The organism is Epilithonimonas xixisoli (assembly GCF_004365655.1).
GTDB lineage: Bacteria > Bacteroidota > Bacteroidia > Flavobacteriales > Weeksellaceae > Epilithonimonas > Epilithonimonas xixisoli.
This window is the reverse complement of record NZ_SOEO01000002.1, coordinates 344527-401983: the sequence shown is the minus strand read 5'-3', so window position 1 is coordinate 401983 and position 57457 is coordinate 344527. Positions and strand designations below refer to the sequence as shown.

The window sequence follows — 57457 nt, the reverse complement described above, 5'->3', positions numbered from 1 at the left end:
TCAATGAAGAAGATAAAAACTGGAAATTTGCAGAAGGTGATATTACCGAACGAGGTTTTTGGGACGATTATCAAAAAGCTTATGAGCAAGCCATCAAGGAGACTTCTACGGATTCTGCGCCTTGGTATGTGATTCCGGCAGATCAAAAATGGTTTTCCAGAGTTGCGGCGATCCAAATAATTATTGATAAGTTGGAAGAGATGGATTTGAAATTTCCTGAACTTTCTGATAAGCAGAATAAAGGTTTGGCCGAGTCGAAGGCAAGGTTGGAAAACGAGAAGTGATAATTTTTTCAAATGACGATTTCTAAAGCGTTTCTGCAAACATTTATTTTGGCTCTGTTTATTACCATCGCAGGTATTTTAGGTAGTGCCATAGGACTATTTTTAAAATATCAAGAATATAGCATGCCGTTACTTTCAGCAATATTTTTTATGCTTAGTTACTGGTTATTCTACAAAATCATTTTAAGAAGAAAGCCAGAATTCAACGATATATCTTTTTTGAAAATTAATCATTTACATATTTTTCCAATAATTATAACCGCTATAGGGCTAAAACTATTTGAGCAACCGATTTATGATCTTCTGCGACCGCTAATTGTCTCTGACGAATTCAAAAACGTGATTCAAAATACACAATTTCGAAATAGAGAGCTCACTTTTACTTTTGTCTTCAATGCAATATCAGCATTAATAATAGCTCCAATATTTGAAGAACTATTTTTTAGAAAATATTTGTTGAATCATCTTTTGCTAAAGAATACTGTAAGAAATTCCATCGTAATTTCAAGTATTTGTTTTTCATTACTTCACCTCCCAAATTATCTTAACCTAATTCCAACTTTTTTGATGGGATTAATTTTGGGTTGTATAATGACAAAGACTAAGAATACATCTCTTTGCGTTCTATTTCATTTTACATTTAATTTGATTGTAACACTACTAAAATTATATGGTAAGCATCTTTATGAAAATTTGCACAATTTTAATTATAATAAGATCTATTGGCTATTGTGTTTGTTAGGAATTGTCTTTATCTGGTTAGGTTTGAAGAGTTTGCTAAAACAGAAGCTTAATAGAACAGTTTGAGCCTAATTTAAATTAAAAGCTATATGTTGTCTGAACTATATTTATTTCTTGGGATTTTAATTGGTGGAATTTTGGTTTTCGTTTTTATGAAATCAAATTCTGTCAGCAAGCGAAATTTTAATGAAGCCAATGAAAAACTGATTCGTGCGCAGGAGAATGAAAGCAATTATCAACAAAAAATTGACGAGCTAAAACTTTCAAACCTTGAATTAATCAAAGAAAATTCATCAATCCAAAAAAGTAAGGAGGAATTGCTTTTCACTAATGCGGAACTCAATGCACATTACAAAAATCTGCAAGACAAGCTTGAAAATCAGAAAGAGGATTTCGGAAAACTACAGGAAACGACTCGACTTCAGTTTGAAAAAACGGCGAATCAGATTTTAGAGCAAAAATCCGAAAAGTTTACGCAACTCAATCAAAATCAGTTAAAATTGATTCTTGAACCTTTTCAGGAAAAAATCAATGAACTGAAAAATACCGTGAGCGAAACGTATGATAAAGAATCCAAAGAACGTTTTTCTCTCGGCGAAAAAGTGCGTGAGCTGAAAGACCTTAATCAACAGATTTCCGAAGACGCAAAGCAGCTAACCAGAGCTCTGAAAGGCGAAAGCAAAACGCAGGGAAATTGGGGCGAAATGATTTTGGAAAGTATTTTGGAGAAATCTGGATTAAGGAAAAATCAGGAATACTTTATGGAGCACGAACTCCGGGATGAAAACAACAAAGCCATTTTCTCTGAATTTTCTGGCAAAAAAATGCGCCCTGATGCGGTTGTGAAATATCCTGACAACAGAAACGTCATCATCGACAGCAAAGTTTCTCTCACGGCTTTTGTAGAAATGACGGATGAAACCAATTCTGAAATTTTCATTCAAAAGCAAAATCTGCATCTACAGTCTGTAAAGAATCACATCTCACAACTCAGCCAGAAAGCGTATGATGATTTTGACAAATCCTTGGATTTTGTGATGATGTTTATACCAAGCGAAGCGGCTTATATTGCTGCTTTGCAAGCCGAGCCCAATCTTTGGAATTTTGCTTATGACAAAAGAATTTTATTATTAAGTCCCACCAATTTGATAACATCTTTGAAACTAATTCAGGATCTTTGGAAGCGCGAACATCAAAACCGAAATGCGATGGAGATTGCGGACAGAGGCGCGAAATTGTATGACAAATTTGTTGGATTTGTCGAAAATTTGGAACGAATAGGGAAAAATATCGATCAAGCTAAAAACGCTTACAACGATGCTTTCAAACAACTGAGTTCGGGAAATGATAACCTGATGATTCAAACTCAGAAATTGAAAAATCTGGGAATTAAAAATAAAAAATCACTACCCCAAAATCTGGAAAATGAAGATGAATTTTAAATGAATGAAGCTTTTTCGTTATCAAAATAAATCCTAAAAATCAATTGTTTAAATCAAAATTACGAGTGCAATTTTATTGAAACAAAATAAAAAACCAAAGATTGTCTTTGGTTTTTTTGTTGAAAAATAGTATCTTGTGAAAATCAGAAATTAAAATTTTAATGCTAGAAAAAAAAGAACATCAGTACGAAAAAGCGGTTTTGGTAGGATTAATTACCCAAAACCAAAGCGAGGATAAACTGATAGAATATATGGACGAACTGGAGTTTTTGGCTTTCACAGCTGGCGCTACAGTGGAAAAACGTTTTACCCAAAGATTGACTCAGCCAGATTCCAAAACTTTCGTAGGAAAAGGAAAAATGGAAGAAATCCGTGATTACGCAAAGGAACATAAAATAGGAACAGTCATTTTCGATGACGAATTGTCACCTTCCCAATTGAAAAATTTGGAGCGTGAAATGGAAGTCAAAATCCTAGACAGAACCAATTTGATTCTCGATATTTTTGCGCAAAGAGCGCAAACTTCTTACGCAAGAACTCAAGTGGAATTGGCTCAATATCAATATCTTCTTCCTCGATTGACCAGAATGTGGACGCACCTTGAGAGACAAAAAGGGGGAATCGGGATGCGTGGTCCTGGGGAAACGGAAATCGAAACTGATAGAAGGATTATCCGAGACAGAATCACGTTGCTAAAAGAAAAACTGAAAATCATCGATAAACAGATGGGAACGCAAAGACAAAACCGTGGCAAAACGGTGCGAACGGCTTTGGTTGGTTACACCAATGTTGGAAAATCTACCTTGATGAACGCTTTGTCAAAATCCGATGTTTTCGCTGAAAATAAGTTGTTTGCAACGCTGGATACAACGGTTCGTAAAGTCGTGATTGGGAATTTGCCTTTCCTTTTGACGGACACAGTTGGATTCATCAGAAAACTACCGACTCAATTGGTAGAAAGTTTCAAATCCACTTTGGATGAGGTTCGTGAGGCGGATTTGCTGATTCACGTGGTGGATATTTCTCACGAAAGTTTCGAAGACCACATCAATTCTGTCAATGAAATTCTACAGGAAATCGATGCACATCGCAAACCGATGATTATGGTTTTCAACAAAATCGATGATTTCACTTACGAAAAAAAGGATGAGGACGATTTGACGCCTGGTTCCAACAAAAATATTTCTTTGGAAGAATGGCAAAAAACGTGGATGGCAAAATCAAAATTCCCAACGGTTTTCATTTCAGCTTTGACGAAGGAAAACTTCCCCGAGATGAAAAAAATGATTTACGATGAGGTTCACAGGATTCACATTTCCCGTTTCCCATACAACGATTTGCTGTTCGAATATTTTGAAAACGAAGAGGAAAATTAATGAAAAAAAACATTGTCTTTTTCTTTTTGATGATTTCGGTTTTTGGGTTTTCTCAAAAATCGAATATCAATCTTGATAAAATTAAGAAGGAAATCCAAAATCAAGAATCGATTTATTTCTATGAAAAGATGGTCTATAAATTCCAAGGACTTCCCAAATCTATAGACAGTCTGGAAGCAATTCATCTTTATTACGGCAGAAATTTCATCAACAAAACCATCTCTACAAATGATAAAGCGTTCAAAGACCTATTGGAAGCTTTCAAACTAGAAAAGTACGATGAAACTGCTGCAAAAGCTAAGGATTTACTTTTCACAGACCCAACCAATTTGGATTTGCTGATGGTAATGTTGCAATGCTATGACCGTCAAAAAGATATTAAGAATTTTTCTCATTACTACGGTCAATTTCAGATTCTTACAAGAGCAATGTTAGATTCTGGCGATGGGAAGAGCGAGAAGTCTGCTTACCTTGTCAATTCCGTTGGTGATGAATATATTCTCATCAATGTCATCCAAATCCCAAGAGAAGCCACACGATCTTCAAAACCTGCGAAAGGTGGAATGTTCGACATTTGGGAAAACAATAACAAAAAAACCTACATCAAAGTAATCTATAATGACTTCTAGCGAGGTCCAAAATTTATATTAAAAAATACAATTAATGGAGTTATATTACTCATTCTCAGTTCTTATCGTCTTAGCGGCATTTTTCGCCTATATCAATTACAGAGTTCTCAAATTGCCAAGTACAATTGGGATTATGGTGATCGCGATTATCGTTTCTGTAACTTTGGTAGCATCTGGCGAAAACTTTTTGCCCAAAACCACCAGTCATCTTACCCAGCTTGTTCACAGTTTTGATTTTACCGAGGTTCTGATGGGAGCGATGCTTAACTTCCTGCTTTTTGCGGGAGGAATCCATATCAACATCAAAGATTTGAAGGAGCAGTTTGGTCCCGTCTTGATTTTTTCTACCGTTGGCGTTATCATTTCCACCTTTGCTGTCGGTTTTGGCGTTTATTATCTCTTGCCTTTGGTTGGTGTTCAGATGCCTTTGATTTACTGTATTGTTTTCGGAGCATTGATTTCCCCTACGGATCCTGTTGCGGTTTTGAGTGTTCTGAAGCAGGCAAAAGTTTCCAAATCTCTTGAGACAAAAGTTGCGGGAGAATCTTTGTTTAATGACGGGATGGCGGTAGTTGTTTTTACCGTTGTTTTGCAAATCGCAATCGGGAAAGATATTGATTTGAATGTCGAAAACATCGGACTTCTTTTATTGCGAGAAGCGGGTGGTGGATTGCTTTTGGGTGTGCTCTTGGGTTTTTCGGCGTCCAGAGCATTGCGTATGGTAGATGATTATATTATTTCTGTACTCATCACATTAGCAGTCGTGATGGGTGGTTATTTGATTGCCCGCGAAATGCATATTTCTGCACCTTTGGCAATGGTTGCGGCCGGATTGTTTATGGGGAATTTCAGCGAGAGTTTCAAAATGAAATCCGAAACGCAAGACTATTTGATTAAATTCTGGGAGTTGATAGATGAGATTATGAATGCTGTTCTGTTCCTGTTTATCGGTTTTGAATTGCTCTTAATCAAAGACTTAAATGAATATTTGATTGCAGGCGGAATTTGTATTATGATTGTATTGATTGCGCGTTGGGTTGCCATCTATGTTCCGACCAAGTTTATGTCTTTAAGGTACAGATTTAGTCCGCAAACTGTCAAAGTCTTGGTTTGGGGTGGAATCCGAGGTGGTGTTTCCATCGCATTGGCTTTATCGATTCCTATTAATGAGTACAGTCAGATTATCATCAGTATTACCTATTGTGTAGTGGTGTTTTCAATTATTGTTCAGGGACTTACGATTGCAAAAGTGGCAAATCCGAAGAAGATTGCAACAGAAGAACAAATAATGGAGAAAGAAATTCATTAATAAAATTAGAAAATGAAAATCATTGATGTAGAAAACTGGAAGAGAAAAGAACATTATCAATTTTTTTCCGGAATGAAAAGTCCTTATTTCGGAATTGTAACCGAAGTAGATTGCACAGAAACCTATCAATTGTCCAAAGACAGAAACGAATCTTTCTTCGCAAATTATCTTCATAAATCTATGAAAGCAATCAATGCGGTAGAAGAATTTGGATATAGAATTGTAAATGAAGAAGTTATAGCTTATGACATAGTTCACGTTGGTTCAACGATTGGACGGAATGATGGAACGTTTGGCTTCTCATATTTTGAATATTCTGATGATTTTCAAATCTTTAAGCAGAATTTACAAAAAGAAATTGATGAGGTTCAAAATTCAAATGGTTTAAGGATTAAAAACGAATCCCTTCCGCCTAATCACATCAGACATTCTACAATGCCTTGGACTAATTTTACGGGGTTGCTGCATCCAACAGATTTCGACCCGAAAGAATCGATTCCGAAAATTGTCTTTGGAAAATTCTCTGAAAAAAACGGCCGAAAAATGTTACCAATTTCTGTTGAAGGACATCACGGCTTGATGGATGGCTTTCATTTGGCGAAATATTTGGAAGCGTTTCAGAAGGAATTAAATTTAGAATAATGTCTTTAGCTCAAACAATTTCCAACGCGTTATCAGATTTATCAATTTCTGAAAATGTAGAAATTTTGCAAAAATTCTTCAAAACTGGAAAAGGCGAATATGCTGAAGGTGATTTGTTCATTGGTGTGAAAGTTCCAGACCAAAGAATTGTTGCGAAAGAATTTTACAATAAGATTTCTCTGGAAGAACTTTGCGAATTATTATCATCAAAAATCCACGAACATCGCTTGACGGCTTTGCTAATGTTGGTTTACAAATATGAAAAGACAAAAGATAAAAATCAGCAAAAAGAAATAGTCGCTTTTTATTTGAAACATACCAAACACATTAACAATTGGGATTTGGTAGATACGTCTTGTTACAAGATTTTAGGTCGATATTGTTTTGAAAATCAAGAATCTAAACTTCTTGAAAACCTTTCTAATTCCAAAAATATGTGGGAAATGCGAATGGCAATTGTCGGAACGATGCATCACATCAAAAAAGGAGAATTTGAATTAACAAAAGCTTTTGCGCTTAAAAATCTCCATCATCCACACGATTTGATGCACAAAGCCAACGGCTGGCTTCTCCGCGAAATGGGAAAGAAAAACGAATCCGAATTGCTGGATTTTCTTAATCTTCATTACAGAAATATGCCCAGAACTTGCCTCCGGTATGCGATTGAGAAACTGGACGAAAACTTACGACAAGATTATTTAAAAGGAAAAATCTAATGGATTATTTTTGGCTGAGACCACTTCTGCATTACTTTTTACACTTGATTTTTCCTATCGTGATTGCCTACGTTTTTTTCAGGAAAGATTGGAGAAAGGCTTATCTTATTATGTTGGGAACTATGATTGTAGATGCAGATCATCTTTTCAGCACACCTATTTTTGCGCCAGACCGCCTTAGTATCAATTTCCACCTTCTGCATACTTATTGGGCGATGGGAATTTATGTTTTGCTCTTGTTTTTCAAAGGCGCTCCACGGATTATCGGCGTTGGATTGTTATTCCATATGTTGACGGATTGGATTGATTATCAGCTGATAATGTGATAATTAATTTCCTCTTGCGTTCGCCATTTTGTGATTCATAATTCTGGCAATGTTCAAGGCTCGGGCAATTGCCGTTTCCGTATTTTCGCCTTCGAAATTCTCGTGAATCGTTTCTTCCCAAATCTGTAACCAACGGTTGAAATGTCTCTCTTCCAAAGCAGAAACTTCATTAATTGGAAAATGAACACGCATCGGATTGCCTTCATAAACTGGATTTCCCAGAAGAATGCTTTCCCAGAAATTGTACATTTTCGGCAGATGTTTACTCAGGTCGATTTTCGCAATATCTGTAAAGAAAAATCCAATCAAATCATCTTTTATCACTTTGTCGTAGAACTTATTGACCAAAATTTCTACGTCTTCTCTTGTGGTAATATCTTTCATATTTGACTTTTTTAGGTTAATGAAATCGACGTGTAATTCGAGATTAGCAATTTCATTATCACAAAGTTATGCCTTTTTAAAAGACGAAAAATAGGATTAATATCAGTTTTTGTATATTTGGTAAAAACAAGATTATGTACGTATTCACATTTTTACCGGCTTTGGTGATCCTTGGTTTTTTGACGTTCACGCTTTATAAGCATTTTGTGAAGAAAAATAAGCAAGATCTCAAGGCTTCGTTTCTTGTAGTATTAGGATTTTCTGTTGTTTGGTGCGGATTATATTACTTGGTTTTTTCTTAATAAAACCATTAGTTTTGCAAAATGGATCTCGAATTCTATAAAAAGCAAGCCCAACTGAAACAAAAAGACCACAGAAAATTTCTGGACGGACTCAAAAAGAAACCGCCAAAAAATCTGGATTATTTGGTGGTGGAAAAGCACGATGAAACTTTTCAGGAAATCGATTGCCTCGGTTGCGCCAATTGTTGCAAAACGACTGGTCCACTTTACGTAGAAAAAGACATCGAGCGGATATCCAAACATCTGCGAATGAAACCTGCAGATTTCGAAGCCAAATTTTTGAGAGTGGATGAAGACCAAGATAAAGTTTTACAAAATTTGCCTTGTTTCTTTTTGAATGATGACAATACTTGTTCTATCTACGACGTTCGTCCAAAAGCCTGTCGCGAATATCCTCACACAGACCGAAAAAAAATCTACCAAATCAATAATCTAACGATTCAAAACACTTTAATTTGTCCAGCGACATACGTGTTTGTGGAGAAATTAAAGAAGGTTTTGGAAAAGAATTAAAATTTCTTAAATAAGTTAAAGTTTGCTATAATTTTCATTTTCTTAAATTTTGGTTTGATATTTGGCGTTGATTATCAAATCATTAAAAATAAAGTATTATGAAAAAGTTAATCACAGCAACAGCATTTATAATGTTTGGGACAATGTTTATCTCCGCTCAAACCACTCAGAAAAGCGATAAGAAAGTAAGAATGGCAGAAAAACCAGCCAGCAGTACAGAAATGAAATTGGAAACCCAAGTTCAACCCAATGGAATGAACAGAACGGTGGACACAGCGACTATGAACAACAGGTCGAAAATGCAAACCAATCCAAACAGATTGCAACAAAATCAAACGATGCCAAACAATGGAACTTTGCAAAATCCAAATACAACCTTGCCGAATAATGGAATATTGCAAAATCCGAACACAACGAACCCAAACAATTCGACAATTCCGCAACAACCTTTGGGACCAAATAGTCCTACCAATCCAAATCCAAAAAGATAGATTAATTGGTGAATTTAAGAACAGCCAGAGTGTAATTACTCTGGTTTTTTTGTTTAAGAAAATTACTTTATGATTGCAAAATGTTCAATCTTATAAAATTGGTTTGATATTTGGCTTAGTTTTCTCAACATTAAAAATGAATATTATGAAAAAGATATTAATGACAGCTACTTTTCTCGCTTTCGGAACAGTTTTAATGACTGCTCAGACGACAAAAGAAGTACAAACAAAATCATCGACAAAGAAAACCGCACTCAAATCGGCAAACCTTAGTAAGCAAAGCAATTCATCAAAAATGGTTGATACTGCTAATATTGAGCAAAGACAAAAAGAGGCAGATGGAAAAATAATCAGTCCAGATGGACCACACGGAGATGGCTTGACAGATGAGGCTACAAAACCATCACAAATACATCCACGACCAGGACAAACAGAATAAAAAAACCAGAGCAAATCGCTCTGGTTTTTGTTTATGCTTTCCAATCTACAACAGCCTTTATAAAAGCTTCCGCATTTTCAACCGGAATATTTGGTAAAATCCCGTGTCCGAGATTCACAATGTATTTATCTTTTCCAAAACGGTCAATCATCTCGTGAACCATTTTTCTAATAGTTGCCGGAGTTGAGTGTAATCTCGAAGGGTCAAAATTCCCCTGAAGCGTCACAGAATTATTCGTGAATTGTCTCGCCAATTCCGGCGTAATCGTCCAGTCAACGCCCAAAGCCGAAGCTTTAGATTTCGTCATGTCTTCCAACGCAAACCAACAGCCTTTCCCAAAAACCACAACGTGCGTTAATGGTGCGAGAGCTTCCACGATTTGATTGATGTATTGCCAAGAAAACTCCTGATAATCGGCAGGCGAAAGCATTCCGCCCCAAGAATCGAAAACCTGAACAGCAGAAACACCTTTCTCCACTTTTCGTTTCAGATAAGCAATCGTCGTGTCCGTGATTTTTTGTAATAATTTGTGCGCCGCTTCCGTTTGTAAGAAGCAAAATGACTTCGCAATATTGAAATCCTTAGAACCTCTTCCCTCAATGCAATAACAGAAAATCGTCCAAGGCGAACCCGCAAATCCAATCAACGGAATCTCATTGTCCAGCTTTTCCAAAGTCATTTCTATCGCATCGAAAACGTAGCCCAACGTGTCGTTTACGTCCGGAACAATCACATCATCAACTTGTTGAGCCGTTCTGATAGGTTCATCCAACCAAGGTCCAACAGATTCTTTCATTTTGAAATCGATGCCCATCGCTTGCGGAACCACCAAAATATCCGAGAACAAAATCGCCGCGTCCAAAGGAAATCTTCTAATCGGCTGAACCGTAATTTCCGAGGCCAATTCCGGCGTCTGGCATCTGGTGAAAAAGTCGTATTTGTCGCGCAACGCAATGAATTCCGGCAAGTATCTTCCGGCTTGTCTCATCATCCACACAGGCGGTCTGTCCACGGTTTCGCCTCGCAAGGCCTTCAAGTATAGGTCGTTTTTTATCATTTTCTTAAATTATTTTGGGCGCCTTTTTCCGCCTTCCGTTCCCAATCTTTTTGCCTCAGCTTTTCCAGCCACAAAAAAGGATTTCCACTCAAGTCGGGGCGCGCTTCGCAAAGTTTCAACTTTAGTCTTCCAAATCAGTTTTCCCAAAAGTTGAACTTTCCTTAGAAATCAAATTCAACAAATCGGCTAACGTATTTTTATGACTTGTAATTATTTTATTTTCTGTGAGTTTCTTCAATTCCGCAGTCGTCGTTTTTCCAATCGAAAAAATCTTCAAATCCTCCAAACCGTTGAACTTCGCAAAACTACGAACTCCACTCGGACTGAAGAAAACCACAGCCTGATATTTCTCATTGATTTTTGGAAACAGCAATTCGGTTCTGTAAACAGGGATTTTCTTATAAGAAATATTTTGCAAGGGCAATTTCTCATCCAAAACATCCAACGCCAAATCGCCACAAAAATGCAAAAACTTCTCGTTCACAGAATTCTCCGTGATAAACTGAGACAATTCGCTCGCATTCTTACAAAGTTTAAAAGTCCCAAAATTTTGTTTCCTCAATTCCTTTTTCGTCTGCGAACCAACGGCGTAAATTTTATTGTAATTCTTCTCAGCAAAATTCTCATTCGCATCAAAACCGTTTTCGAAGAACGCTTTCACGCCATTCACACTCGTGAAAATCAAGGAATAATTCTTCAAACCGAAAGTTTTCGTTTTAATGAATTCCGTTTTGATGACCTCCACAAAATCAACCGACATTTCCGTTCCCAATTTCTCAGCAACTTCTTTTTTGTCCAATGATTTTGTAAAAAGGATTTTCATATTTATAAAGTCTTCGAAAACCTCAGACTGACATTGCTAAAACATTATTTTGTCATTCCAGAGAAATCTCAACAGCACTTGATTTCTAATCTTTGTATTCTTTGTGAATTTTTACCACAAGGTTCACTAAGTTTTTTCACGAAGAACACAAGGTTTGCATTAATTTGTGTACTTTGTGAAAGCCTTTGTGTCTATTGTGGTTAAGTGTTTTACAAACTTTTTCTAATCTCGTCCATCAATTCTTTCCCGCCGTTTTCCAAAACCTTCAAAGCTAATTTCGCTCCAAAATTCTCAGATTCGTTCCAGTCAAAAATCTCATCTGTTTCAATGCAATCTTTTCCATCCAGCGAACAAAGTCTTCCAACAAAGCGGATTTGATTTCCAATCAATTCAGCTTTTGCACCAATTGGAGCCGTACAACCGCCTTCCAAAGTTTTCAGAAATTCTCTTTCTATCGTAATGCAAATCTCAGTTTCCTTATGAGAAATTGATTTTAAAATATCGCTCAATTCTGGATTGTCAATTTTACTGGCAATTGCAACCACACCTTGCGATGGCGCTTGCAACAAAAACGGAATTTGTTCATATTCAACATCCAGATTCATTCTTTTGATTCCTGCTAAAGAGAAAAGTGTCGCATTAGCAACGCCGTCATCCAGTTTTTTCAATCGCGTTTGAACATTTCCTCGGATATCCGTGAATTCAGTTTCTGGAAATTCCTTCAACCAAAAAGCGCGTCTTCTCAAACTGCTGGTCGCAATTTTTAAAGTATTTAAATCTAAAGCTTCCGCATCTTTATTTCTCACCAAGACATCTTCCGGAAAATCTCTTTCCAAAACTGCAGAAATCTGAACATTTTCTGGTAAAAGCGTTGGAACATCTTTTAAGGAATGAACCGCAATATCGATTTCATCATTAAGCAAAGCAATATCCAAATCTTTCGTGAAAATTCCTGTGATTCCCAATGCGTAAAGCGGTTGGTTTAGGTTTTTGTCACCAGAACTGATGATTGGAACGATTTCAGTTTGGAGTCCAAGATTCTGAAGTTTAGCTTCAACTTCGTGAGCCTGCCAAAGGGCAAGCGGACTATTTCTGGTTCCGATTCTTATGATTTTCATTAGTATTTTACTGTTTGTGGATGTCGAGGATTTCCTCCATCAATTTTGTGATTTCGTCGGCGCGGGAAGGATTTTCCATAATATATTTCGCAAATCGATTCGTGATTTTCTGAACCAGATTGTTGGACAGTTCCATATCCTCGATTTTGGCGTAATGAAATTTCTTATGAATATTGTGCATTTCATTTTCCTCTATTTTCTTCAAAGAATTTTTGAAATGATTGATTTGAGGTGCGAGTTTTCTTTTCTTTTCCCAATCTGCAAATTCCTTTGCCATTTCTTTGATGATACCTTCCGCTTTCGGGATTTCTTTCTTGCGTTGTTCCATCGTTTCTTGGATGGTTTGCGAAAGTTGGTCCACATCTATCAAAGTTACGTTTTCCAATTTCCCGATTTCTTTCTGAACATTATTTGGAATTGAAAGGTCAATGACAAGCATTTCCTTATTCTTAGGAAAATTACTTTCATCAATAATATATTTCTGAGCGCCAGTTGCTACAATCAGCACATCGGTTTGTTTCAGTTCATCTGGGAAACTATTGAAATCGATTTGTGGAATGTTGTATTTGTCAGCAATTTTCTCAGCTTTTTCAAAAGAACGGTTCGCAATTTTTATTTTAGGCTGATAAATGTGCTTAACGAGATTTTCAATCGTGTTTTGTCCAATGTCGCCAACGCCAAGAAGCAAAATATTTTTCTCGTGAAGTTGATTTGTATGATTCAAAATATAATGAACCGCCGCGTAGGAAACTGAAGCCGAACCGGTGCTGATTCCAGTTTCATTTTTGATTCTTTTCGAAATTTGAATTGATGAATTAATCGCGCGTTCCAAATAAGGATTAGAAAAATCTTTATATTTTTTGAATCGATGATAAGCGTTCTTGATTTGAGAAACAATCTCAAAATCACCAATAATCTGACTTTCCAAACCTGCCGCGACACGAAAAAGATGAAATAAAGCATCCTCACGTTGAATCACATTGACATATTTCAAAAAATCTGAAAGCTGAACGCCAACTGTGTTACAGTACAATTCTGCAATATGAAGATAATTCTTGGTCGTAGAGTAGATTTCGGTTCTGTTGCAAGTGGAAACCACAAATGCATCACCAAGGTCTTGCTCGTGAATCTGGTTGGCAAAAGATTTTATGTGGTCATCAAAAAAAGCAAATTTTCCACGGATTTCGGCATCGGCTTTTTCATAACTGATGCTCAAGACTGCAAAATCTGATGTTTGATGAAATTTATGTTTTGGACTCATTTTCAGTTTGCAAAATTACGATTTTTAAAACAAAGACTCTTTCTGAATTTCATTTTTGAAAATTGATAAAATCTATAAACTCAAGTCAAAATCATATTAAGATAATAATGTTTTAGGGGATTTATTGTTAGAGTAATAATTTTTGATTTCTAATTGAAATTCAGATTTTTCGAGAGAGAAATTTTAAGGAAATTTTAACCAAAATATTTTTAAATGAAGATAGAGAATAAGTCTAAATTTATATCTTTGTAAACTTAATTATTACTGAAAGAAAATGGGTATATTGGATATGTTTACGCAAGAGATTGCGATTGACTTAGGAACTGCGAACACGCTTATAATTCACAATAACAAAATAGTTGTGGATCAGCCTTCTATCGTTGCGATAGAGCGCTCTTCTGGTAAGCCAATTGCGGTTGGTGAGCAAGCAAAACATATGCAAGGGAAGACTCACGAGGACATCAAAACCGTTCGCCCATTGAAAGATGGTGTGATTGCGGATTTCCACGCTTCGGAACACATGATCAAGGAATTCATCAAACAAATTCCGGGTATCAAAGGAAAGTTTTTTCAGCCTGCACTTAGAATCGTGATTTGTATTCCTTCAGGAATTACGGAGGTGGAGAAAAGAGCGGTAAGAGATTCTGCTCAAAAAGTGAATGCAAAAGAAGTTCGTTTGATTTATGAGCCAATGGCCGCTGCAATAGGAGTTGGGATTGATGTTCAGAAACCGGAAGGTAATATGATTATCGATATAGGTGGAGGAACTACGGAAATTGCTGTGGTTGCACTTGGTGGAATCGTTTGTGATAAATCTGTGAAAATTGCAGGTGATGTTTTTACCAATGATATTGCTTATTACTTAAGAACACATCATAATTTATATATCGGAGAAAGAACGGCTGAGAGAATTAAACTTGAAGTTGGTTCTGCTGTTGAAGAATTGGATGTTCCGATTGATGATATTCCTGTACAAGGTCGTGATTTGATTACTGGGAAGCCGAAAGAAATTATGGTCAATTATAAAGAAATTGCCAAAGCTCTTGATAAATCGATTATCAGAATAGAGGATGCGGTAATGGAAACTCTTTCTTTGACTCCTCCAGAATTGGCTGCGGATATCTACAAAACCGGAATCTATCTTGCTGGTGGTGGTGCTCTTTTGAGAGGTTTGGCAGATAGACTTCACAGAAAAACGGGACTTCCTGTTTTCGTGGCAGAAGATCCGTTGAGAGCGGTTGTAAGAGGAACTGGGATTGCTCTTAAGAATATGGATAAATTCAATTTCCTTATTAAGTAATTAATTTTTTTCGAGGTCTTTTTTTAGATGGGTAATTTGCTGAGATTTTTTTCCAAGAATGCACTATTTGTATTCTTCATATTCTTGCAATTGGTTTCAATTGTATTGATATTCAGCAAGAACTCTATGCAGCAAAGTTTTTTGGCGGCAAAAACGGCGGCTTTCAATTCGTGGGTTTCCGGTTATATCGACGAAGGAACTTCTTACCTGAAATTAAAACAAATCAACGAAGACCTTGTTTCTCAAAATAAAGCTTTGATGATTCAACTTTACGGAAAAGATAAGGTTGAAAAACCGAATTTCCGAAGAGTTTACGACACGATTGGAGGCGGACAAATCTATACTTTTGTAGATGGAGAAGTTGTTTTCAATAGCATCAACAGAAGAGATAATTATTATACTATCAATCGAGGTCGTGTGCACGGTGTGGGTTCTAATATGGGTGTTATTGCGCCAAACGGAATTGCCGGAATTGTCATCAATACAACCGATAATTACGCATTAGTAAAATCGATTTTGAGTGTTAATAAGATTAAAATCAGTGCGTCGCTTAAAAAATCTGGTTATTTCGGGACTTTGTCTTGGAAAGGCGATGATACGAGAACGATGACACTTTCTGATATTCCAAAATATGTTCCGCTAAAAGTTGGTGATACTGTGGTTACAGATGGCAAATCTTCTATTTTCCCAGCGGGAATCCAAGTGGGGACGATTGCAGGTTTTGAAGTGGATAGCAAAACTGGATTCTGGGACATTTCTGTAGAACTCAGCGAAAAAATTGGGAAACTTAGCAAAGTGTATGTTGTTCGGAATCTGAAAAAGTCAGAAGTTCAGAAAATCGATGATTCTTTAAAAGTTCAAATTACGAAAGATGGTCAGTAGAAACGTTGTCTCAGATCTTGCATTGATCGCAATTTTAACGGCTTTTCAAATCTTCATTCTGAATAGAATTGCGCTATTTGGGCAATATATTCCTGTGCTTTATCCTGTTTTTGTGATGTTTTATCCGTTCTTCAGAAACAGATTTCATTTTTTGGCTTTAAGTTTTATTTTAGGATTATGTGTTGATGCTTTTCTTGGAACTTGGGGAATCAATGCTTTTGCAACAACAGTTGTCGCTTATTTTAGGACCATTATATTCAGAACTTCCACAGATACGACTACGGATTTTTTCTCTTTCCAAAGTATCCAATGGACGCAGTTTATATTTTTTATTGTCACCAGTATTTTCATTCATCAACTTTTGGTACAATACATCGAATTCTTTAAGTTCGACAGGTTTTTTGAAATTTTATTTAATGTAATAGTTACCAGTATAATTTCGTTTGTATTTATATTAGCCTATACATTAGCATTTAAAATCAAACAAAAAGTCTGAACCCGAAAGAATGTCTGTCAAAAAACAAAAAATACTTTCTCTGATATCCGAGTTGCGTGTGTTCTTTGAAAAGATTTAAAAACACCAATGAAACCACAATATCTCAAAATCACGCTCATCCTTTCTATACTTGCAGTTATTTTTATTGCAAGACTTTCATATTTACAACTATTCACAGATCGTTATGCACTGAACGCAGCTAATACATCTATTAAAATTGAATATATCATCCCACCAAGAGGTGTTATTTTTGACCGAAATGGAAAAATATTGGTTGGGAATCAGCCTGCTTTTGAGATTTCTTACACTGCAGCTCTTTTGAAACCGGATTTCGATACAATTGGCTTTTGTAAATTATTGGGAATTACTGAAGCGGAATTTGCGAAGACCATAAAAAATATCGAAAAGGAAAAATACTACTCCAAGCTAACGCCGATGACTTTTATGAAAAATCTAAGTCGGGAAGAAATGGCAAGAATTCAGGAATTGATTTTCAAATATCCAGCTTTTAGTATTGTTCCACGTCCACAAAGACAATATGAGGTCAACACGTCCGGAAATCTTTTGGGTTACACCAATCAGGTGAATGATGCTGATATTAAAAAAGATTCGACATATTATCTGCCGGGAGATTTTGTAGGGAAAAGTGGTGTTGAAAAATCTTATGAAAAACAACTTCGAGGCGAAAAAGGAATGAAGTATATCCAAAAAGACATCCGCCAAAGAAGCATTGGTTCCTATAAAAATGGAGAATTGGACAAAGAAGTTGTTACCGGAAAAGATTTAACTTTAACCATCGACTACGATTTGCAAAGAATGGCTCAGGAAATGCTCGTGAACAAGCACGGTGCGGTTGTAGCACTCGACCCAAATAATGGCGAAATCCTAACGATGGCAACTGGTCCAGACATCGATCCGAATCTATTCACGGGTCCAAACAAATCTCGAAATCTTTACAGATTAGCCAACGATACCATCTTTGAAAATAAACCAACTTTTGACAGATCGATCCAGGCAGCTTATCCTCCAGGATCAACTTTCAAATTATTGACGGCGCTTGCAGCAATGGAAATGGGAGTAATGACAGATAAAACAATTTACCCTTGTGGAAGAGGATTTTTCTACCGCGGTAAAAGTATAAAAGGTCACGGTGGAGCAGATCCTTTGATTCCATCGATACAGGTTTCTAGCAACTGCTATTTTACTTACGCTTATATTTCGATTATTAAAAAATATCCAGGGAATCCATCAAAAGGTGTAGATGAATGGAAAAAGATTATGAACAGTTTTGGCGTTGGAGAATTTCTTAACAATGACTTGGCTGTTGGTGCAAAAGGTAGAATCCCTTCAGGAGAATTCTATGAAAAAAGAATGAAATCCATCTATAAAGCAAGTGGCTCAAAAAGAACAGATTTCAAAAACTGGGACGAGATGCCGACGGGAGCTATTTATAATGGTATGGGGCAAGGAGATGTTCTTCTCACGCCTCTTCAAATGGCAAACTTCGTAGGAGCAATTGCCAACAAAGGCTGGTATTACACACCTCATATCGTCAAATCTATAGATGGAAAACCAAATCCAGATCCTAGATTCAAAAAGAAACACAAGACGTTGGTTCAAAATCCTCAATTCTATAATGCAGTTCTACAAGGGATGGAGGCTGTAATGTTGCGAGGAACCGGAAGGAGTTTGAAGTCTAATGATTTTACACAACTAGCAAAAACTGGAACGGCGCAGGTTCCACAAGGTAAAGATAATTCGATTTTTGTATTGATTGCGCCAGCAGATAAACCGAAAATTGTAGTTGTGGCCGTGATGGAACACGCTGGTTTTGGAGCAACTTGGGCTGGTCCTGCCTGTACCGTGATTGCAGAAAAATATATCACGGGAGAACTTAAGCGAGAAAATCTCTACAAAAAAATGGTCACTTCTAGCTTTATGCCAGAATATAAAAGACAATACATTTCTGAAATGAAGAGAAAAGGCTGGTACAAAGAACCTCCAAAGGATACAGCGAAACTAAAAAGAATCAAAGACAGCCTGCAAGCCATCGAAAACAAAAAACTCAAAAAAGACAGTTCCAAAGTTAAACCTATAAAATCCAAAACATAATGAAGTGGGCAGAAGGGATAGATAAACTAGGTATTACACTTTATATATTACTGTGCGTTTTCGCAATCTTAAACATCTACAGTGTAAAGGAAGATTTAGGGCAAAAACAATTGATATTTTTCGGAATTTCTTTGTTTGTAGGATTCATTATTTTCTTAATGCGAACTAAGTTTTTTGAGAATATGTCGCCGATTATTTATGTTGGTGGCGTTTTGCTTTTAATTGGATTATTTCCTTTTGGAACAGAGATTTTAGGTCAAAAAAACTGGTACAAATTCGGTGGATTTACAATGCAACCTGTGGAGTTTGCCAAGATAGGAACCGCTCTAATGTTAGCCAACTACGTTTCCAATCCGGATTTTAATATTAATCATAACAAAGACCTTTACATCTCTCTTGCTATTGTAGCAATTCCCGGCGTTGTCGTTTTGATGATTCCCGATGTTGGGTCGCTTTTGGTTTTCATTGCATTTGCGATTGCATTGTACAGAGAAGGACTTTCTGGTAAACTTTTTATTGTCGGAACATTGTTTGCTGGCGTTTTTCTAATAGCCAATTATCTGAATGATCCATTAGGCTGGAGTTTGTGGTATTTTGCTGTATTCATATTAGCTGTGGGTGCGATTTGGTTTGCCTTTAATGCATTTGCTTTGCGTCGGAATATTTATTCGCTTTTGCCATCGGTAGGAATTATCATTGGCTTGGTGGCATTGTCGATGATTTCTCCTGTGATATTCGAAAAGCTTCCAAAACACCAGCAGGAAAGGGTAGAAGTACTTTACAAAGGCGAAAGAGAGTTCCGAGATACTTCTGGTTACAACTTATTATATTCCAAAACTGCAATTGGCTCTGGCGGAATGACGGGGAAAGGTTATAAACAAGGATCCGTGACGCAAGGGAAATTCGTTCCTGAGCAGGAAACCGATTATATTTTTTGTACCGTTGGGGAAGAATGGGGATTTTTGGGAAGTACTATTCTAATTATTTGTTATACCTTATTTATAGGGAGGATTTACTATTTGGCGGAGAATCAGAAATCTACTTTTAATCGGGTTTTTGGATATAGTTTCGCCTCGGTTTTATTGATTCACTTTGCCATCAATCTTGGGATGGTAATGGGACTTTTCCCTACGGTTGGGATTCCGTTGCCGTTTTTTAGTTATGGTGGAAGTTCGCTTTTGGCATTCTCGATAATGACTTTTATTTTCTTTAAACTGAATTACGCTGACAAAAACAGCCTCGTGTAAAAAACGAAGCTGAATTTTTTATCAATGCAATCTTACCAATATGCCACGTAGTGGCTGACTGTTAATAGCGTCGGGTGAAACCCGATGTGCATTAGCAATCATTTCCCAGAACCCAGAATGGGTTCAATATTTTAAATTTAATTCTTTACCAAAACCAAATATTCCCAAGGTTTCAAAGTAATATTTGTCTTGTTTGACAAAGTAAAAACCCTTTCAGAGTTCAAAACTCTGAAAGGGTTGTATAGTGAAACTTTGTTTTGATGACAAAGCTCTCTTTTATTGTTTAAACCCGCGCCCCGACTTGAGCGGAAATCCTTTTTTGCTTGTACTCAAGTTCCTATTTAGATTGAAATCGTCTGCAAAAAAGATTGGGAGCCCTTCGACAAGCTCTGGATAAACTACAGGCGGATAAAGGCGCCCAAAATTCTATTCTAAGAATACATTTGCTCCTGCAATTCCTTGATTTTTTTGTCTGATAGATATTCGTCGTAAGTCATATCTCTGTCGATGATTCCTTTCGGCGTCAACTCGATGATTCTGTTACAAACTGTTCCCAACAATTCGTGGTCATGAGAAGATAATAGAAGATTACCTTTGAAGTTGTTCAATGAGTTATTCAATGTGGTGATACTTTCCAAATCTAAGTGATTCGTAGGCTCATCAAGCAAAAGAACATTCGCTTTCTGAAGCATCATTCTACTGAACATACAACGCATTTTCTCACCTCCAGAAAGAACTTTACAAGACTTAAGCGCTTCGTCTCCTGAGAAAAGCATTCTTCCCAAGAAACCTCTCATAAATTCTTCGTGACGCTCTTCATCATTCTTCGTGAATTGTCTCAACCAATCTACCAAATTGTAGTCACTTTGGAAGAAAGTCGTATTATCCAACGGCATATAAGATTGATTGGTTGTAACTCCCCAAGCTACATTACCTTTGTCAGCTTCAATATTCCCAGCAAGAATTTCAAAAAATTCTGTAATTGCCAAAGAGTTTCTAGAAAGAACAGCTACTTTGTCGCCTTTTTTAAGATTAAGGTCAACGTTTGTGAATAGCAATTCGCCGTCTTTTGTTTTTTCAAGACCTTTTACATCTAGGATTTGATCTCCAACTTCTCTTTCTGTATCGAAAATAATCGCAGGATAACGACGAGAAGAAGGTTTAATGTCATCGATATTCAACTTGTCAATCATCTTCTTACGAGCCGTTGCTTGTTTAGCTTTCGCTACGTTTGAGCTAAATCTCGCGATGAAATCCTGTAATTCTTTCTTCTTGTCTTCTGCTTTTTTGTTAGCTTGAGCTCTTTGTCTTGTTGCTAACTGAGAAGCCTGATACCAGAAAGAGTAGTTACCTGTGTAAAGATTCAATTTAGCATAATCCAAATCTCCGATATGCGTACAAACCGTATCTAAGAAGTGACGGTCGTGAGAAACTACGATTACCGTATTTTCATAATCTGCCAAGAAATCTTCCAACCAAGCGATTGTAGCGATGTCCAAATCATTGGTAGGCTCATCCAAAATCAATACGTCTGGATTACCAAACAAAGCCTGAGCTAATAGAACTCTTACCTTGTCTTTATTTTCCAATTCGCTCATCAATTGATAATGCATATCTTCCGATATACCAACATTTGAAAGCAATGTTTGTGCATCAGCTTCAGAATTCCATCCGCCCATTTCATCGTAGATTACGCCCAATTCACCAGCTTTGATTCCATCTTCGTCTGAGAAATCTTCTTTTGCATAAAGCGAGTCCATCTCTTCTTTGATTTCGAAAAGCCTTTTGTTTCCTCTAAGAATCGTTTCAAGAACAGTGAAGTTATCATAAGCAAAGTGATCCTGCTCTAGGACAGACATTCTTTTTCCATTTTCCAAAGAAACGTGTCCGGACGTTGGGTCTTGTTTTCCACTTAATATTTTAAGGAAAGTCGATTTTCCGGCACCATTTGCACCGATGATACCGTAGCAATTTCCTTTTGTGAATTTTATATTAACTTCGTCAAAGAGTACTCTTTTGCCGAACTGTAGAGATATATTAGATACTGTTAACATATAGTTTTGTAAATTTGTGCAAAAATACGAAAATAAGTTGGGATGATGAAAAGCCAATCCTTATATTAATGTAACACAATGAAAATAGAAAAAACTGTTAATATATTTAACAAACGTGCCCGCTTCGAATATGAGATTCTGGATGAGTATGAAGCAGGAATTGTATTGACCGGAACCGAAATAAAATCACTCAGATCTTCTAAGTCATCCATCACGGAAAGCTTCTGCCAGTTCATTGACGATGAACTCTATGTCATTAATATGATGATAGATGAGTACAAATTAGGAACTTTTTACAACCATAAAACAAAAAGGGAACGAAAGTTGCTACTGCATAATTACGAATTACAAAAACTTAAAAAAAAGTTAAAGGATGTTGGCAATACAGTAATTCCATTGAAACTCTATATCAACCAAAACGGCAAGGCAAAATTGCTTATATCACTAGCTCGAGGCAAAAAGTTGTTTGATAAAAGAGAAGCTATAAAAGATAGAGAGAACAAGGTTAACATTCAGCGGTTATTAAAGAAAAGTTAAAAAAACTTTGTTTATAAAGAAAAATTATATTTATTTTGCATTATCAATTATTTAATCATTTAATTCTATGAAAAATCTAAAATTAGGAATTACAGCATTGGCACTTACTGTTGCTTCTACTGTTTTTGCGCAAACTACTACCAACCCTTGGGTGATAGGTGTAGGTGCTCATGGAGTGAATCACGTTGCTCAAAGAAATAATTTCAGCAATACATTCTCTTTAAGAAATTTTGAACAAAACCTATTCGGAGTATCTAAGTATTCTATTACTCCACCATTATCTAAATTGACGGTTGCAAGAAGCCTTAGTAAAGGTATCGTACTTGACTGGCAAACGACTGTAGGAAATGTTGATAACAAAAGATTTGCTATGGAAAAAGAATTTTTCCTAATGACAGGTCTTGGTTTGCAATTCAAAGGTGCAGGTCTTCTTTGGGACGAAGAGTCTTGGTTTGACCCATATTTGAGAGTAGGTGCTAACTATTTAAGACATGATTATTCAGGAATGTCTTTCCCAGTTACAGATACTAAAGCTACAGTAGGTGGAGGAACTTATAATGCTTTCAACGAAGATGGAGATGCAGGAAAAGCTAACCACTTCACAGTAAGTACAGGTGCAGGTATTAACTTCTGGGTAACTAAAAACTTCGGTTTGGGTGTTCAAGGAGATTATGTATCAACTCCAATCGATAAATCAGGAATTGCTAACTTCTGGCAAGCTTCTGCTTCATTGTTGTTCAGATTTGGTAACACAGATAGAGATAAAGACGGAATTCCAGATAAGGAAGATGCTTGTCCAGATGTACCAGGTTTACCAGAATTCCAAGGATGTCCTGACACTGATGGAGATGGTATCCCAGACAAAGACGATCAATGTCCAGATGTAGCAGGTCCAAAAGAAAACAACGGTTGTCCTTGGCCAGATACTGACGGAGATGGTGTATTAGATAAAGATGATGCTTGTCCAGATGTTGCTGGTCCAGCTGAAAACAAAGGTTGTCCTTGGCCAGATACTGACGGAGATGGTGTATTAGATAAAGATGATGCTTGTCCAGATGTTGCTGGTCCAGCTGAAAACAAAGGTTGTCCTTGGCCAGATACTGACGGAGATGGTGTATTAGATAAAGATGATGCTTGTCCAGATGTTGCTGGTCCAGCTGAAAACAAAGGTTGTCCTTGGCCAGATACTGACGGAGACGGAGTATTAGACAAAGATGATGCTTGTCCTACAGTTCCAGGTCTTGCTCAATACCAAGGTTGTCCTAAACCAGCTTCAGTTTATGGTGAAGAAGCAACAGGAGCTCTTACAAATCTATTGTTTGACTTCAACAAAGCTACTTTGAGACCTGAGTCTGCTGGAAAAATTGAACAAGCTGCAAGTATCCTTAATGGTGCTAAAGATGCAACATTCTTAGTGACTGGTCACACAGATGCTAAAGGTGCTGAAGCTTATAACTTGAAACTTTCTAGACAAAGAGCTGCTTCTGTAGTTGCTGCGTTAGAAGCTAAAGGTGTTAATCCAAGCCAATTGAAATCTATTGGAGTTGGAGAAAGAGATGCTAAAGTTTCTGAGAAGGCTACTGATGCTGAAAGACAAGCTGATAGAAGAGTAGTAGTAGAAGCTGTAAACGGCGCTGCTTGGGAAGCTCTTCAAAAATCTGACCTTCCAGTAGTTGAGAAGAAAGTAGTTAAAAAAGCTCCGGCTAAGAAAAAAGCTACTAAAAAAAGAAAATAATTAATCATTATTTCTAAATATAAATACCTCCAATTTTATTGGAGGTATTTTTTTTGTTTCCATATTTCTGTACTTTTGTAGTATAAAATAAAAACTGTAATGGGAAGAGCATTCGAATATAGAAAAGCTTCAAAAATGGCCAGATGGGATAAGATGGCAAAAACATTTTCAAAAATTGGAAAAGATATAGCTTTGGCAGTAAAAGCTGGTGGTCCTGATCCAGATTCTAATCCAGCTCTTAAAAGATGCATCCAAAATGCGAAAGGTGCTAATATGCCTAAAGACAATGTCGAAAGAGCAATTAAAAAAGCAAGTGGCGCAGATGCGGAAAACTATGAGGAAATCACTTATGAAGGTTATGGACAAGGCGGAGTTGCTTTCTTTGTAGAATGTACAACAAACAATCCTACGAGAACAGTAGCGAACGTAAGGGCTATTTTCAACAAGTTTGATGGTAATCTTGGAAAGAATGGAGAGCTTGCTTTTATCTTTGATAGAAAAGGGATTTTCACAATCGATTTAGCTCAGATCAAGATGGATTGGGATGACTTCGAAATGGAAATGATCGACGGTGGAGCAGAAGATGTAGAGAAAGATGAAGAAGAAGTAATGATCACGACTGCTTTCGAAGACTTCGGTTCATTATCTCACAAATTAGAAGAGTTAGGAATCGAGGCTAAAAGTGCTGAATTACAAAGAATCCCAAACAACACAAAGGAAATGACCGAAGATCAATTCAAAGCTAATATGAAGATGCTGGAACGTTTTGAAGAAGACGATGATGTTCAAAACGTTTTCCATAATATGGAATTTACAGATGAACAATTAGAATCACTTTAATTCTTAAACATAAAAAATCCCAACTGAAAAGTCGGGATTTTTTTATTTTATAAAACGCTTTTTAAATTATGCGTTTGGCTCAACAGATACAAAAGATCTATTGTTTGCTTTCTTTCTGAAAACTACAGTACCGTCAACAAGAGCGTGCAAAGTGTGATCTTTACCCATTCCTACGTTTTCACCTGGGTGGTGTTGCGTACCTCTCTGTCTGATGATGATGTTCCCTGCAATTGCAGACTGTCCTCCGAAAATCTTCACACCCAATCTTTTAGAATGAGATTCTCTACCGTTCTTGGAACTACCAACTCCTTTCTTATGTGCCATTTTGTTTTAAGCTTTTTTGGGTTAATAATTATTCAGCAGTTTCGCTGGTTTCTGTTACTTCAGCTTTAGCAGCTTTCTTAGGAGCAGCTTTTTTAGCCTCTTTTTTCGCACCGTCAAAACCAGTGATAGAAACAACCTGGATTTGAGTTAATTGTTGTCTGTGACCATTTTTCTTAGCATAACCTTTTCTTCTTTTCTTTTTGAAAACGATTACTTTGTCAGCTTGAACGTGGTCAAGAATTTCTACTTCTACGGCGATACCGTTTACAGCCGGGGCACCTACAGTTACTGCGCCGTTTACAGTAAGAAGAACTTTATCAAAAGAAACTTTCGCTCCTTTGTCTCCTTTCAAACGGTTCACAAACAACTTTTGGTTTTGCTCAACTTTGTATTGAAGCCCTGCTATTTCTACAATTGCAAACATTGTTTATAAATTTTATATTATTCGAGGTGCAAAAGTACAATTATTCTTTCTAAAACACAAACACTTATCACAAACTTTTTAATAATTATAATTTGGGCAGCTTTATCCGCCTTCCGTTCCCAATCTTTTTGCCTAAGCTTTACCTGCTACAAAAAAGGATTTCCACTCAAGTCGGGCTGCAGGTTGTACAAAAGTTCACCATTAAAATAAAATCGACGTTTGTCTTTTAGTTCGAATTTCAACTTAATCTGCAATATTTGCAAAATCTGCGAGAAACCTTGAGTTGCTAATATCTTTTAAGCGAAGAGCTTTTGTGACCTTAAAGCAATTAGTATTTCAAAAAAACTTAGTGCACTTTGTGTTCCAATTTTCAATATCAAAAAATCTAACTTCTAACCTCTAATATGTAAAAGAATACTTATAAATTTGACAATTGAAAATTTCATCAATGCTAAATTTCATCAAGAAAAATATTGCACTCATTTGGGCAAAAAAACATATCGAAAAATCCAAGAGTTTCAAAACCAACGCGATTCAGAATCAGCAGGATTTGCTTTTAGATTTGGTAAAAACAGCGGGCAAAACATTATTCGGAAGAGAACATCAATTCGAAACGATAAAGTCGATTGAAGATTTTCAAAAGAATGTTCCGATTGCCGATTATGAGGATTTAAAACCTTACATCGAGAAAGTAAAAAAGGGACAATCCAAAATTCTTTGGCCAGACTTGCCAGAATATTTTGCGAAAACCTCGGGAACAACTTCCGGCGCCAAATATATTCCGATTTCCAAAGAAGCAATGCCTTTTCAGATTGCAGGAGCTCAAAGCGCTTTGTTTCATTATATCGAAAAGAAAAACAATGCAGATTTCGTTGTAGGAAAAATGATTTTCCTACAAGGTTCCCCAGAGCTGGAAGAAGTCAACGGCATCAAAAATGGTAGATTGTCCGGAATTGTTGCACATCATATTCCAAATTATCTTCAAAAAAACAGATTGCCAAGCTTGGAAACCAACTGCATCGAAGATTGGGAAACCAAAATCGATAAAATAGTAGAGGAAACCGAGAAAGAAAATATGACCTTGATTTCCGGAATTCCGCCTTGGCTCATAATGTATTTTGAAAAACTGATTGACCGGAACGGAAAAAAAATCACAGAGATTTTCCCAAATCTTCAATTAATAATAACTGGAGGTGTCAATTACGAACCTTATCGAGATAAGATGAATGAGTTGCTAGGAAAACCCGTCGATATTGTTCAGACTTTTCCAGCGTCGGAAGGTTTCTTTGCGTTTCAAGATGATTATACAAAAGAAGGATTGTTGCTTTTGACCAATCACGGAATTTTCTATGAATTCATTCCTTTAGAGCAATATGGAAAACCTAATGCAGAACGATTAACTCTGAAAGACATCGAACTCAATAAAGATTACGCTTTGATTCTGACGACCAATTCTGGGCTTTGGGCTTATTCTATTGGAGATGTTGTTAGGTTTATCGATAAAAATCCTTACCGAATTTTAGTTTCAGGAAGAACAAAACATTTCACTTCCGCTTTTGGTGAACACGTGATTGCATTTGAGGTAGAAGAAGCGTTGAAGGCAACGGTTGAAAAATTCCCAGCACAAATCACAGAATTCCATCTCGCGCCACAAGTGAATCCTGCGGAAGGTTTGCCTTACCACGAATGGTTCATCGAGTTTGAAAAAGAACCAGAAAGTTTCGAAACTTTCAAATCTGAATTGGATTTGCAACTCAGAAAACGAAATACTTATTACGACGATTTGATTTCAGGGAATATTCTGCAACCTTTGGTAATTGCAAAACTTAAGAAGAATGCGTTTCAGGATTATGCTAAATCTGAAGGAAAATTGGGCGGACAAAATAAAATTCCGAGATTGGCGAATGATAGAAAGATTGGCGATTTTCTTTCTGATTTTAAATCGTAATCGAATTTTAAAACTTTGTCAAAGATTTGGAACTTTGACAAAGCTAATGATAGTAAAGTTAAAGTGGATATTTTGATAGAAACTGTTGTTTGGATGAGGAACCCATAGCCCCGATAGAAGCGACATCCTTTTTTGTTTTTCTACTTAATTTCTACTGATGAATAATCGTCGTAAACAAAAAAAATACAGCGGATAGCGGGATTAAGCTCCAAAAAATATTTGCCCGAAATTAAAGGCAATTAATGGCTATCTCTTACATTTGCAGGATGATTTCGATAACGCCACTCCGAGTTTTAAAAAATATAGAATTTCGTCATCTTTTAACAGGTCGATTTTTTCTGATTATCGCATTCCGGATGCTGGCGACTTTGCTCGGCTGGTGGGTTTATCAATTGACAAAAGACCCATTTTCTATCGGATTAATCGGGCTTTCGGAGGTTGTTCCTGCGGTTTCTTGCGCACTTTATGCTGGTCACGTGATTGATATGAACGAGAAAAAGCGATTGCTGTTGATTTGCAATTATGCGTATGTGGTTTTGATAAGTTTGCTTTTGATTCCAGCGTTTTTTGGACATCAAATGCATTTTGACGGTCACGAAATTACCTATTTTATTTACGCTGTCATTTTCTTTACTGGGATTTGTCGGTCGTTTTTGGGGCCGCTGGTTCCTAGTATGATTCCTAGGATTGTGAAGGCGGAAAATCTGCCTTATGCTGTGACATTGAATCAGGCGACGTTTTTGGTGGCGTCGGTTTCGGGTCACGCTTTGGGAGGTTTTCTGATTGCTTTGATTACGATAAAATGGACGTTGGTGGTGATTGTGAGTTGTATGGTTTTGTCTTCTTTGTTTTTCTGGACCATCAACAAACAGTTTTCTGAAAATAAGAATAAAGATGTGAAAATCTTCGAAAGTGTGAAGGAAGGTTTGGCGTACATTTATAAAACGAAGGAAATTTTGGGTGCTCAAATGTTGGATATGTTTGCGGTACTTTTTGGTGGCGCGGTGGCAATGATTCCGGTTTTTGCAAGTGATATCCTGAAGGTTGGTTCTGAAGGTTTTGGATTGCTGAACGCGGCGTCAGATATTGGCTCGATGATTATTATCATTACGCTTTCTTTGGTTCCGCTTCGTAAAAATCAAGGGAAGATATTGCTTTTTGTGGCGACTGGTTTTGGACTTTGTATCATTGGATTTGGATTGTCAAAAATGTATTGGTTGTCGTTTGCGTTTCTCGTTTTAAGCGGAATGTTGGACGGAATCAGTGTTGTGATTCGAGGAACGATTGTTCAGTTGAAGACGCCGGAAGAAATCCGTGGGCGTGTTTTGAGCGTTAATTCTATCTTTATAATGTCAAGTAACGAATTGGGACAATTTGAAAGTGGATTGACAGCGAAATTAATGGGCGTTGTCCGTTCTGTGGTTTTTGGTGGGACGATGACTGTTTTGACGGCGTTGTTTATCGGAGCGACTTCTAAGAAGTTGAGGAAGATGGAGTATTAATTGGCTGTTGGCGATTGGCTAATTGCTTTTGGCTTTAAATAAATGTTTTTCTTTTATGAAAAGAGCTTTCACTTTTATAAAATGGATTTTTGTCATTCTAATTGTTTGGTTTTTAATCCATTCGATTTACATTACGATTGATGGATTAACTGATAAACAGGCCAATGCGGATGTTGCAATCGTTCTTGGAAACAAAGTGAATGAAGACGGAACTTTGTCTGAAAGATTGAAAGCCCGTCTTGATAAAAGTATCGAATTATTTAATCAAAAGAGAGTTAAATTAATCATTGTTAGCGGTGGTTTGGGGAAAGAAGGCTTTTGGGAAGGGAAGGAAATGCAGGAGTATTTAATTAATAATAAAATTCCGACCGAAAAAATATTAGTTGATAACTTCGGAAATGATACCGAGAAAACGGTTGAGAATTCGATAAGAATGATGGACAGTTTGAATTTCAAAAGTGCGATTTCGGTTTCTCAATATTTTCATCAGACCAGGACTAAGAAATTATTCAGAAAGAAAGGTTTTGAGAATATCGAAAGCGCAAGTCCGGATTACTTTGAGTTGAGAGATTTTTACTCAATCTTTCGGGAGTTTGTGGCTTATTATAAGGAAGCGATTTAATTGAAATGAAAAAGGAAGCAAAATTTTGCTTCCTTGATTTTTATAATGCTTTTGGATTTCTTCTGTTGTCAAAAAAAGAAACAATTTGAATGTTATTTTTTGAAAATTTATAGGTTAGAGAAAAATTATCTAAAACCAAAACACGTCTTAATTTATTCTTCTTATTTTCTGCGCCGATTTTTGGATTTTCTACAATAAGATTTACTTTTCTTAAAGTTTCGTCTAATAGTTTTTGAGAATAAATATCAGATTTATTATGATTAATCCAATAATTGAATGTGTGGTCAAATTCTTTATTTGCTCGGTTTGTCCATTCTACTTTTCTCATCTACCATAAGATTTCAAGAAATCCTCGTGTGAAATCATTCGTCCTTCTTCAATATCTTTTAATCCTTCTTCTATTAATTCTTTCTCAGTGTCAGATATTTCATCCCACCAATCAGAATCTTCTTTTTTTGAAACCAAAGTCTTGATAAACAAGTGTAATTCTTCCAACCTATTTACGGGAACATCTTTTATTTCTTCGAGAATTGTATTGAGAGTAAGCATCTTGTCTAATTTTTATTAAAATTAATAAAAATATTTTATATCAAACTTCTAATCTTCGCAATCATATCATCGCCCAATTTATCCGCTTCTTCCTGAGAAAATGCCTCAGTATAAATCCTGATAATCGGTTCTGTGTTAGATTTTCTGAGGTGAACCCAATTTTCTGGGAAATCTATTTTTACACCGTCAACGGTTGAGATTTCTTCGTTTTTATATTCTTCCTGAACTTTTATTAGTAAAGCATCAACATCGATATCCGGTGTCAATTCGATTTTCTTTTTACCCATAAAATAACTTGGGTAAGTGGCTCTGAGTTCAGAAACAGTTTTGTTTTCTTTTGCTAAATGAGTTAAAAATAAAGCAACACCCACCAAAGAATCACGTCCGTAATGAAGCTCTGGATAGATGATTCCACCATTTCCTTCGCCACCGATGACGGCATTTTTTTCTTTCATTAATGTCACAACATTCACTTCGCCAACAGCACTTGCAAAATATTCTGAGTCAAGTCCTTTTGCAACATCTCTTAATGCTCGGCTGGAAGAAAGATTCGAAATTGCCACGCCTTTTTTATCTTTCAAAAGATAATCAGCAACGGCAACCAAAGTATATTCTTCGCCAAACATTTCGCCTTTTTCGTCCACCAAAGCCAGTCTGTCAACATCTGGGTCAACCACGATTCCCATATCCGCTTTTTCTTTGATGACCAATTCGCAGATGTCGCCAAGATGCTCTTTCAAAGGTTCTGGGTTGTGAGGGAATTGTCCGTTTGGTTCGCAATACAATTTTACAACTTCAACGCCCAATTTCTCCAAAAGTGGTGGAATGGAAATCCCGCCGGTAGAGTTTACCGCGTCAAGTACAACTTTGAATTTCTTAGCTTTTATCGCCTCAACATCAACTGTTGGCAAATCTAAAATTTGTTTGATATGAATGTCAAAAGCGTCGTCTCTGGTTTCATATTTCCCCAAATCATCCACTTCCGCATAATTGAAATCTTCATTTTCTGCCAAAGCCAAAACTTCTGCACCATTTTCTCCGCTGATGAATTCGCCTTTGTCATTCAATAATTTCAAGGCGTTCCATTGTTTTGGATTGTGAGAAGCGGTTAGGATGATTCCGCCGTCAGCTTTCAATTCAGGAACCATAATTTCTACAGTTGGTGTGGTGGAAAGTCCTAAGTCAACCACATTAATTCCCAAACCTTGCAAAGTCGATGTAACAAGAGAGGAAACCATTTGACCAGAAATCCTCGCATCACGACCGATGACAAGCGTTAAATCTTTTTTATTTTTATTGTTCTGAAGCCAAGTTCCGAATGCCGAAGCAAATTTCACCACGTCCAGCGGAGTCAAGTTATCATTTACTTTTCCGCCAATAGTTCCTCGGATTCCGGAGATTGATTTTATTAATGACATTTTTTAGTTTTAAGGTTTTTTTCTGAGTGCAAATGTATTAAAAAGAAGTGATTTTAAATTTAACCAAAGATTACAACACAGGTATTTTCTCTTGAATTTTATCACACATTTTTTTCACTTTCGCTGGCGGATTCAGTCTGTAACCAATGAAAAAGAGAACGTAGAAATCATTCTCATAAATGTGCGAGCCACTGTCTTCGTAATGATTACCGGCATAATTGAACTTAGAACCGAAAAATATTTTCTCAGAATTATATCCCAAATGTATTCCTGCGCCGAAGTTTTGAGTGAAGTAATTGGCTTTTTCCTTCTCATTTTTATTGACATCATTTTTATAATTACTCCATTTTTTTCCCAATCCACCATACAAATAAGGCGCGATGTTGACTTTTTTTGTGACGAGATAATTGTAATGATAGCCAAGGTCGAGACTCAAATCCAAACGTTTTTCACGAGATTTTATTCCATCTTGAATATCGGAAAACAAAACATATTCATAATTGAATGCAGGAACAAAACTCCCGCTACTTGTCGTCTGCCATTCTTTTTGGTAATAAATTCCTTGAAGAGAAAAATCTTTATTAATGATGTAAGACGTGGAACCACCGAAACTCTGAAATCTCAAATTCGGAAAAGTCAAATATGGGTCTCTGTTTTTTTGCCAGTTAGGAACGTAATCCTGTGTGTTTCTCAAATAATAACCTTTGCTGTTTTTATAAGAAAGTGTTTGGATGATATTCTTTGGAAAGAATCGGATGTTATAACTCGCAAAACTGCTTTTTCCCTTCAAATCGTTGTTGTTTCCAGGGAAAAATTTAGGCGAAAAGGAAATACTCGCACTGATGAATTTGTAATCTATCCCAAATGTCGTATTGATTTGATTGTTGAGCGCCAACCTCGGTGTGACAGCTAGTTCTTTGGAAGTAATGACAAGTTCGTTCGTGTTTGTGTCAATGTTCAGGCGAAGGATTAATTTCTCATCGTACGAAATGACTTTAGTATTGATGCTGTCATTTTGTGCAAATGTAAAAATGCAGAAGTTAAGAAGTAAAAATGTAAAAGTAAGTTTCAATCAGGATTGATTTTCTAAGGCTAAAATTAAGAACTTTTTCGTATCTAATAATTATTTATAACTTTGTAAAAAGCATTTATGGATACAATCGTCGTTCATCCTACAACTCCAGAAGAATCAAAATTTTTAGAAAAACTTTTGAAGAGAATGAAATTTTCTTTTGAGAAAGTGTCTGAAGAAATTGTAAATGTTTCTGTGGCAGAATTGAATTCTATTAATAAAGGAATTGATGAAGCAAATGAAAAGAAATTAATTAGCAGTTCTGATGTTCACGCAAAAGCCAGAGCATTATGTTCGAAATAAAATGGACTCCGGAAGCGGAAAAATTATATTTTGAAACTTTGGAATATTGGATTAATCATAACAAATCCAATTCTTACTCTCTGAAAATCATTGATGAAGTAGAGCGAAAAGAAAAACTGTTAGCAGAGAATCCTTTTATTGGAGCTAAAATTATCGGGGCAAAAGAAGATGTAAGACGAGTTTTGGTCTTGGAAAATTTTTCTATTCATTACAGAATTCAGAAAACAACAATCGAAATCGTCTCTTTTTGGGCAAACAAAAAAGATTTGCCAATTTAAATCTTAAGAACACCCACAATCCGAATCACAACCTTTCCCGTTTTTCTTCTTGGTGAAAGTTTTGATGAACTTTTTAACGCTGAAGTAAATCACTGTCAAAACCAATATCCCGATGATTGCGTACTGAAAGATGAGTGATGTTTCCATTTTTAAATGATGTTTTTTCAGCCTTGTCAAGTTTCGAAACCTTGATAAAGCTTGTTCAGAAAATTAATCTATTTCAAAATTTGATAAACAATTAACGCTGAAAGATAAGCCAAAACTGTCATCGACACAGTTTGCATCAAAGTCCATTTCAAACTTCTGGTTTCTTTGTAAACTACCGCAATTGTGGAAATACATTGCATCGCAAACGCATAAAAAAGTAAAATCGAAACGCCTGTTGCAAAGCTGAAGACCTTTTCACCATTTGGATGAACGTCCAATCTCATTTTCTCTATCAATCGACCTTCTGGCGCTTCCTCGTCCAAACTATATAGCGTGGATAATGTTCCTACGAAAACTTCTCGTGCCGCAAAACTTGTTAAAATCCCGATTCCCATTTTCCAATCGTAGCCCAAAGGTGCAATCGCTGGTTCCATAGAACGACCAATTTTCCCAAGATAAGATTGTTCCAATTTGACGTCTGAAGCAATCGTTTGATTTTTATGTTCCGAAGGTCCAAAATAACTCAAAGTCCATAAGATAATGCTGACCGCAAAAATCACTTTTCCCGCACCAGTGATGAATTCCCAAACTTTACCTAAAACCAATTTGAAATCATAGCCGAACAAAGGCATTTTGTAAGTCGGCAAATCCATTACCAGGAAACTTTTGACTTTGGTTTTGATAACGTATTTTAATATTAATGAAGAAAATAATGACATTCCGAAACCTAAAAGATACATTGCCAAAAGTGCCAAAGCTCTGTATTTGATGCCATAAAAATTCTCGTCAGAAATAATCAACCCAATGATAATACTGTAAACTGGTAATCTCGCAGAACACGTCATAAAAGGCGTTACGAGAATGGTAATCAATCTTTCCTTGATGTTTTCAATATTCCTCGTGGACATAATTGCCGGAATCGCACAAGCCGTTCCGGAGACTAATGGGACAATACTTTTTCCATTGAGTCCAAAAGGTCTTAAGAATCTGTCCATTAGAAAGATAACTCTTGCCATATAGCCAGAATCTTCCAATAGATAAAGAAAATATAGCAAAATCCCAATCTGTGGTGCAAATATGACGATGCCTCCAATTCCTGGGACAATTCCGTTTGAGATTAATGAATTGATTGGACCTTCAGGAAGATTTTCTCCAGAGAAATCAGAAAGCCAACTGAAAGCGCCTTCTATCCAATTCATCGGATATTCTGCCAAAAAGAAAACACTTTGGAATATAATTAATAAAATAAAAAGGAAAACCAAATAACCCCAAATTGGATGAACCAAAATCCGGTCGAGTTTCTCTGTCAACAATTGTTTTTTCTCGGGAGCTTTTTCTGTCGTTTCAGAAATTATTTTGTCGATATTTTGATAACGTCGAACTGTTTCTTGGATTTGAAGTCTTTTCGGAACGTTGCATTTCGCATCTTCTTGGCTGATGATTTCGTTGATTCTTTCAATCTTTCCGAGATAAGTGTCGGCCGCGAGAAGTGTCCAGATTTTATAAAGATTGTGGTCTTTCGTATTTTCTGCAATCTTTTGAACCAAAGCTTTTTGTTCAATCGGAATTTCAAAAGTGCTTTGCGAAGATTTTTTGAATTGATTATTAAAAATAGCTATACGAACTTCATCGATTCCCAAATGTTCCTTCGCGTTCGTTCTTAGAATATCAACATTGAGTTTTTTCGAAAGCTCATCTGTATTGATTTTAATGCCACGTTTTTCAGCTTCATCAATCTGGTTCACGACCATCAAAATCGGAATTCCCAAATCCTGAATTTGCTGAAACAAAAGCAAACTTCGCTTCATATTAATCGCGTCAGCGATGTACAAAACGCCAACGTAATTTTCCTGTTCCTGAATCAAATATCTGGAAAAAATAGCTTCATCTTCGGACGTTGGATAAACGCTGTATGAACCAGGTAAATCTGTAATTTCTACCTCTTCATTTTTATAAGTATAATTTCCGGAAAGACTTGCGACGGTAACGCCAGCGTAGTTTCCTGTTTTCTGTTTTCTGTTGCAAAGGCTATTGAAAAGCGTGGATTTTCCGACATTCGGGTTTCCAACTAATAATATCTGTTTTTGATTTTTCTGATCCTGCATTATCCCAAAACTTCTACTTTGATGAATTTAGCTTCCTGTTCCCGCAATGCGACTCTTGTTTTCTCCGAGCCATATTCTATGTAAAGCGGGCCACCAAATGGCGCCTGATAAAGAACCTGAAATGAGGTTTCCGGAAGAAGTCCCATTTCCAGTATTTTGGTAGGCATCTGCAGGTCATCATTGTCATAACCTGTGATTTTGCCCAATTGATTTTTAGGAAAGCAACACAATTTATCGGGATGTTTATTTTGCAAAATTCATCTTTTTAGAATTGCAAATATAGCTTGTTTTAAATAAATCTAAATAAGGATATTAATCATAAAAAAACCGAGAAGCAATTTCTCGGTTTGTGATTTTATTTTTTCTTCTTCTCTTTTACAACGGGCAATTCTATTGGATTGTCATTCGCATCGTAGAAATCCTTCAACATTTTTTCCTGTTTTTTCACCATTTCTCCGATGCTTACATCACTTCCGGGTAATTTTTGCGACATCATTTCTGGTTTCAACATTGGTCGGATTGTAGCAAAAGGATCTTTTTTGAAGTCTGCAATTGTACTTTCAAATTTGTCTCTGGAAACTTCCACACGCTTTGAAGTTCCTCCAGGCGAGATTTTCTCGATGTAAGACAATTCTTCAAAATTGTCAACTTTCTTATTTCCTTTCAGTTCCCAAGAATAATTCCCGCCGTCATCTTCAATTTTAACGATCAAGCCTGGTAAACCATTGAATTTATAAGGTCCATCTTGGAAAGGTAAGTCTGATGTAAACCAAGCATTCCATTTTCTTCCTCCAAATTCCGTTGTCGCTTTTTGAGTATTATAAGTTCCGATTTTTACTTTTTCGGATGTGATATTCCAATTGAATTTTGTGTTGTCAACATAACCCAATTTCATCGGCGTCATCCCGTTTTGAAGTCCTTCTTCCAAAATTACTTTCATATCGGGATAGACTTTTTCAACTTTGTAAGCAAATTTTGGCATTGTCATAGATTTGGACATATCTTTGAAAATACCAGATTTTTGCATTGCTTCCACCTGAACTTTCATAATAGAATCCTGAGCAACCCAAGTGAAATCTCTGTAAAGTGATTTGTCTTTTGTGATGTCAAGCGTCGTCATCACTTTTTCAATTTTCGCAGAATCTTTTTTCGGTTTGAATGTCAATTCGTAGAAGAATCGATTGGAGGCGGTTTGAGCAAAAACCATTGTTCCAAACATCAAAACTGGAAGAATGAGTAATTTTTTGAGAGATTTCATATTTGATTTTTTTAAATTTTTTGTTTCTGAATAATTAGTGCGGGATTTTGCAAAATGTTACAATATTATTGATACATTTTTTTAATCGACTCATTCAGCGTTTTATAAATATGGAGTTGTTCTTCATTTTTAATCAATTCTTCGTGAAGTTTCAAAACTCTTTCGTCGCCTCTCACGGCTGGTCCGGTTTGCGCAGATTTTGGGTCTAAGTGATAGATTTTTTCAACGGTTTCATTAATCAAAGGAAGGAAATAATTGAAATCCAAATCCTGAGAATCCGAAATTTCCTTAGCTCTTGCGAAGAGATGATTCACAAAGTTGCAGGCGAAAACGGCGGTCAGATGGATGTATTTTCTTTTTTTATAATCTGAAACTTCCACGTTATCAGAAATAATTGACGCCAATTCAAACAAAGATTTTTCATCAATTTGATTGTCAGCTTCAATAAAAAAAGGGATTTTGGAATAATCTAGATTTTTGGTTTTTGAAAAAGTCTGCAAAGGATAAAAACTCGCTTTTCTGTAATTGCCTTTCAGGATTTCTTTTGGAAGAGAACCAGAAGTGTGAGCAACGAGCGCATTTCCATTTTTAATTAATTCAGAAATATTTTCAACCGCAGAATCCGAAACAGCGATGATGTAAAGTTCCGCTTCATCTAAGTTTTCATTAGAATAAGGAATATTAAACTCGCTTGAAATCTTCGAAAGTTCAATTTCGTTTCGTCCATAGATTTGATGAACTTTAATATTATTCTGAGTGAAAGCTTTTGCCAAATGATAGGCCACATTTCCCGAGCCGATGATTACTGTCTTCATAGGAACAAAGATAAGAATTTGATGATTTGGATTTGATTAATAATATTTGAGGCTCGATTTTAGATTTAGCTTTATCCAAAGAAATTGAAAAAATAATTTAACTTTGGTCTTATTTTTTAATCAAAACTACGAAACATCTGAATGAAGCTCAAAGATGAGGAAATTGTAAACCTGCTGACTGCACCACAAACGGTAGAGAAAGGTTTGCGTGCGATGATGGATGCTTATCAGAGTCGTCTCTATTGGCATATCCGTAGGTTGATTGTCGACCACGATGGCGCTCAGGATGTTTTGCAGGATACATTTATCAAGGCGTATCAGAATATTCATCAGTTCAAAAGCGATAGCAAATTGTACACTTGGTTGTATAGAATTGCGACCAATGAAGCGTTGCAAGCGCTAAATAAAATGAACCGGATGAAAAAGACCGATGAAGATGCAGAATATCATATGCAAAATCTGGTGGCGGACAATGCGGGACAAGATGCGGAAGAGATTCAGGTTTTTTTGCAAAAGGCAATTCAGACATTGCCAGAGAAGCAGAAATTGGTGTTCAATATGAGGTATTATGATGATTTGCCTTACGAGGAAATTTCGAAGATTTTGGATATGTCTGTAGGAACTTTGAAAACAAATTATCACTACGCCAAAGACAAAGTAGAAAATTATATTAAGGACAATTACTCGCAAGAGTTTTAAAAAAATAAAAGTTATGCAAATCGATATAGAAAAACTAAACAGAAAAACGCCGTATCCGGAACCTTCCGAGGATTTTTTCAAACAGATGCAGGCGAATGTCATTTCACAAACGATTGAAAAAAATCCAGTGGTTGTGAAAAAAGAAGCTAAAGTTTTCTCTTTGAATTTCAAATGGATGGCTGCCGCAGCAGTTGTTTTGATTGCAGGAATTACGGCGTTTTTAGGATTTAATAATGATCCGGAAGTTTCTATGGCAAAACAATCTGTCATTGTGGACAGCGTGTACAAAGTAGATCAGCCAATCCAAGAAAATGTACCAAATCTAATGGCTGAAAATAATACGGTTGAGGAAACACAAAATGAAGTTTTGAAACCAAAAGTGTCAACTTTAGCAGTTGCTTCTTCTAAAAATAAAGTTTCTGCTGATAGAAATATGGCAGATACTCAAACTTACGCTGTGGAATCTAAAAGCAAATCCAGCTTAGATGTGGAAAAAGTTTTAGCAGCGTTCACACCAGATCAATTAAAAGATTTGGACAAAAATAGTGAGCAAGACGTATATCTTGATCTTTATAATTAATTAAAATCAGAGAGATGAAAAAATTACTATTCATAGTTTTGATTACGGGTCTATCTTCAGCTGTCACAGTCGAGGCTCAGCAAAGAGGCTCGGGTAATACAGCGGGAAGAAATGCGAATTCAAATCCTTCTTTCAGATCAGGCTCGGCAAGTGGCTTGGCACCGGCTGGAACGATGCAAAGACAAACTCATATTCCCAGAACCTCTGAATGGAAATCTATGAATATGAAGGAGAAAAAGCAAGCTGTAAACAATATGTCGGTCAGTGACAGAACTGTTTTCTTGCAAAAGATGAAGCAGGAAATTGCGATAGATGATCTCGATATTCCAAAAGACAGACAAGATGAGTTCAAAACGTTGTACGCGGAATATCAGAACAATCAAAAACAGATTAAAGAAAAATTTTACATAGACAAAAATCTGGAAAACCTTTCTGACGAAGAAGCTACAAAACGCCTGAATCAAAGTTTTGATGTGGGACAGCAACTTCTTAATAACAGAAGAGCTTACGCAGAAAAGTTTCTGAAAATCCTATCGCCACAACAAGTGCTCACGCTATTCCAAACAGAAGGGAAAATGCGCGAAAAAATGCTCGATAAAAAAAATGACAAATAACTCAAGAACCTCTATTTTTTAGAGGTTTTTTTTATTTTATCTGTCACATTTGCAATTGTCTGTAAATTATTTTCCTATTCTCTCAAAATTATGTATTTTCGCACACTATTATAAATACATACTATAAAATGGCAATTTTAGGCGAAATTAGAAAAAGATCATGGCTTCTCTTAGGTGTAATAGCTTTGGGATTGTTTGCATTTCTTTTTAACGCAGATACTTTTGATAAAATATTTGAGAAAAACCCAAATGTTTTTGGAAAAGTGAATGGCGAGGATATCACGAGAGACGAGTACAATGATCAGTTGATGATTATGCAACAGCAGGCTCAGCAGCAAGGACAGCCTATAAAAGGTTTGGAGGAGCAGGCTTGGCAGATTTTGGTACAGTCAAAGTTAATCAAACAACAATTTGAAAAATCTGGTCTTACAATTACAGATGACATCTTCTGGAGCCAATTGCAGTATGATCCTATGTTTGCTCAGAATCAGCAATTCTATGATGAGAAAGGAAATTTCAAACTGAATGAACTTAAATCTCAAATAGAAAAATCACAAGCTGAAAGACCGGAAGATTATGCGTTCTGGTTGAAAAATAAAAAAGCGATCGAGTACAGAATGATGGCGAGAATGCTTTTTGGAAACATAACATCAGGAATCACAACCAGCAAAAAAGAAGCTGAATTGATGATTAAATTCCGTGATGAGATGGCAAACATCGATTTCGTAAAAGTTGATTACTTGGAATTCTCAAAAAAGAATGACGTCAAAGTTACGACTCAAGATCTTGCAGATTACATCAAAAAACATCCAACAAGATTCAAAGCTACAGCGAGCAGAAACATTGCTTATGCATATTTCCCGGCTGCACCAAGTGCTCAGGATGATGCAGCAACATTAGCAGAAATCAACAAATTATACCTTAAAGGAACTGATGCTTCCAATGGCGCAGAAAATTTCCAAAACACGACGAATGACTCTATGTTTGTAGAGCTTAATTCTGATGTTCCTTTCATTCCTCAGTATGTAAGTCCAAATCAAATCCCAGCTGGATTGAAAGATAAAATTGCAACAGCAACTATCGGACAGACTTTTGGACCATATAAAGAGCAAACGCTTTACGTAGTTTCAAAATTATTGGACAGACAAATGAAGCCTTCAGATTCTGTGAGTTCAAGCCATATTTTGATTGCTTATAAAGGCGCTGAAAGATCACAGGCTACAAGATCTAAAGAGGAAGCAAAAGCTTTAGCAGATAAAATTTTAGCTGAAGTAAAATCTAATCCAGCAAAATTCAATGAAAATCTTAAACAATCTGATGAGCCAAATGCTGTAGAAAGAAACGGAAGTGTGGGTTGGACTACGCCTCAATCTTCTTTTGCTCCAGGATATTTAAGTTTCCTAGCAGCTCACAAAAAAGGCGATATTGGATTGGCTGAGACCAATTTTGGTTATCACATCATCAAAGTTGATGAAAGACCAGAAAGTATAAAGTATAAAATTGCTCACTTAGCAAAAAACATCAAAGCTTCTGACAAAACTGAAAATCAAGTTCTAACTCAAGCAACAAGATTCATTCAGCAGACTCAAGGGAAAAGTTTCAATCAGTTCAAAAACTTAGCTGAGAAGAATAAATACAGATTTGACAATCCTAAAACTGTAGGCAGATTCCAAGGAAATCTTCCAGGAATTGGAACAGACAAAGATGCAGAAGTGATTGCTTGGGCATTTGATAAAAAGAGAGAAATTGGTGATACAGATATTTTCACCGTGGAGGGAACAGGCGATAGAATTGTAGCTTATGTTGTAGGAAAACAAGATGAAGGTCTTGCAGATCCAGAAACTGTGAGAGATCAGATTGAGCCAATCGTGAAAAATAAAGTTTTGGCTAAGAAAATCTTAGAAAAAATCAATGCAGGTAAATATGCTTCCTTAGATCAAGCTGCGAAAGCATTTGGAACTACAAAAGGAAATGCAGATGTTAATCTTTTCAATCCGTCTGTAAACGGTGCAATGGAGCCAAGAGTTGCAGGTGCGGCATTTGGAGCAGCAGCTAACAAATTGTCTCAGCCAATCGAGGGAATGACAGGTGTTTACCTTGTGGTGAAAAAATCTGTGAAAACCAACAAGTTGCCAGGCGATGTGAAACAGATTTCAGAATCTATCACGCAGCAAAACTCTCAGCAGTTTACAGGAGCCTTTATGAAGAGTTTGCAGGATAATGCAGACATCAAAGATTTCAGAATTGATGTTTGGGACAAAACAGCTCAACAATAATTTCAAATTATATCAGAATAAACAAAAGCGGCATAATTGTCGCTTTTGTTGTTTTTTATTTATATCCATTATAAATCCAATATTCATATATTTGCTAATTAGTTAAAACCAAAAAAACGTGAATTTAAGTAAAGAATTAAAAACAGGATTGATAGCTATTCTTGCCATTATTAGTTTTGTCATATTGTATCAGTTTATGAAGGGGAAAAATCTCTTTACAACCGATAATGTTTTCTATGCAAAATATGATAACGTAGAAGGTCTTTCTGCTTCCAATCCTGTATCTATAAACGGTTTGAAAGTAGGACAAGTGGATGAGATCAAACCAATAACAACCAAAGATGGCAAATTGCACTTTGTCGTAAAATTGACCATTGATGATAATTTTGAATTTGCCAAACAATCAACTGTCGAGATTTTCGAGCCAGGATTGATGTCTGGAAAAGAACTGAGAATCAATCTTGCTTATGGTGGAGGAACTGCGAAAGATGGAGATACACTCAAAGGTAATTATCAACTTTCAATGCTCAATTCTTTGTCATCTCAGGTAAAACCAGTGAAGGATCAGTTATCAGGCGTTTTATTAAAATTAGATTCTACATTGGCAAGCACCAACAAAATTGTAGATGAGCAAAACCGAAGAGAAATCAAATTGCTTCTTTCAAATCTTAACAAAACGATTGAGTCTTTCAAAGGAACATCAGACAGAACTAATGCTATCTTAAGCAGTAACGAAAAAGGTCTGCACGAAGTAGTTGCCAACGCCAATGTTGCAATGCTGACTGCCAATAAAACTCTGGACAAATACGGCTCTGTAGCAGAAAGAGTGGATATTGATAAACTAAATGGAACCATCGAACAATTCAACCAAACAGCCAACAAACTCAACAACGTTATTTCTGGCATACAAAACGGCGAAGGTTCGCTTGGTAAATTGGCGAAAGATGAAGAGCTTTACAATAATCTAACGAAGACTTCAAACAGCCTCAACCAGTTGGTAGAAGATTTTAAAACCAACCCGAAGAGATATGTGAATTTCTCAGTTTTTGGTAAAAACGCAGATAAAAAATAATATGCAATATATTGACAATGTAATTTTTTTAATTCTTCTAGTAGCAGGCTTTGGTTTATTCGCTAAAAGTCTGAAAGAATTATATCGCAATATCCAATTAGGCCGCGAAATCAACAGAACCGACAGAAAGGCCGAACGATGGGCAATTATGACCAGAGTTGCCCTTGGACAGAGCAAAATGGTGAAACGCCCGATTGCAGGGATTTTGCATATTTTCGTTTATGTTGGATTTGTCATTATCAATATAGAATTATTAGAAATTATTATTGATGGAATCTTTGGAACGCATCGGTTTCTTCAAAGTATTTTGGGTGTTTCATTTTATGCGTTTTTCACAGCATTTTTAGAAATATTAGCATTATTGGTAGTATTTGCAGTTGTCGTATTTTTCATCAGAAGAAATTTCTACGGTGTGAAAAGATTGACGATGAAAGAACTTTTCGGATGGCCAAAGAACGATGCAAACTGGATTCTGATTATTGAATTTGCTTTAATGGTTGCTTTCTTCACAATGAACGGAGCAGATTATTATGCCGATGCAAATCGATTCGGAAGCAATTTTCCAATCTCGCAGCACTTATTTCCATTCTTCCAGAATTTCAGTTTAGACACACTTCATATCATCGAAAAATCCGCTTGGTGGTTTCACTTTGTGGGGATTTTGTTCTTTATGAATTACTTGTATTACTCAAAACATCTTCATATCATTTTAGCATTCCCAAACACTTGGTTTGCCAATCTTGAGAAAAAAGGAAAATTCAACAATCTGGATTCTGTCACTACAGAAATCAAATTAATGATGGATCCAAACGCTGATCCTTACGCTGCACCGGCTGAAGGAGCGACAGAAGTTCCATCGAAATTTGGAGCAGAAGATATTTTTGATTTGGATCAGCATCAGTTGATGAGTGCCTATTCTTGCACAGAATGTGGACGTTGTACTTCCGTTTGTCCAGCTAATATCACAGGTAAGAAACTTTCCCCAAGGTTGATTATGATGAAAACTAGAGATCGATTGGAAGAAGTTGGAAAAAATATCAACAAAAACGGAGGAAAATTTGTGGACGATGGCAAAAAACTTCTAAACGATTATATTACCAAAGAAGAACTTTGGGCTTGTACGACTTGCAACGCTTGCGTAGAAGCTTGTCCTGTTCTGATTGACCCTTTATCAATTATATTTGAAATGAGAAGATTTTTGGTAATGGAACAATCTGCGGCGCCACAAGAATTAAATTTGATGATGACGAATGTAGAGAACAATGCCGCACCTTGGCAGTACAATCAGGCAGATCGTTTGAATTGGGCTAATGATTAAATTTGAATCATGAAAAAGATACTATTTGTTTTTCTAATATTTTCCTTTGCTACGTTGTGGTCACAAAAGTCGGATCAATCCATCATAAAAGAAGACACGAGTCAGTTTATGACCAAGTTTCAAAATAAGGATTATGATGGGATTTTGGACATGACACATCCTGCTATTTTTGAGAAATTTGATAAAGAAACTTTGAAAGGCCTTTTTCAAAAAATGCTGGAAGACAATGAGGAATTTCAAATGGAAATCATTGATACAGATAAATTGACATTTGAAGTATCAGAAGTAATGAAAACTAAAGATACAAAGTACGCATTTGTGACGCATCCTATGAAAATGAAAATGACTTTTAAGAATCAGAAATTTGATGATTCTCAAAAGGAAATGATGGTGAATATGATGGAAGTCCAAGGAATGAAAACGAAATTTCTGAATGAAAACTCTTTGGAAATGAGCAAGCAAAGTATGATGATTGCGATGAATGATGCTTCTACCAAAAACCAATGGAAATATTTAAACTACGATGAGACAAATCCTTTGTACGTCTCGGTAGTTCCTGTAGAAATAATGAAAAAGGCGAAAAGCTACTATGCTGATTTTTTAATTAAAAATAAGGAAAATGCAAATTAAAACTATGGCGGAATACGCAATGGAAGGCAAATCTCCGGAAGTTCTCTTCTGGGTGGGTTGTGCTGGAAGTTTCGATGACCGTGCGAAAAAAATAACCAAGGCATTCTGCAAAATTTTAAATAAAATCGGAGTGGAGTTTGCCGTTCTCGGTCAAGAAGAATCTTGCACAGGCGATCCAGCAAAACGCGCCGGAAACGAGTTTGTTTTCCAAATGATGGCTTTGACCAACATCGAAGTTCTGAACGCTTACGAAGTCAAAAAAATCGTGACAGCTTGTCCGCATTGCTTCAATACTTTGAAAAACGAATATCCAAGTTTAGGCGGAAATTATCAGGTTTTGCACCACACGCAATTTCTGAAAGATTTGATGAATGAAGGCAGATTAAAAATCGAAGGCGGAACTTTCAAAGGGAAAAAAATTACCTTCCACGATCCTTGTTATCTCGGAAGAGCCAATGACGAATATGAAGCGCCAAGAATGCTTCTCGAAAAATTGGATGCCGAATTGGTAGAAATGAAACGTTGTAAAATCAACGGATTATGTTGCGGTGCTGGTGGAGCACAGATGTTCAAAGAACCTGAAAAAGGAAACAAAGACATCAATGTTGAAAGAACGGAAGAAGCGCTTTCATTCGAGCCTAAAATCATTGCGACGGGTTGCCCATTTTGCAACACGATGATGACGGACGGCGTTAAGCATTTCAATAAAAATACAGAAGTAGAAGTCAAAGATATTGTGGAGCTTTTGGCGGAAGCAGAAGATTTGTAATCAATACCAAAATTATTTAACTTTATTAAAAATTTAGAAAATGAAAATAGGAGATAAAGCCAAAGTAGATCCTAAATTTACAGGACTAGATTCTTGGATTGAAGGAACGGTGATTGATATTGAAAAAAATCCTTTCAAAGGAATTGTGATTGCTATAAAAGACGCTTTGGGAAGAATTTTTTTTGGAGAAGAGAAATTCTTCAAACCAATCTAGTCAATTATGTACGCAATTAGTTTTGATATGGTAATTGGTGATTTGAAAGAAAATTTTGGAGATCCATATAACAATGCCTATTATGAAATAAGTAAAGTCTTAAGAAAGTTTGAGTTTTACAACACACAAGGAAGCGTTTACCTTTCTAACAAAAATGATTTAACCAATCTATTCCGTGCGATGAATGCTTTGAAAAGTATTGATTGGTTTCAGAAGTCGGTAAGAGATATCAGAACTTTCAAGGTTGAAGATTGGTCAGATTTTACAGAGTTTATGAAAGAATAAAATTTAAATTATACAAAACCCAGATCAACTCTGGGTTTTTCCTTTTTACAGAATTGGATAAAAATCCGTAATTTTATATTTTTAAAATCAGAATATGCAAATCGAGGAATCCAATATTGTCGAAACGAACGATTACCGAGTGATTATATATCCCGCTTCACGCCCATTCACGGCTAAGGAAAGCAAAACTATTGCTGAGAAATTATACGATTTTTTAGGCGATTGGGCCGCTCACGGAAAAGAGTTGTCTTCTTCTTTCAAGATCGAAAAAAATCAATTCATCATTATTTGTGTAGATGAGGAAAAAGAAGTGGCTTCCGGCTGTAGCATAGATGCATTGGGCAAAGTGATGAGAGAATTGGATTCTGAATTTGAGCTAGGCTTATTTGACAGAATGAAAGCCAGTTTCATCGAAAATGGTGAGGTCAAAACTTTAAAACTCATTGATTTTAAAAACAAGATCAGAAGTGGCGAGTTGTCAAAAGACATCGAGGTTTTTGATTTTTCCAAGAATACATATCTTGATTTCTTGAGTCATTTTTTACAGCCTTTCAACAGGAGTTGGGCTTCATCGATTTCTTAATTTTTTCATTAATTCAAGATTCAATTTCAAATCATTTCAAAATCACACTTTGAAAATACTTTTCCTTTCTTCTTGGTTTCCAAACAAATTAGAGCCTACAAATGGCAACTTCGTGCAACGCCACGCAGAAGCGGTTGCGACTTTGCAAGATGTGGAAATCCTTCACACCATCGGAGATTTTGACCAAAAAGAAACTTATATTTTTGATGATAAAGTAATCAATGGCATCAGAACTTTGATTATTTATTATAAAAATTCTAAGAACCCAATTCAGAATTTCGTCAGAAGAATGAAAGCCTACAAAATGGGATTTGCCAAACTGCAAAAACCAGATTTGGTGCACGCCAACGTTCTTCACAACAATATGCTTTTCGCCGTTTATCTGAAAAGTAAATATGGGATTCCGTTTGTGGTAACGGAACATTGGACTGCGCTTAGAAAAATCAACCAACATCAGACTTCATCTGCAATTAAATTTATTGCGAATTATATAGGAAATCGTGCGTCTGCGCTTTTGCCTGTGAGCAACGATTTGAAAGTTAGTTTGGAAAATCTGGGAATCAAAAAACCAATGAAAGTGATTCCAAATGTTGTAGATACGCAACTTTTTGAGCCAAATCATTCTCAATCAGAAGTTTTTACCTTCGTTCATATTTCGAATTTGATTCCAAGGAAAAACGCGGATAAAATACTGAATGTCGCTATCAAATTACTGAAAGAAGGTTATCAATTAAAACTAAAAATCGGTGGTGACGGTGAAACCAAAACATTGCGAGAAATCGTAAAAAAAGAAGGTTTCGAAAACCAAATCGAAGTTTTTGACACTTTGACTTCACCCGAAGTTTCTGAAAAATTGAAGACTTCCGATTGCTTCATTTTGTTTAGTAATGACGAAAATCAACCGTGTGTGATAGCAGAATCTTTCGCATCGGGAATCAAAGTGATTTCTACAAATGTTGGCGGAATCTCCGAATTTTTCCCAAGTGATTTTGGGATTTTGGTTGATGAACCTAATGAAATTCTTCTCGAAAATGCAATGAGAAAATTGCTGAACGAAAAAGAAATCACGAACAAAACTGAAATCGCAGATTACGCAGAAAAAACGTTTTCCAAGAAGGCAATCGCAGAGCAGTTTACAGCAGTTTATGAAAAAATATTGAACTAAAATGAAGGGTTTCAATATTCATATTTCTGAAAATAAAATTGACAATAATCTTTTTTTTGAAAACGATTACGATTCTTTTGTTTTCAAAAATGATGATGTTGAAGTCGCTATCGAAGGCATTATTCTTAATAAAAAACAACTTCTGCAAAATTCTTCCTATTCAGATTTTACTGATTTTTTCTTAAGTCTTTACCAGAATAAAAATATTAATTCCATCAAAGAATTGGATGGCGAATTTCGAGGTTTTGTTTGGGATAAATTAAACAAGAAAGTTTTAGTTTTCACCAATACAACTTCCACACAACGTGTTTTTTACACGAAGCAAAACGGACAGATTTTCATTGATTCTCATTTGGTGCGATTAGCTGAATCGTTGAAAAAAAACAATATTTTTGTAACTCCAAATATCGATAATCTCTACAAATTATTGACGTTTGGAAATATGCTGGAAAACGAAACGCCGATTGAAAATATTTTTAAAATCCTCGATGGACATTACATCGAAATCGATTTGAAAACCCAAAATATTATTGAGAAAAAGTATTTTGATTTAGAAAATATCGCTTATTACAAAGATTCTAAAGAAAAAGCAATTCAGGATCTGGATGCTATTTTTTCTGAAAATATAGCTTTGGAATATCAGAAAGATAATGAACTGAATTCCAGGTGTTTCTCTTTGCTAAGTGGCGGTCTAGACAGTAGAATCGCGATGCTTTACGCCGATAAATTGGGTGAAAAACCAGATGAAGCGTTTTGTTTTTCCCAATCCGGATATTTGGACGAAACTATTTCTAGGCAAATAGCAAATGATTATAAAATTCCCTACACTTTCCAATCTTTGGATGGCGGAAGTTACTTGAAATATATCGACAAACTCACAGAATTATCCGAAGGTTGTGGACTTTTCACAGGCGGAATTCATATCCAATATGCATTTGAAAATCTGAAAAACACGGACTTTAAAATTGTTCATAGCGGTTCCATTGGCGATGGGATTTTAGGCGGTTTTAATACAGTTCCTTATCGTAGAAAACCAGGCGAATTCAAAATTGTCGTCAATCCAAAATTTCTTCCAAAAGTAAAATCAGATTTTGAAAAAGTGCTGAATCAGTACGAGTCCGAAGAATTATTTTACCTCAGAAATGTGGCTTACAACAGGACGGTTTTGGGCGCGCAAGTGATTGAGCAATATGCGTATCAAACGTCGCCATTTATGTCGAAAACAATGTTGGAATTTGCCATAAGTCTTCCGGAAAAATGGAAGATCAATCAAAAACTCTACTTGGAATGGTTGAATAAATACACACCAAATGCCAGCGATTACATCTGGGAAAAAACAGGAATGAAACCGAATGCACAATGGAAAAGCACGTTTGGCCCAAAGGTGAAAAAGCGATTCTCGAAGCTGTGGAACGCCAAGATAACGAAGCAGACCGAGAAAACAAGTATGTATCCGTATGAGTTTTATTATTACAATTCGCAGGATATTCAGGATTATTATCAAACTTATTTCAAAGAAAATATTTGGCGTTTGGAAAATCATCCGGAGTTGAAACAAGATGTGGAATTTCTCTTCGCACAAAAAGATTTCTATCAGAAAAGTCAGGGCATCAATATTTTAGCTATTTTTAAATTATTTTTCAAATAGTGGGAAGCCTCTCGGATTTTCTAAGAAATTTTCTAAAAAACAAAGGTCATTTTGTCTTTGGATCTTTGCTTGTGGCGAAGATTTGTGGATTCATCGGGTCGCTTATTATCATCAGATTGTTGTCCGAAAATGATTTTGGATTGATAAGCATTGTCGCGTCTTTGTCGGCTGTATTTCTGGCGTTTAGCGGATTTGGAAGTCAGCAGATTTTGTTAAGATATGGTTCGATTGCGAAAAATTCGAAGGAAAGAAACGCAGTTTCTGCCTATCTTTTGAAGCAGGGTTTTTATTATCAGATCTTGCTTAGTTTCATTTTTTTGCTGTGCTCATTTTTTTATTTGGATCGATTTGAGAAGATAATCTTTCTTTTCATTGCTTTTGCTGTAAGGCTGATTGGTGTTTTTTTTTACAATCACATTCAGTCGCAATTGCGGATTACAAGAAGAAATAAAGAGTTTGCAAGACTGAATAATGTTGTCAATATTTCGGGCTTAGTTTTGATTTTGATTCTAACATATTTCTTCGGAATTATAGGATATTTGATTGCGATGACGTTGATGCCGTTCTTCGCTTTGTTTTGGTTTAAAAGCATCAATCTATCAGAAAAAATTGAACTCAAACTTTCAAAAAAAGAAATCTGGAAATATGGGCTTTTTACTGCGGGGACTGCAGTTTTGGGCGATGCATTATTCTCACTTGATATTATTTTAATGGGATTTTTGATGAATGAATCTGCAGTTGCCAATTACAAAACCGCTATTTTGATTCCAGCCAATTTGACCTTCATCGCAATGACTTTTATGCAAAGCGATTTCCCAGAACTGGCTAGAAATCATCAAAATAAAAATTTTATAAAGTACTATATTTCAAATTATTACAAGATTTTCATTCCGCTTTGCATAAGCATTTTCTTCGCAATGTTTTTGCTTGATGACTTTATTGTGAAATTATTTTTTGGTGAAAAATATCAGGGAATCGAAACATCATTTTTAATTTTAACCAGTGCATTTCTTCTCAATATGTTGATGAGAAATCTCTACGGAAATCTATTGTCGGCTGTTGGGAAAATGGAGTACAATACCATTATTTCTGCAATAGCTTTGGTCGTTTTAGTTGCTTTGTCCATTTTCCTAGTTCCGAAATTTGGGATAGAAGGAATGGCGATTTCCCAATCAGTCACTTTATTCATCACAGGTTTATTGTTAATGAGCGGATTCTTGTCTCATTACAGAAAATTGTCGTGAAAGAATTTTTATCTTTGCAAAGATGAGACTCAAGATATTCACAATTTTATCCGCTATTTTGCTCCTTTTCTCTTGCCAAGGAGACGAGACGGAGACGCAAACCATAGACCAGGTTTTGAAACTTTATATGAAGAGTTCCTCCAATCCGGATTTGTTGAATCCTAGAATTGATGGGTCTTTTACGAATGTTGCTCTACTTGATATTTTGGGCGAACGGGATTTGACTCCTGTTTCTGGATTTAGCTTGTTGAAAGATTCTGACACAATCACATATCTGGATTATCCCGCTGGTGCAATTCGTTTGAAAATCGATTCTTTGAGCAATGATAATGAACAAACTTATTATTCTCAATTTGTTTTAAGATTATCAAGAACTCAAAACTCAGTAGTGACAAATGTTGATGATACCATTAAAATTGAGTACAAATCCACACCATCATTGTTTCAAATCTCGAAACTTTGGTACAATGGCGATTTGAAATTTACAAAAACTCAAGGACAACCAAACATTGTCACAATCGTGAAATAAAATCCTTAAATTTGCAAAAGTTCTGTTGGGTGATGGAAGCTGGATGATGGAAGTTCCGCTACAACACCCAACATCAAACACCTAACACCCAACAATAATGTTACAGGTTAATTTTTTGCGCGAGAACAAAGAGCGCGTTTTGGAAGGCTTGAAGAAAAGAAGCTTCAAGGAATTAGATTTGGTCGATCAAGCAATCAACGCTGACGACGAAAGAAAAAGATTACAGTTTGAGCTAGACTCACAACTTTCCGAAATTAACAAAATTTCGAAAGAAATCGGAATCTTGATGAAAGACGGAAAAAAAGAGGAAGCTGAAGTTGCAAAATCCAAAACTTCGCAGTTCAAAGAATCCAGCAAAGAATTGCAAAACCAATTGAATGAATCTGAGAAAACTCTTCTCAATATTCTTTATCAAATCCCGAACATTCCGTACGAGAAAGTTGTTGCCGGAGTTTCTGCCGATGATAACGAGATTATTTACGAATCTACAACGGTAGAAGGTCTTGGCGAAGGCGCAATTCCACATTGGGAATTGGCGAAAAAATACAATTTGATTGACTTCGAATTGGGCGTTAAAATTGCTGGCGCTGGTTTTCCTGTTTATTTCGGGAAAGGTGCAAGATTGCAAAGAGCTTTGGTTCAATATTTCTTGGATAAGAATGTTGACGCAGGTTATCTGGAAGTAAATCCGCCACACGTTGTGAACGAAGCTTCTGGCTACGGAACTGGACAATTGCCCGATAAAGAAGGACAAATGTACTACATCAATGCAGATGATTTATATTTGATTCCAACGGCGGAAGTTCCGGTTACGAATCTTTACCGCGATGTTTTGTTGGATGAAAAGGATTTGCCAATAAAAAATACGGCGTTTTCTCAATGCTACAGAAGAGAAGCTGGAAGTTATGGCGCGCACGTGAGAGGTTTGAACAGACTTCACCAATTCGAAAAAGTGGAGATTGTAAGGCTTGAAAAACCTGAAAATTCTTACGCCGTTTTGGAAGAAATGGTAGAACATATCAAATCCATTTTGGAAGATTTGGAATTGCCTTACAGAATCTTGAGACTTTGCGGTGGCGACACAGGTTTTGCCGCGGCAATGACTTATGACTTCGAAGTTTGGAGTGCAGCGCAGGAAAAATGGTTGGAAGTAAGTTCTGTTTCCAACTTCGAAACGTTCCAGGCCAACCGTTTGAAATGCCGTTACAAAGCGGACGGAAAATCGCAATTGGTTCACACACTGAATGGTTCTGCAATGGCTTTGCCAAGAATTATGGCCGCTTTGTTAGAAAACAACCAAACAGAAGAAGGAATCAAATTACCAAAGAAAATCGCAGAATATGCAAGATTTGAATTGATTAATTAATTCAAATTCTATAATAAAATGAAAGTCGCAAAGTAAAATTTGCGACTTTTTTATTTAGATAATTCTAACCGTAAGTTCGTCAGCTTTATGTTTAAAACTACTTCTTCAAATTCAAATAATAATTCCAAATCAAGCGAATCTCTCCATAATCAAAATCCGCAGGCAAGGCAGCTTTCCAATCATTGATGTTCTCTTTCGGACTTTGCTTGAAAACTTTTTCAAAAGCATTTACTTTTTCCTTTGGATAGATTCTCAATAAGTCGCTTTTATCAAGCAAATTCTGCTCAGCATATTTGGATAAATGTCCAAAAATTGTAGAATTGACCAAGCCTCGTTCTCTCGCAATTTCCGAAATGGTTTTTCCGTCTTGGAACAATTGGTAGGTCAAAACGTGCGTCGGAACTTTGTTGATGGACATTGAGATGACTGCATCTTTTTCCTTGTCAAACAATGGGGTTTCCAAAAGATGAACGTCTTTCAGATCTTTCAAATATTCCTCCAGATCATCCAACCAAACACGAAAATCTTCATTGAATGCTTTTAGTCCTTTGACACCTTTCGTCTCAGAATAAAAATCTTTAAGCGGCGAAAAAACTTTCTCGTTGACATTAGAAAAAAAGAAATTGACAGCGCCTTTTGCTTTGACCTCAACTTCTTGCCATTCCTCTTCACCTTTCAGGAATTTTTGGGTTTTCTGAAGTAAGATTCTTTCAAATTTCTGGAAGATAGATGTCAGATTTTCTATTTCGGATTTTAAAGTGATGTAAAGCTTTTGCGATTGGTCTTTGTCAATGGATTTGCTGCTTCGGGTCATCACCATCCAGCTTTCCAAAGCGGAAACAAACCACACACAATCGATTCTTCTAATGACTTTCTGTATGCTGTAATCGTACTTTTCAGAATTAAGAATTTCCTCAATTTTCGAATTAGCGTGCGTCTCATCTTGAAACTTCGAAACCCGTTTGTCAGAGAAAATAACTTCAGGCGTAATCTTCGATTTCAAAACAATTCCTTCTAAAGTTCGACAACGGGAAAGCGCCACGTAAACCTGTCCGGAAGCAAAACTTTTCCCGGCATCAATAATCAATCGGTCAAACGTCAAACCTTGACTTTTATGAATCGTAACAGCCCAAGCGAGCCGAATCGGAAACTGTTTGAAACTTCCTAAAACTTCTTCTTTGATGTTCTTTTCATCATCCAAAGAATATTTTTTCTGTTCCCAAGTTTCTGCTTTTAAAGTGATTTCTTCTTCGCTTCCATCGAGGATTACGGAGATTTCATCTTCATCGAGATAAGAAATTTGTGCTAATTTTCCGTTGTAATATTTTTTGTCTGGTGAAGTGTCATTTCGGATGAACATAATTTGCGCTCCAATCTTCAATTCCAAAACCTCATCATTAGGATATTGCGTTTCCTTGAAATCACCTTTCACATCGGCCGTATAAGAATGCGCTCTTCCTCCAAGTTCTTTTATTTTTTTTTGATTAATATCGTCCGCCATTTTGTTGTGCGAACAGAGATAGACGTAAGCTTCATCCTTTGGGTCAAAGTCTGGCTGATACCTTTCGTTCAAAGTTTCGAAGTCGATGTCTTCGGTAATTCCGTCTCGGATAGCGTTGAGGATTTCGAGGAAATGTTCGTCGGTTTGTCGGTAAACTTTCGTCAATTCCAAAGTGATGAAATTACTGCCTTCCAAAGCTTTGGCGTGAAAGAAAAACGGCGAAGAATAGTACATTGCCAAGATATATTCGTCTCTCACAACCGGAGGCAACTGGTAAAGGTCACCGATAAATAACATCTGAACTCCACCGAACTTCTGCTGATTTCTGCGAACGTGTCTCAGTGAAAAATCCATCATATCCAAAACGTCAGAACGCAACATCGACGCTTCATCTATAATGATAATTTCGATTTCGCGGAGAAGTTTCAGTTTGTCTTTTCGGTATTTGAAATGAACCATCAGATCCGGAATATTGTTTCCGAGATTTTGATCAATTCTTTCTGTAGTCGGGAGAAAAGTTCTGAGTGGCAATCCAAACATCGAATGGATCGTAACGCCACCAGCATTGATGGCCGCAATCCCTGTCGGCGCAACTACAATGTGTTTTTTCTTGGTTTTTTTTACAAAGTCGTTTAGAAATGTAGTCTTCCCTGTTCCTGCTTTTCCGGTGAGAAAAATGCTGCGGTTGGTGTGTTCTACGATTTCGAAAAGAGAATTATTCATCGATTCAAAGATAGAAAATCAGAAGACAAGAATCAAGGGATAAGAAACAAGAAAATAGATGAGATATTTAATAAAAAGGCTTCGAGAACCTCAGCCTGACAAAAAAATAAAATTCAATCCACTATTTAATCCTATCCGGATTCTGTTTTAGAAAACTGTCCCAGCCTGAGTAAGATTTGTCGGTTGATATAGTTCCAGAATTAAAATGATGACAAACGGCAACTGCCAAACCATCAGACGCATCCAGGTATTTCGTGGGAAATTCTTTTAATTTCAATAGATTTTGAAGCATTCCTGCAACTTGTTCTTTGCTGGCATTTCCGTTTCCCGTGATTGCCATTTTTACTTTTTTCGGAGAGTATTCTGTGATGGGAATGTTTCTGTGAAGACTGGCGGCAATGGCAACACCTTGCGCTCTACCAAGCTTCAACATACTTTGGACATTCTTACCGAAAAATGGTGCTTCCAAAGCTGTTTCGTCGGGATGATATTCATCGATCAAGGCCAATGTTTTGTCAAAAATAACTTTCAATTTGGTCTCGTGATTTTCGTATTTTTTTAGAATTAACTCGTGCATAGCAAGCAATTCCATCTTATTTCCTTTGACTGAAATAATTCCAAATCCCATAATGCTTGTTCCCGGATCGATACCTAAAATGACTTTTTCAACTAACATTTGGCAATATTACGTTAAGATTTTCATAAATATGAATGCACAATATATTTTTAATTAAAAAGTTATTATTTTTAGAAACTTAAAATTAACTATTATCACATGAAGAATCTTCTACTGACTGCAGCAGTCGTATTTTATGCGGGTATTTATACGCCCGTGTATTCTCAAAAAGCTGAAACTCCAAAATTCATTAGTAACACAGAAGGCATCAAAGAATATTCCTTAAGCAACGGAATGAAAGTTCTTTTGCTTTCTGACCCATCCCAAAGCAACGCAGTTGTAAATATCGTTTACAATGTTGGTTCTAAACACGAGGGCTACGGAGAAAAAGGAATGGCACATTTGCTAGAGCATATGTTGTTCAAAAGCACCAAAAAATTAGGTGATATCAAAAAAATGTTGTCTGATAAAGGTGGAAATGCCAACGGAACAACTTGGTACGACAGAACAAACTATTACGAAGTTTTCCCGTCTAACGACGAAAATATGAAATGGTTCCTAGAAATGGAAGCTGACAGAATGATCAATGCAACGATTCTTCAGTCTGATCTTGATAAAGAATTCTCTGTTGTAAGAAATGAGTTCGAAATTGGAGAAAACAGCCCAAGTGGTGTATTGATGGAGAGAATTGTTTCCACTGCTTATCTTTGGCACAACTACGGAAACAGTACGATTGGAAGTAAAGAAGATGTAGAAAGAGTAAAAGCAGTAACGCTTAGAAAATTCTATGAAAAATATTATCAGCCAGACAATGCTACATTGATCGTTGCAGGGAAATTTGATGAGAAGAAAACGTTGGAGTACATCTCTCAGTTCTTCTCAACGATTCCAAAACCGAGCAGAGTCTTGGAAGCACCTTACACAGTAGAGCCACCTCAAGATGGTGAGCGTTTCGTAGAGTTGAAGCGTGCTGGAGACAGCAAAGTTGTTGGAGCTCTTTATCACACGGCGCCTTATGCAGACAAAGATTATGCAGCCTTGGATGCTTTACAAGAAATCTTGACTGCTGATCCTTCTGGATATCTTTACAAAGCAATGATCGATTCTCAAAAAGCGGCTTCTGTTTATGCTTATCAGCCATTGGTGAGAGATGCGAGTTTTATGTATTTCGGATTGGAAGTTCCAGCTGATAAAGACATCAAGGCAACTGAAACAGAGTTCCGTAAAGAATTGGACAAAGTGGCAACTATCAAATATACAGAGCAAGATGTTGCAAGAGCAAAAGCGAAAATCCTTAAGCAAATCGAAAATATTAAGAATAATACGATTGGATCTGCCATTAACCTAACGGAAATCGTAGGAGCTGGTAGTTACAAATTGGGAATGCTTTATAGAGATAACATCGAGAAATTGACTGTTGCAGATGTTCAAAAAGTTGCTGATAAATATTTCAAAGTTAACAACAGAACAGTTGGTGTTTTCATCCCTACAAAAGATGAAGTGAGAGTGAAGAATGTTGAATATTCTAATGAGCAAATTGCTTCGCTTACAGATAATTACAAAGGTAAAGCTCTTGAAAAAGAAACAGCGCCTTTCGAAGCGAGCATCAAAAACCTAAAAGCAAATCTTGTTGAAGGCAAGTTGAGCAACGGGATGAAATATGGCTTGATCAAAAAAGAAATCAAAGGAGGAAAAGTCCTTGGAAGTTTCCGTTTCCCAGTGAGTAACAACAAAGATCTGAACGGTAAATCTGACGTTGGTTCTCTAATGGCGCAGGTTCTAAAAACTGGAACTAAATCCAAAA

Annotated in this window: 62 protein-coding genes (2 of these 62 running past the window's edge); 43 read left to right on the top strand and 19 right to left on the bottom strand. The window is 36.3% G+C overall.

Going from position 1 to position 57457, the window contains the following annotated elements; all coding sequences use genetic code 11:
* The 9 genes from B0I22_RS09205 to B0I22_RS09165 all read left to right on the top strand — a co-directional run.
* A protein-coding gene (locus B0I22_RS09205) for a polyphosphate kinase 2 family protein (RefSeq protein ID WP_133944369.1) crosses the window boundary here: on the top strand, positions 1 to 284 show its end. The gene continues 595 nt to the left of window position 1, outside the view; 284 of the gene's 879 nt are visible here — the last part of the coding sequence; its start codon lies beyond the left edge, outside the window; its stop codon occupies positions 282 to 284.
* Positions 285 to 296: 12 nt separating this feature from the next.
* Positions 297 to 1091, top strand: coding sequence for a CPBP family intramembrane glutamic endopeptidase (locus B0I22_RS09200; protein ID WP_133944368.1), 795 nt, complete (start codon positions 297 to 299; stop codon positions 1089 to 1091).
* A gap of 23 nt (positions 1092 to 1114) precedes the next feature.
* A complete protein-coding gene (locus B0I22_RS09195) occupies positions 1115 to 2467 on the top strand; it encodes a DNA recombination protein RmuC (RefSeq protein ID WP_133944367.1) in 1353 nt (450 codons plus the stop codon).
* Positions 2468 to 2628: 161 nt separating this feature from the next.
* A complete protein-coding gene (gene hflX / locus B0I22_RS09190) occupies positions 2629 to 3843 on the top strand; it encodes a GTPase HflX (RefSeq protein ID WP_133944366.1) in 1215 nt (404 codons plus the stop codon).
* Positions 3843 to 4472, top strand: coding sequence for a DUF4919 domain-containing protein (locus tag B0I22_RS09185; protein WP_133944365.1), 630 nt, complete (start codon positions 3843 to 3845; stop codon positions 4470 to 4472). Before hflX ends, B0I22_RS09185 begins: the two co-directional genes overlap by 1 nt.
* Before the next feature lie 34 nt (positions 4473 to 4506).
* Entirely contained in the window at positions 4507 to 5781 is a 1275-nt protein-coding gene (locus B0I22_RS09180; RefSeq protein ID WP_133944364.1) for a cation:proton antiporter, read from the top strand.
* Positions 5782 to 5793: 12 nt separating this feature from the next.
* Complete coding sequence (locus B0I22_RS09175; RefSeq protein WP_133944363.1) at positions 5794 to 6423, top strand: chloramphenicol acetyltransferase; 630 nt, start codon at positions 5794 to 5796, stop codon at positions 6421 to 6423.
* The gene (locus B0I22_RS09170) at positions 6423 to 7139 is read left to right on the top strand and encodes a DNA alkylation repair protein (RefSeq protein WP_133944362.1); all 717 of its coding nucleotides are present in this window, start codon (positions 6423 to 6425) and stop codon (positions 7137 to 7139) included. The genes B0I22_RS09175 and B0I22_RS09170 overlap by 1 nt, the downstream gene beginning before the upstream one ends.
* Positions 7139 to 7465, top strand: a complete 327-nt coding sequence (locus B0I22_RS09165) for a DUF6122 family protein (RefSeq protein ID WP_133944361.1) — start codon at positions 7139 to 7141, stop codon at positions 7463 to 7465. The genes B0I22_RS09170 and B0I22_RS09165 overlap by 1 nt, the downstream gene beginning before the upstream one ends.
* Before the next feature lie 3 nt (positions 7466 to 7468).
* On the opposite strand, the gene B0I22_RS09160 is transcribed toward B0I22_RS09165, so the two are convergent.
* Positions 7469 to 7849, bottom strand: coding sequence for a group III truncated hemoglobin (locus B0I22_RS09160; protein ID WP_133944360.1), 381 nt, complete (start codon positions 7847 to 7849; stop codon positions 7469 to 7471).
* A 134-nt stretch (positions 7850 to 7983) separates the two neighbouring features.
* Between B0I22_RS09160 and B0I22_RS16145 the strand changes: the two genes are divergently transcribed.
* The 4 genes from B0I22_RS16145 to B0I22_RS09145 all read left to right on the top strand — a co-directional run bounded on the left by B0I22_RS16145 (position 7984) and on the right by B0I22_RS09145 (position 9594).
* On the top strand, positions 7984 to 8151 hold the full coding sequence (locus B0I22_RS16145) for a hypothetical protein (protein ID WP_166668211.1): 168 nt from the start codon (positions 7984 to 7986) through the stop codon (positions 8149 to 8151).
* A 21-nt stretch (positions 8152 to 8172) separates the two neighbouring features.
* A complete protein-coding gene (locus tag B0I22_RS09155; protein WP_133944359.1) occupies positions 8173 to 8664 on the top strand; it encodes a YkgJ family cysteine cluster protein in 492 nt (163 codons plus the stop codon).
* A gap of 98 nt (positions 8665 to 8762) precedes the next feature.
* The gene (locus tag B0I22_RS09150) at positions 8763 to 9155 is read left to right on the top strand and encodes a hypothetical protein (RefSeq protein WP_133944358.1); all 393 of its coding nucleotides are present in this window, start codon (positions 8763 to 8765) and stop codon (positions 9153 to 9155) included.
* A 145-nt stretch (positions 9156 to 9300) separates the two neighbouring features.
* Positions 9301 to 9594: a hypothetical protein gene (locus tag B0I22_RS09145; protein WP_166668210.1), complete on the top strand. Its 294-nt coding sequence runs from the start codon at positions 9301 to 9303 to the stop codon at positions 9592 to 9594.
* A 31-nt stretch (positions 9595 to 9625) separates the two neighbouring features.
* Here the strand turns inward: B0I22_RS09145 and hemE are convergent, their stop codons facing one another.
* From hemE to hemA, 4 genes are all read right to left on the bottom strand, one after another.
* On the bottom strand, positions 9626 to 10651 hold the full coding sequence (gene hemE, locus B0I22_RS09140) for a uroporphyrinogen decarboxylase (protein WP_133944356.1): 1026 nt from the start codon (positions 10649 to 10651) through the stop codon (positions 9626 to 9628).
* A gap of 121 nt (positions 10652 to 10772) precedes the next feature.
* A complete protein-coding gene (locus B0I22_RS09135; protein WP_133944355.1) occupies positions 10773 to 11474 on the bottom strand; it encodes a uroporphyrinogen-III synthase in 702 nt (233 codons plus the stop codon).
* Between the two features lie 209 nt (positions 11475 to 11683).
* Positions 11684 to 12592, bottom strand: coding sequence for a hydroxymethylbilane synthase (gene hemC / locus B0I22_RS09130; protein ID WP_133944354.1), 909 nt, complete (start codon positions 12590 to 12592; stop codon positions 11684 to 11686).
* A 7-nt stretch (positions 12593 to 12599) separates the two neighbouring features.
* Positions 12600 to 13853: a glutamyl-tRNA reductase gene (hemA, locus tag B0I22_RS09125; protein WP_133944353.1), complete on the bottom strand. Its 1254-nt coding sequence runs from the start codon at positions 13851 to 13853 to the stop codon at positions 12600 to 12602.
* 274 nt (positions 13854 to 14127) lie between these two features.
* Between hemA and B0I22_RS09120 the strand changes: the two genes are divergently transcribed.
* The 5 genes from B0I22_RS09120 to rodA all read left to right on the top strand — a co-directional run bounded on the left by B0I22_RS09120 (position 14128) and on the right by rodA (position 19890).
* On the top strand, positions 14128 to 15153 hold the full coding sequence (locus tag B0I22_RS09120; RefSeq protein ID WP_133944352.1) for a rod shape-determining protein: 1026 nt from the start codon (positions 14128 to 14130) through the stop codon (positions 15151 to 15153).
* A 27-nt stretch (positions 15154 to 15180) separates the two neighbouring features.
* Positions 15181 to 16035 carry a rod shape-determining protein MreC gene (gene mreC, locus B0I22_RS09115; protein ID WP_133944351.1) on the top strand — a complete coding sequence of 285 codons (855 nt, stop codon included), beginning with the start codon at positions 15181 to 15183 and terminating at the stop codon, positions 16033 to 16035.
* Positions 16025 to 16531, top strand: a complete 507-nt coding sequence (locus tag B0I22_RS09110; RefSeq protein WP_133944350.1) for a rod shape-determining protein MreD — start codon at positions 16025 to 16027, stop codon at positions 16529 to 16531. The genes mreC and B0I22_RS09110 overlap by 11 nt, the downstream gene beginning before the upstream one ends.
* Positions 16532 to 16618: 87 nt before the next feature.
* On the top strand, positions 16619 to 18643 hold the full coding sequence (locus tag B0I22_RS09105) for a peptidoglycan D,D-transpeptidase FtsI family protein (RefSeq protein ID WP_133944349.1): 2025 nt from the start codon (positions 16619 to 16621) through the stop codon (positions 18641 to 18643).
* Positions 18643 to 19890, top strand: coding sequence for a rod shape-determining protein RodA (gene rodA / locus B0I22_RS09100; protein ID WP_133944348.1), 1248 nt, complete (start codon positions 18643 to 18645; stop codon positions 19888 to 19890). The genes B0I22_RS09105 and rodA overlap by 1 nt, the downstream gene beginning before the upstream one ends.
* A gap of 431 nt (positions 19891 to 20321) precedes the next feature.
* Here rodA and B0I22_RS09095 read toward each other — a convergent pair whose 3' ends face one another.
* Entirely contained in the window at positions 20322 to 21944 is a 1623-nt protein-coding gene (locus B0I22_RS09095) for an ABC-F family ATP-binding cassette domain-containing protein (protein WP_133944347.1), read from the bottom strand.
* 78 nt (positions 21945 to 22022) lie between these two features.
* Between B0I22_RS09095 and smpB the strand changes: the two genes are divergently transcribed.
* From smpB to B0I22_RS09080, 3 genes are all read left to right on the top strand, one after another.
* Entirely contained in the window at positions 22023 to 22481 is a 459-nt protein-coding gene (smpB, locus tag B0I22_RS09090; RefSeq protein WP_133944346.1) for an SsrA-binding protein SmpB, read from the top strand.
* A gap of 67 nt (positions 22482 to 22548) precedes the next feature.
* Positions 22549 to 24216 (top strand): OmpA family protein, encoded by a 1668-nt coding sequence (locus tag B0I22_RS09085; RefSeq protein ID WP_133944345.1) that lies wholly within the window; start codon positions 22549 to 22551, stop codon positions 24214 to 24216.
* A gap of 99 nt (positions 24217 to 24315) precedes the next feature.
* Positions 24316 to 25056: a YebC/PmpR family DNA-binding transcriptional regulator gene (locus B0I22_RS09080; protein WP_133944344.1), complete on the top strand. Its 741-nt coding sequence runs from the start codon at positions 24316 to 24318 to the stop codon at positions 25054 to 25056.
* A 66-nt stretch (positions 25057 to 25122) separates the two neighbouring features.
* On the opposite strand, the gene rpmA is transcribed toward B0I22_RS09080, so the two are convergent.
* Together rpmA and rplU are read right to left on the bottom strand one after the other, a co-directional pair.
* Positions 25123 to 25380 carry a 50S ribosomal protein L27 gene (gene rpmA / locus B0I22_RS09075; RefSeq protein WP_133944343.1) on the bottom strand — a complete coding sequence of 86 codons (258 nt, stop codon included), beginning with the start codon at positions 25378 to 25380 and terminating at the stop codon, positions 25123 to 25125.
* A 28-nt stretch (positions 25381 to 25408) separates the two neighbouring features.
* Positions 25409 to 25804 carry a 50S ribosomal protein L21 gene (rplU, locus tag B0I22_RS09070; RefSeq protein WP_133944342.1) on the bottom strand — a complete coding sequence of 132 codons (396 nt, stop codon included), beginning with the start codon at positions 25802 to 25804 and terminating at the stop codon, positions 25409 to 25411.
* Between the two features lie 448 nt (positions 25805 to 26252).
* Here rplU and B0I22_RS09065 point away from each other — a divergent pair, with 448 nt between their 5' ends.
* The 3 genes from B0I22_RS09065 (at position 26253) to B0I22_RS09055 (ending at position 29876) form a co-directional block, all read left to right on the top strand.
* Positions 26253 to 27752, top strand: coding sequence for a GH3 auxin-responsive promoter family protein (locus tag B0I22_RS09065; protein ID WP_133944341.1), 1500 nt, complete (start codon positions 26253 to 26255; stop codon positions 27750 to 27752).
* A 266-nt stretch (positions 27753 to 28018) separates the two neighbouring features.
* Positions 28019 to 29254: an MFS transporter gene (locus tag B0I22_RS09060; RefSeq protein ID WP_133945141.1), complete on the top strand. Its 1236-nt coding sequence runs from the start codon at positions 28019 to 28021 to the stop codon at positions 29252 to 29254.
* Positions 29255 to 29309: 55 nt separating this feature from the next.
* Entirely contained in the window at positions 29310 to 29876 is a 567-nt protein-coding gene (locus B0I22_RS09055) for a YdcF family protein (protein ID WP_133944340.1), read from the top strand.
* A gap of 40 nt (positions 29877 to 29916) precedes the next feature.
* On the opposite strand, the gene B0I22_RS09050 is transcribed toward B0I22_RS09055, so the two are convergent.
* The 4 genes from B0I22_RS09050 to B0I22_RS09035 all read right to left on the bottom strand — a co-directional run bounded on the left by B0I22_RS09050 (position 29917) and on the right by B0I22_RS09035 (position 32915).
* Entirely contained in the window at positions 29917 to 30204 is a 288-nt protein-coding gene (locus B0I22_RS09050) for a type II toxin-antitoxin system RelE/ParE family toxin (RefSeq protein WP_133944339.1), read from the bottom strand.
* Positions 30201 to 30425, bottom strand: coding sequence for a hypothetical protein (locus B0I22_RS09045; protein ID WP_133944338.1), 225 nt, complete (start codon positions 30423 to 30425; stop codon positions 30201 to 30203). Before B0I22_RS09045 ends, B0I22_RS09050 begins: the two co-directional genes overlap by 4 nt.
* Positions 30426 to 30460: 35 nt before the next feature.
* A complete protein-coding gene (gene glmM / locus B0I22_RS09040; RefSeq protein WP_133944337.1) occupies positions 30461 to 31843 on the bottom strand; it encodes a phosphoglucosamine mutase in 1383 nt (460 codons plus the stop codon).
* Between the two features lie 70 nt (positions 31844 to 31913).
* Positions 31914 to 32915: a DUF4421 family protein gene (locus B0I22_RS09035; RefSeq protein ID WP_133944336.1), complete on the bottom strand. Its 1002-nt coding sequence runs from the start codon at positions 32913 to 32915 to the stop codon at positions 31914 to 31916.
* Positions 32916 to 32993: 78 nt separating this feature from the next.
* On the opposite strand from B0I22_RS09035, the gene B0I22_RS09030 reads away from it, so the two are divergent.
* Positions 32994 to 33218: a hypothetical protein gene (locus B0I22_RS09030; protein WP_133944335.1), complete on the top strand. Its 225-nt coding sequence runs from the start codon at positions 32994 to 32996 to the stop codon at positions 33216 to 33218.
* The gene (locus B0I22_RS09025; protein WP_133944334.1) at positions 33206 to 33496 is read left to right on the top strand and encodes a type II toxin-antitoxin system RelE/ParE family toxin; all 291 of its coding nucleotides are present in this window, start codon (positions 33206 to 33208) and stop codon (positions 33494 to 33496) included. The genes B0I22_RS09030 and B0I22_RS09025 overlap by 13 nt, the downstream gene beginning before the upstream one ends.
* Positions 33497 to 33499: 3 nt before the next feature.
* Here B0I22_RS09025 and B0I22_RS09020 read toward each other — a convergent pair whose 3' ends face one another.
* From B0I22_RS09020 to B0I22_RS09000, 5 genes are all read right to left on the bottom strand, one after another.
* Complete coding sequence (locus tag B0I22_RS09020; RefSeq protein WP_133944333.1) at positions 33500 to 33643, bottom strand: FeoB-associated Cys-rich membrane protein; 144 nt, start codon at positions 33641 to 33643, stop codon at positions 33500 to 33502.
* A 68-nt stretch (positions 33644 to 33711) separates the two neighbouring features.
* Positions 33712 to 35748 (bottom strand): ferrous iron transport protein B, encoded by a 2037-nt coding sequence (feoB, locus tag B0I22_RS09015; protein WP_133944332.1) that lies wholly within the window; start codon positions 35746 to 35748, stop codon positions 33712 to 33714.
* On the bottom strand, positions 35748 to 36002 hold the full coding sequence (locus B0I22_RS09010) for a FeoA family protein (RefSeq protein WP_133944331.1): 255 nt from the start codon (positions 36000 to 36002) through the stop codon (positions 35748 to 35750). Before B0I22_RS09010 ends, feoB begins: the two co-directional genes overlap by 1 nt.
* 101 nt (positions 36003 to 36103) lie before the next feature.
* The gene (locus tag B0I22_RS09005; RefSeq protein ID WP_133944330.1) at positions 36104 to 37006 is read right to left on the bottom strand and encodes a GLPGLI family protein; all 903 of its coding nucleotides are present in this window, start codon (positions 37004 to 37006) and stop codon (positions 36104 to 36106) included.
* 65 nt (positions 37007 to 37071) lie between these two features.
* Positions 37072 to 37821, bottom strand: coding sequence for a Rossmann-like and DUF2520 domain-containing protein (locus tag B0I22_RS09000; protein ID WP_133944329.1), 750 nt, complete (start codon positions 37819 to 37821; stop codon positions 37072 to 37074).
* Between the two features lie 141 nt (positions 37822 to 37962).
* On the opposite strand from B0I22_RS09000, the gene B0I22_RS08995 reads away from it, so the two are divergent.
* The 16 genes from B0I22_RS08995 (at position 37963) to serS (ending at position 52813) form a co-directional block, all read left to right on the top strand.
* A complete protein-coding gene (locus tag B0I22_RS08995) occupies positions 37963 to 38520 on the top strand; it encodes an RNA polymerase sigma factor (RefSeq protein WP_133944328.1) in 558 nt (185 codons plus the stop codon).
* A gap of 13 nt (positions 38521 to 38533) precedes the next feature.
* Positions 38534 to 39100, top strand: coding sequence for a hypothetical protein (locus B0I22_RS08990; protein ID WP_133944327.1), 567 nt, complete (start codon positions 38534 to 38536; stop codon positions 39098 to 39100).
* 14 nt (positions 39101 to 39114) lie between these two features.
* Positions 39115 to 39714 (top strand): hypothetical protein, encoded by a 600-nt coding sequence (locus B0I22_RS08985; RefSeq protein ID WP_133944326.1) that lies wholly within the window; start codon positions 39115 to 39117, stop codon positions 39712 to 39714.
* A 128-nt stretch (positions 39715 to 39842) separates the two neighbouring features.
* Positions 39843 to 41990 (top strand): peptidylprolyl isomerase, encoded by a 2148-nt coding sequence (locus tag B0I22_RS08980; RefSeq protein ID WP_133944325.1) that lies wholly within the window; start codon positions 39843 to 39845, stop codon positions 41988 to 41990.
* 118 nt (positions 41991 to 42108) lie between these two features.
* Positions 42109 to 43062 (top strand): MlaD family protein, encoded by a 954-nt coding sequence (locus B0I22_RS08975; RefSeq protein WP_133944324.1) that lies wholly within the window; start codon positions 42109 to 42111, stop codon positions 43060 to 43062.
* Position 43063: 1 nt separating this feature from the next.
* Positions 43064 to 44380 carry a 4Fe-4S dicluster domain-containing protein gene (locus B0I22_RS08970; protein WP_133944323.1) on the top strand — a complete coding sequence of 439 codons (1317 nt, stop codon included), beginning with the start codon at positions 43064 to 43066 and terminating at the stop codon, positions 44378 to 44380.
* A 9-nt stretch (positions 44381 to 44389) separates the two neighbouring features.
* Complete coding sequence (locus tag B0I22_RS08965; RefSeq protein WP_133944322.1) at positions 44390 to 45010, top strand: hypothetical protein; 621 nt, start codon at positions 44390 to 44392, stop codon at positions 45008 to 45010.
* A complete protein-coding gene (locus B0I22_RS08960) occupies positions 45000 to 45779 on the top strand; it encodes a (Fe-S)-binding protein (RefSeq protein ID WP_133944321.1) in 780 nt (259 codons plus the stop codon). The genes B0I22_RS08965 and B0I22_RS08960 overlap by 11 nt, the downstream gene beginning before the upstream one ends.
* A 40-nt stretch (positions 45780 to 45819) precedes the next feature.
* Positions 45820 to 45993 carry a hypothetical protein gene (locus B0I22_RS16140; protein WP_166668209.1) on the top strand — a complete coding sequence of 58 codons (174 nt, stop codon included), beginning with the start codon at positions 45820 to 45822 and terminating at the stop codon, positions 45991 to 45993.
* Positions 45994 to 45999: 6 nt separating this feature from the next.
* Positions 46000 to 46278, top strand: a complete 279-nt coding sequence (locus B0I22_RS08955; protein WP_133944320.1) for a virulence protein — start codon at positions 46000 to 46002, stop codon at positions 46276 to 46278.
* Between the two features lie 94 nt (positions 46279 to 46372).
* Complete coding sequence (locus B0I22_RS08950; protein WP_133944319.1) at positions 46373 to 46861, top strand: hypothetical protein; 489 nt, start codon at positions 46373 to 46375, stop codon at positions 46859 to 46861.
* 49 nt (positions 46862 to 46910) lie between these two features.
* Positions 46911 to 48026: a glycosyltransferase gene (locus tag B0I22_RS08945; RefSeq protein ID WP_133944318.1), complete on the top strand. Its 1116-nt coding sequence runs from the start codon at positions 46911 to 46913 to the stop codon at positions 48024 to 48026.
* 1 nt (position 48027) lies between these two features.
* Complete coding sequence (locus B0I22_RS08940; protein ID WP_133944317.1) at positions 48028 to 49674, top strand: asparagine synthase-related protein; 1647 nt, start codon at positions 48028 to 48030, stop codon at positions 49672 to 49674.
* A complete protein-coding gene (locus tag B0I22_RS08935) occupies positions 49674 to 50918 on the top strand; it encodes an oligosaccharide flippase family protein (RefSeq protein WP_166668208.1) in 1245 nt (414 codons plus the stop codon). The genes B0I22_RS08940 and B0I22_RS08935 overlap by 1 nt, the downstream gene beginning before the upstream one ends.
* 22 nt (positions 50919 to 50940) lie before the next feature.
* Complete coding sequence (locus B0I22_RS08930; RefSeq protein WP_133944315.1) at positions 50941 to 51447, top strand: hypothetical protein; 507 nt, start codon at positions 50941 to 50943, stop codon at positions 51445 to 51447.
* A 97-nt stretch (positions 51448 to 51544) separates the two neighbouring features.
* On the top strand, positions 51545 to 52813 hold the full coding sequence (gene serS / locus B0I22_RS08925; RefSeq protein WP_133944314.1) for a serine--tRNA ligase: 1269 nt from the start codon (positions 51545 to 51547) through the stop codon (positions 52811 to 52813).
* A 97-nt stretch (positions 52814 to 52910) separates the two neighbouring features.
* Here serS and B0I22_RS08920 read toward each other — a convergent pair whose 3' ends face one another.
* A complete protein-coding gene (locus B0I22_RS08920; protein WP_133944313.1) occupies positions 52911 to 55037 on the bottom strand; it encodes a helix-turn-helix domain-containing protein in 2127 nt (708 codons plus the stop codon).
* Positions 55038 to 55158: 121 nt separating this feature from the next.
* Positions 55159 to 55713 carry a crossover junction endodeoxyribonuclease RuvC gene (gene ruvC, locus B0I22_RS08915; protein WP_133944312.1) on the bottom strand — a complete coding sequence of 185 codons (555 nt, stop codon included), beginning with the start codon at positions 55711 to 55713 and terminating at the stop codon, positions 55159 to 55161.
* Positions 55714 to 55812: 99 nt separating this feature from the next.
* Here ruvC and B0I22_RS08910 point away from each other — a divergent pair, with 99 nt between their 5' ends.
* A protein-coding gene (locus tag B0I22_RS08910; RefSeq protein ID WP_133944311.1) for a M16 family metallopeptidase crosses the window boundary here: on the top strand, positions 55813 to 57457 show its 5' portion. 1088 nt of this gene lie beyond the right edge of the window; only the first 1645 of its 2733 coding nucleotides appear in the window; it begins with the start codon at positions 55813 to 55815; its stop codon lies off the right edge, out of view.

Coding starts and splice junctions, on each gene's coding strand:
- B0I22_RS09200 (WP_133944368.1), top strand. CDS start 297: ATGACGATTTCTAAAGCGTTTCTGCAAACATTTATTTTGGCTCTGTTT.
- B0I22_RS09195 (WP_133944367.1), top strand. CDS start 1,115: ATGTTGTCTGAACTATATTTATTTCTTGGGATTTTAATTGGTGGAATT.
- hflX (WP_133944366.1), top strand. CDS start 2,629: ATGCTAGAAAAAAAAGAACATCAGTACGAAAAAGCGGTTTTGGTAGGA.
- B0I22_RS09185 (WP_133944365.1), top strand. CDS start 3,843: ATGAAAAAAAACATTGTCTTTTTCTTTTTGATGATTTCGGTTTTTGGG.
- B0I22_RS09180 (WP_133944364.1), top strand. CDS start 4,507: ATGGAGTTATATTACTCATTCTCAGTTCTTATCGTCTTAGCGGCATTT.
- B0I22_RS09175 (WP_133944363.1), top strand. CDS start 5,794: ATGAAAATCATTGATGTAGAAAACTGGAAGAGAAAAGAACATTATCAA.
- B0I22_RS09170 (WP_133944362.1), top strand. CDS start 6,423: ATGTCTTTAGCTCAAACAATTTCCAACGCGTTATCAGATTTATCAATT.
- B0I22_RS09165 (WP_133944361.1), top strand. CDS start 7,139: ATGGATTATTTTTGGCTGAGACCACTTCTGCATTACTTTTTACACTTG.
- B0I22_RS09160 (WP_133944360.1), bottom strand. CDS start 7,849: ATGAAAGATATTACCACAAGAGAAGACGTAGAAATTTTGGTCAATAAG.
- B0I22_RS16145 (WP_166668211.1), top strand. CDS start 7,984: ATGTACGTATTCACATTTTTACCGGCTTTGGTGATCCTTGGTTTTTTG.
- B0I22_RS09155 (WP_133944359.1), top strand. CDS start 8,173: ATGGATCTCGAATTCTATAAAAAGCAAGCCCAACTGAAACAAAAAGAC.
- B0I22_RS09150 (WP_133944358.1), top strand. CDS start 8,763: ATGAAAAAGTTAATCACAGCAACAGCATTTATAATGTTTGGGACAATG.
- B0I22_RS09145 (WP_166668210.1), top strand. CDS start 9,301: ATGAAAAAGATATTAATGACAGCTACTTTTCTCGCTTTCGGAACAGTT.
- hemE (WP_133944356.1), bottom strand. CDS start 10,651: ATGATAAAAAACGACCTATACTTGAAGGCCTTGCGAGGCGAAACCGTG.
- B0I22_RS09135 (WP_133944355.1), bottom strand. CDS start 11,474: ATGAAAATCCTTTTTACAAAATCATTGGACAAAAAAGAAGTTGCTGAG.
- hemC (WP_133944354.1), bottom strand. CDS start 12,592: ATGAAAATCATAAGAATCGGAACCAGAAATAGTCCGCTTGCCCTTTGG.
- hemA (WP_133944353.1), bottom strand. CDS start 13,853: ATGAGTCCAAAACATAAATTTCATCAAACATCAGATTTTGCAGTCTTG.
- B0I22_RS09120 (WP_133944352.1), top strand. CDS start 14,128: ATGGGTATATTGGATATGTTTACGCAAGAGATTGCGATTGACTTAGGA.
- mreC (WP_133944351.1), top strand. CDS start 15,181: ATGGGTAATTTGCTGAGATTTTTTTCCAAGAATGCACTATTTGTATTC.
- B0I22_RS09110 (WP_133944350.1), top strand. CDS start 16,025: ATGGTCAGTAGAAACGTTGTCTCAGATCTTGCATTGATCGCAATTTTA.
- B0I22_RS09105 (WP_133944349.1), top strand. CDS start 16,619: ATGAAACCACAATATCTCAAAATCACGCTCATCCTTTCTATACTTGCA.
- rodA (WP_133944348.1), top strand. CDS start 18,643: ATGAAGTGGGCAGAAGGGATAGATAAACTAGGTATTACACTTTATATA.
- B0I22_RS09095 (WP_133944347.1), bottom strand. CDS start 21,944: ATGTTAACAGTATCTAATATATCTCTACAGTTCGGCAAAAGAGTACTC.
- smpB (WP_133944346.1), top strand. CDS start 22,023: ATGAAAATAGAAAAAACTGTTAATATATTTAACAAACGTGCCCGCTTC.
- B0I22_RS09085 (WP_133944345.1), top strand. CDS start 22,549: ATGAAAAATCTAAAATTAGGAATTACAGCATTGGCACTTACTGTTGCT.
- B0I22_RS09080 (WP_133944344.1), top strand. CDS start 24,316: ATGGGAAGAGCATTCGAATATAGAAAAGCTTCAAAAATGGCCAGATGG.
- rpmA (WP_133944343.1), bottom strand. CDS start 25,380: ATGGCACATAAGAAAGGAGTTGGTAGTTCCAAGAACGGTAGAGAATCT.
- rplU (WP_133944342.1), bottom strand. CDS start 25,804: ATGTTTGCAATTGTAGAAATAGCAGGGCTTCAATACAAAGTTGAGCAA.
- B0I22_RS09065 (WP_133944341.1), top strand. CDS start 26,253: ATGCTAAATTTCATCAAGAAAAATATTGCACTCATTTGGGCAAAAAAA.
- B0I22_RS09060 (WP_133945141.1), top strand. CDS start 28,019: ATGATTTCGATAACGCCACTCCGAGTTTTAAAAAATATAGAATTTCGT.
- B0I22_RS09055 (WP_133944340.1), top strand. CDS start 29,310: ATGAAAAGAGCTTTCACTTTTATAAAATGGATTTTTGTCATTCTAATT.
- B0I22_RS09050 (WP_133944339.1), bottom strand. CDS start 30,204: ATGAGAAAAGTAGAATGGACAAACCGAGCAAATAAAGAATTTGACCAC.
- B0I22_RS09045 (WP_133944338.1), bottom strand. CDS start 30,425: ATGCTTACTCTCAATACAATTCTCGAAGAAATAAAAGATGTTCCCGTA.
- glmM (WP_133944337.1), bottom strand. CDS start 31,843: ATGTCATTAATAAAATCAATCTCCGGAATCCGAGGAACTATTGGCGGA.
- B0I22_RS09030 (WP_133944335.1), top strand. CDS start 32,994: ATGGATACAATCGTCGTTCATCCTACAACTCCAGAAGAATCAAAATTT.
- B0I22_RS09025 (WP_133944334.1), top strand. CDS start 33,206: ATGTTCGAAATAAAATGGACTCCGGAAGCGGAAAAATTATATTTTGAA.
- B0I22_RS09020 (WP_133944333.1), bottom strand. CDS start 33,643: ATGGAAACATCACTCATCTTTCAGTACGCAATCATCGGGATATTGGTT.
- feoB (WP_133944332.1), bottom strand. CDS start 35,748: ATGCAGGATCAGAAAAATCAAAAACAGATATTATTAGTTGGAAACCCG.
- B0I22_RS09005 (WP_133944330.1), bottom strand. CDS start 37,006: ATGAAATCTCTCAAAAAATTACTCATTCTTCCAGTTTTGATGTTTGGA.
- B0I22_RS09000 (WP_133944329.1), bottom strand. CDS start 37,821: ATGAAGACAGTAATCATCGGCTCGGGAAATGTGGCCTATCATTTGGCA.
- B0I22_RS08995 (WP_133944328.1), top strand. CDS start 37,963: ATGAAGCTCAAAGATGAGGAAATTGTAAACCTGCTGACTGCACCACAA.
- B0I22_RS08990 (WP_133944327.1), top strand. CDS start 38,534: ATGCAAATCGATATAGAAAAACTAAACAGAAAAACGCCGTATCCGGAA.
- B0I22_RS08985 (WP_133944326.1), top strand. CDS start 39,115: ATGAAAAAATTACTATTCATAGTTTTGATTACGGGTCTATCTTCAGCT.
- B0I22_RS08980 (WP_133944325.1), top strand. CDS start 39,843: ATGGCAATTTTAGGCGAAATTAGAAAAAGATCATGGCTTCTCTTAGGT.
- B0I22_RS08970 (WP_133944323.1), top strand. CDS start 43,064: ATGCAATATATTGACAATGTAATTTTTTTAATTCTTCTAGTAGCAGGC.
- B0I22_RS08965 (WP_133944322.1), top strand. CDS start 44,390: ATGAAAAAGATACTATTTGTTTTTCTAATATTTTCCTTTGCTACGTTG.
- B0I22_RS08960 (WP_133944321.1), top strand. CDS start 45,000: ATGCAAATTAAAACTATGGCGGAATACGCAATGGAAGGCAAATCTCCG.
- B0I22_RS16140 (WP_166668209.1), top strand. CDS start 45,820: ATGAAAATAGGAGATAAAGCCAAAGTAGATCCTAAATTTACAGGACTA.
- B0I22_RS08955 (WP_133944320.1), top strand. CDS start 46,000: ATGTACGCAATTAGTTTTGATATGGTAATTGGTGATTTGAAAGAAAAT.
- B0I22_RS08950 (WP_133944319.1), top strand. CDS start 46,373: ATGCAAATCGAGGAATCCAATATTGTCGAAACGAACGATTACCGAGTG.
- B0I22_RS08940 (WP_133944317.1), top strand. CDS start 48,028: ATGAAGGGTTTCAATATTCATATTTCTGAAAATAAAATTGACAATAAT.
- B0I22_RS08930 (WP_133944315.1), top strand. CDS start 50,941: ATGAGACTCAAGATATTCACAATTTTATCCGCTATTTTGCTCCTTTTC.
- serS (WP_133944314.1), top strand. CDS start 51,545: ATGTTACAGGTTAATTTTTTGCGCGAGAACAAAGAGCGCGTTTTGGAA.
- B0I22_RS08920 (WP_133944313.1), bottom strand. CDS start 55,037: ATGAATAATTCTCTTTTCGAAATCGTAGAACACACCAACCGCAGCATT.
- ruvC (WP_133944312.1), bottom strand. CDS start 55,713: ATGTTAGTTGAAAAAGTCATTTTAGGTATCGATCCGGGAACAAGCATT.